This is a genomic window from Streptomyces sp. enrichment culture (assembly GCF_964272855.1).
Classification (GTDB): Bacteria; Actinomycetota; Actinomycetes; order Streptomycetales; family Streptomycetaceae; genus Streptomyces.
This window is the reverse complement of sequence record NZ_OZ186847.1, coordinates 3,653,510-3,709,862: the sequence shown is the minus strand read 5'-3', so window position 1 is coordinate 3,709,862 and position 56,353 is coordinate 3,653,510. Positions and strand designations below refer to the sequence as shown.

Sequence of the window (56,353 nt, the reverse complement as noted above, 5' to 3'; positions counted from 1 at the left end):
CCGCCGAGGGCCGGCTGCCCGAGCCGTATCCGGGGGCGACGGCCCTGGCGGCGCTGCCCGACGGCGCCGTCCTCGTGTTGGACGCGCGGGGCCGGGTCCACGTGGACCGCGCCCTGGTGGCCCGCCCGACCGGACTGGAGGCGCTGGTCGCCGAGGACGCCGGGCCCGCCCAGGAGGAGGCGGCGAAGGCGCTGCGGGGGGCCTGCGAGGCGACGGCGCTGGCGACCGGCCCGAGCGGCCTGGCCGCGGTGGGGGACGCCGACGGCACCGTGCACCTGCCCGCCGTCAACCGCTCCGCCCGTCTGCACGAGGGCCGGGTGACCGCCCTGACGGTCTGTGAGCTGCCTCCGTCCGATGTCCCGTTGCTGTACAGCGGCGGCGTGGACGGACGGGTGCGGGCCTGGGGGCCGGGCGGCGATCCGCTCGCGACGCCGGTCGCGGAACGCCCGTGCGCGGTGACGGCGTTGAGCGCGCGGTACGTCGCCGAGACGGGGCCGGTGCTGGTGGTGGCCTGGTCGGACGGCCGGGTGGACCATCACGTCCTCGACACCGGGGTACGGCGCTCCTTCCGGCCGGGTCAGCCGGTGACGGCCGTCGCGGTCACGCCGGAGGGCGGCATGGTCGTCGGCACCGCCGAGGCCCTGGTGGCCCTGCGCCCCGTCTGATCCCCGTACCGGGTTCTTCACAAGGGTGTCGCAACTGCCCGCCGTTCCCTTGCGTCCCTCCCGGCGACGATCGTTATGGTCTTTGCTCGCGCTGAACGTCCCTTGCGGGAGGGGGACTTCGACGGGAGGAGTGCGGCGATGGGTTACACGATCCCGGGTTGGCTGGACGAGATCCTGGACTTCATCGGGATCAACTTCCCCAACGTCGACGAGGACGACTACCGCGAGATGGCCACGGCCATGCGCGACTTCGCCGACAAGTTCGAGGGCCACGGCGGGGACGCGCACAAGGCGTTCGGAAGAATCCTTTCCTCGTCCGAGGGATGGGCCGTCGATGCCATGGAGAAGCATTGGGGCCATGTGAAGGCCGAACACCTCGACAGGATTCCCGAGATCGCGAGGCTGTTCGCGGACGCCTGCGACGTGGTCGCGGACATCATCTTCGGGATGAAGCGCAAGGCCGAGGTCGAACTCGCCGTCATGGCCGGGTCTGTGGGCATCTCGCTGGGACTGTCGGTTGTGACCGGCGGTCTGTCCGCGCTGATCGGGGCGGCCGAGGTCGCCGCCATGCGGCAGCTGGTGAAGCGGATCATCGACGAGGCCGTCGACCGGATCGTGGAGGAGCTGACGACCCGGGTCACCGAGCCCGTCACCGCCAAGCTGGAGAAGCTCGCCGAGGACGCCGTACTGGACTTGGTGGAGGGCGCGTTCCAGCTGCCGCCCGGGGAGGACGGCGGCGACGGCAAGAAGGGGCCGGGCATGCAGCTGGCCTCGGCCGGCGGAGGAGGCGGACCCGGCGGGGAAGGCGGCGACAAGAAGCTGCACATCGACCACGTCGAGTTCGAGGACGGGGCGGGGAAGGTCGCCGCGCACGGGGGAGAGCTGAGCATCGCGACGGCCACGCCGTTCGCCAAGGCGAAAGGCTCCTTCAGTAAGACCAAGGGCAAGGACTCGTTCACTGCCGCTTTCGACGGGGTGCTGGAAGGTGCGCTGAACGGTGCCGAGAAGGCGGTCAAGAAGATAACCAAGCATGTCACCGAGACCGTCCCCGACAAGGTCAAGGCCACGTCCAAGACGCACAAGGGGAGCGACCTGGACGTCGGGCACGACGCTCAGAAAGTCAAGACGAACGGCAAGGGGGGCGGGGGCGACACCCCGATGTACCTCCTCAATCACGACGGCACGGTCGAACGGCTCCATGCGGACGGCAGCAAGCCGACCAGAATGAAGGGCGACGAGGCGGGCCTCCCCGACTTGGTCGGGGAGGACGGCAAGGTCTGGCGATACCGCGCCACGGTGGACAAAGGCGAAAATCCCTACAGTCTCAAGCCGGACCCTGACAATCCCAAGGTCGAGTCGAGGCGGCTGAAGCCCCACGAGAAGAGCGAGCTGGCCTACGCCACACAGTTGGCGCGTTACTCCAAGCAGGATTACAAAGGCGGAAACTACGCCGCGGCCCATTACGTCGACTCCAACGGCAATTCCTTCATCCTGGTCGGGCACAGCAAGGGGGTGCACTCGGAACGCACCATCGGCTATCCGGTGCTCAGGGACGGAAATCCAGACGGGCTCGGGCCCCTGTATACCGAGCGACAACCGTGCCAGGCCGCCAGCTCATGGTGCGACCAATGGCTTGCCGAGCACTTCGAACAAGACATGGATGTGACGCACTCGCACAAATACGACCAGACGCCAGGTCCGGACGGCAAGACCGACCCCAAGAAGGACGAAGAGCACAAGACGTACCGGTTGAACCTGCGTGACTGGCACGAGAAACACGGCCTCGGCCATGGGATGATGACCGAAGCGGACGGCGCGGTCATGGAAGCCGCCCGCAAAGCCAAGAAAGGGTGATCCGTGATCTTCGATCTTGATCACGAGAGCTTGACCGACGTGGTCGGAGAGGAGAACGTGCACCTGCTGCCGCGGAGCACCGCGGAGCAGTACGGTTTCACCGGAGAGACGCTGGGATTCCTCGCGGAGGTGGGCATCCCGTCGTCCGAGGAGTGGGAGCTGCCGTTCGGACTTCCCGCGGACTTCGATCCCGAACTCCTGTGGGACCGTGCCTCGCGGGAGCAGCGGGGGTGGACGTTCCCGGCCGGTGTGAAGGCGGTCGTTCCCATCGGGAATTTCCCGGTCAACGCTGTGGTGATCGATCCGGAGACGGGAGTGGTGTACCAGTACACCGATGCTCTTCAGGAGATCGTTCCGATCCACCGGGACCTGTCCTCCCTGGCCAGAACCCTGACCGCTTTCGTCGGCTACATCGAGTCCTACGAGCAGGCGAACGGGGAAGCCCCCGAGTGGGAGGACGCGCGCCGTCAGCGAGAAGTCGAGACGCTGCTGGCGGACATCAAGCAGGTCGACCCGTTGCCCTTCGCCCACGAACTGAGCGAATGGAACGAACTCTTCGAGAACCTGTCGACAGGTGTCTACACCTGACCGGGGGCGTTCGTGTCGTTCTCCGGCGAATTCGATCCCACTCCGTTCGAGGACGAGGAATTCCAGTGGAATGTGATCCTGGAGGAACTCGAAAGCGGCATCTGGTGAGCTGGGCGCCCCCGGCCTGAACATCGCCCGGCCCGCCGGTAGGCTCGGGGGTGTGAACGCAGGAGAAACACAGCGCGCGCCTTGGATCGTGGGGGTGTCCGGAGCGTCCGGGACGCCCTACGCCGCCGCGGTGCTGCGTGCGCTGCTGGACGCGGGGGAGAGCGTCGACCTGGTGGTCAGCCGGGCCTCACGGCTCACCCTGCTGGACGAGACCGGCATCTCCTTCCGGGACGCGCACTGGCGGGACGACCTCGGGGAATGGCTGGCGCGGGGGGCCGACGGGAAGCCGGACGCCTTCCGGGTCGACCTCGACGCGGTGCGGTACTGGAACGCCGGCGACCTGGCCGCCGGGCCGTCCTCGGGCTCGTACCCGGCCAAGGGCATGCTGATCGTGCCCGCCTCCACCGCGTGCGTCGCCGGAGTCGCGCTCGGACTCTCCAAGGACCTGCTCCAGCGGTCCGCGAGTGTCACGCTGAAGGAACGGCGGCCCCTGGTGGTCGCCGTGCGCGAGGCGCCACTGAGCGGACAGACCCTGCGGCACCTCGTCGCCCTGGACGACGCCGGAGCCTCCGTCGTCCCCGCCTCGCCCGCCTTCTACGCGGGCGCGACGCACATCCAGGACCTGGTCGACTTCGTTGCGGGACGTGTCCTCGACGCGGTCGGCGTCCCCCACACTTTGTACCGCCGCTGGAAAGGGGAACTCGGCGGCGGCGCCCGCAACGACTGACCCCCACACGCTCGTTTCTCGGATCTCAGATTTCTTCAGCGGAAGGCTTCGAATCGCATGGACGCGGTGGACAGGCAGCTCATCCAGGCCCTGAGGGAGAACGGCCGGGCCTCCTACGCGGAGCTGGGACGCCTCGTCGGCCTGTCGGGACCCAGCGTCACCGACCGCATCAACCGGCTGGAGGCGGCCGGTGTCATCACCGGCTACCGCGCCACCGTGAACGCCGCCTCGCTCGGCCTCGGTGTCACCGCCCTGGTCGGCATCTCGCTCTCCGACGCCGCCGACCACGAGGACGTGGCACGCCGGCTGAAGGACCTGCCGGAGATCGAGGACTGCTGGTTCATCGCCGGCGACGACTCGTACATGCTCAAGGTCCGGGCGACCGACGTGGACGGGCTGGAGCGGATCATCCGCCGGCTGGGCGGCACCAAGGGCGTCTCCCGGACCCGTACCACCATCGTGCTCTCCACCAAGTGGGAGAACCGGGTGGGGGAGTTGCCGGAAGAGGCGTAGGCGTACGGTTTACGAAGTCTGTCTAGGAAGGGATCACCCATGGACGTCGGGCTCAAGCGCGAGCTGGAGGAGAAGGTCCGCGCCGGTGAGCGGCTGACCCGCGAGGACGGCATCGCGCTGTACGAGTCGGACGACCTGGCCTGGCTCGGCGGGCTCGCGCACGAGGTGCGCACGCGCATGAACGGCGACGTCGTGCACTTCAACGTGAACCGGCACCTCAACATGACCAACGTCTGTACGGCCTCCTGCGCGTACTGCTCCTTCCAGCGCAAGCCGGGCGAGAAGGACGCGTACACCATGCGCATCGAGGAGGCCGTGCGGCTGGCCAAGGCGATGGAGTCGGAGAACCTCACCGAGCTGCACATCGTCAACGGGCTGCACCCGAACCTGCCGTGGCGGTACTACCCGCGTTCCCTGCGGGAGCTGAAGGCCGCGCTGCCGAACGTCTCCCTGAAGGCCTTCACGGCGACGGAGATCCACCACTTCGAGACCATCTCCGGGCTGAGCGCGAGCGAGATCCTCGACGAGCTGATCGACGCAGGGCTGGAGTCCCTGACCGGCGGCGGCGCGGAGATCTTCGACTGGGAGGTCCGGCAGCACATCGTGGACCACCGCACCCACTGGGAGGACTGGTCCCGCATCCACCGCCTCGCGCACGAGAAGGGGCTGAAGACCCCGAGCACCATGCTGTACGGGCACATCGAGGAGCCCCGGCACCGGGTGGACCATGTGCTGCGGCTGCGTGAACTGCAGGACGAGACCGGCGGCTTCCAGGTGTTCATCCCGCTGCGCTACCAGCACGACTTCGTCGACATGAAGGACGGCAAGGTCCGCAACCGCCTCCAGGCCCGCACCACCATGGCGACCCCGGCAGAGGCGCTGAAGACCTTCGCGGTGTCGCGGCTGCTGTTCGACAACGTTCCGCACGTCAAGGTCTTCTGGGTGATGCACGGTGTGCAGACCGCGCAGCTCGCGCTGCAGCACGGGGCGGACGACATGGACGGGTCGGTGGTCGAGTACAAGATCACCCACGACGCGGACAACTACGGCACGCCGAACAAGCTGACACGGGACGATCTGCTGGATCTCATTCGGGACGCGGGATTCCGGCCGGTGGAGCGGAACACCCGGTACGAGGTCATCCGGGAGTTCGAGGGGCCGGACGCGGGGCGGCGGGAGTCGCCCCAGCCGATGAGGGTGTGAACGCCGGGTGAGCGTCGTCGTTCGGGTGCGGGTCGGGGGGCTCGCGCCCACGCGGCGGAGCCGCATATCGACAGAGTCCCGCGCCCCTTAGGGGGGTACTCGCGAGGGCGTGAACAGTGCGCCCGAGGAGCAGTACACCGCCGAGCCCTTCGTGCCGGACGGTGCTGATCTGGATGATCTGCGCCGGGCCGCCGGCGAGTGCCGTGGCTGCCCCCTTCACCGTGATGCCACGCAGACCGTGTTCGGGGCCGGTGACGCGCGCGCCCGCGTCATGCTCGTCGGTGAGCAGCCCGGTGATCAGGAGGACCGGCAGGGTAAGCCCTTCGTCGGGCCCGCCGGGAAGCTGCTCGACCGGGCGCTCGCCGAAGCGGGGATCGATCCCGGTGAGGCGTACGTGACCAACGCCGTCAAGCACTTCAAGTTCACCCAGGCCGAGCCCCGGAAGCGGCGGATCCACAAGGCGCCGAGTCTGCGGGAGATGACGGCCTGCGGGCCGTGGCTCGCGGCCGAGCTCGCGTTGGTGGAGCCGGAGCTGATCGTGGTGCTGGGGGCGACGGCGGGCAAGGCGCTGCTGGGTTCGTCGTTCCGGGTCGGCGAGGTGCGCGGGACGGTGCTGGAGCGGGAGATCCACGGGCGCGCGGAGCGGCTGGTGCCGACCGTGCATCCGTCGTCGGTGCTGCGGGCCGACGACCGGGAGGGGGCGTACCAAGGGCTGGTGGCGGATCTGAAGGTGGCGGCGCGGGCGCTGTCGTAATGACTAGGATGCCTGTATGCCCCTTACGTTCACGCTCGATCCCGCCGTCACCCCCGACCTGCGCGACGGCATCCTCGACCTGTGGGCCGACGTCTCCAATGCGGGCGGAGCCGTCGGCTTCGTGCCGCCGGTGGAACGGGAGACGATCCGGCCCGAGCTGGTGAGGCACCTCGTGGCCATGGCGGAGGGCCGGGCCCGGCTGCTCGTCGGCCACGACGAGGACGGGCGCGTCGCCGCCACGGGCTTCTTCCACTTCAACACCCACCGGCTGATGACCCACTGGCTGTGGCTGTACACGGTGATGGTGCACCCCCGCCACCAGGGGAAGGGGTACGGCCGTGACCTGCTCGCCGCCGCCGAGGACGCCGCCCGCGGCTTCGACGGGATCGAGGCGATCCGGCTGACCTGCCGCGGCGGTCTCGGCCTGGAACGGTTCTACGCGTCCTGCGGCTACAAGGAGGTCGGACGCGTGCCCGGCGCGATCCGGGTCGCCCCGGACGACGACCGGGACGACGTCGTCATGCTGCTGCCGCTGGGCTGAGCCCCGCCTGCAAGATCGGGTGGTCGGCGTGCTTCACTGGATCGTGCCCCTGTTCGTCATCGGAAGAGTGGATTGAGATGCTCCGATACACGCTGATGCGCCTCGGCATCTTCGCCGGTTGCCTGGTCGTCGTCTGGGGCCTCGTCTACTCCGGTGTCGCCCCGCGCGGCCTCGGCGACTCCAACGGCATGTGGATCGTCCTGCTCGCGCTGGTGATCTCCGCGCCGATCAGCTTCGTGGTGCTGCGCGGCGCCCGGGACCGCGCGTCCGAGGGCATCGTGCGCAAGGTGGACCAGGTGAAGGCCAACTTCGAGGCCAACCGCAGCCAGGAGGACCGCGCCGACGACGCGGCCCGCGCCCAGGGCCAGTCCGCGCAGGGCCAGACGTCGTAAGACGCGTCACACAAGTACAGAGCCCCGCGCCTCCGAACACCTCGGAGTACGGGGCTTCTTGCGTTCCGTGGGTGCCGGTGGCCGCCCACCTCTCAAAGTAAGGCTTTGGGACTCCCAAAGTTCAGGTGTTAACGTCTTCGGTGTGAAGTCAGCAGCCGCGTCCCCCTGGTCCCCGAGCCTCATGCTCGTGGCGCGCCTGCACGTGGACCTCTGCCGGTGCGCCTCCGGGATCTGTCCCCGCTGACGCCGCCCGGCCCTTTCGTCGTCAGTCCACGTATTTCCCCTACGCGCCCCCAACGGAGCATGTCCGTGTCCGCGAACACGAAGTCGTTCAAGGTGCCCTTCTGGGCCCAGATACTCGCCGGCCTCGTCCTGGGTGTCCTGCTCGGCTGGATAGCCCGCAGCCAGGACCTCTCCTGGCTGGTCACCACCCTCGAGAAGATCGGCGGCACCTTCATCGGGCTGCTGAAGCTCGCCGTCGCCCCGCTCGTCTTCTTCGCGATCCTCGTCTCGATCACCAACCTGCGGAAGGTCAACAACGCGGCCCGGCTGGCCGGCCGCACCCTCCTCTGGTTCATGATCACCTCGCTGATCGCGGTGGCCATCGGCCTCGCCATCGGCCTGGTCACCAACCCCGGCGCCGGTACCGGCCTCACCCCGAAGGACGGCGCGGAGCCCGAGCACACCGGGTCCTGGATCGACTTCCTGACGGGCATCGTCCCGACCGACGTCATCACGCCGTTCACCGAGCTGAACGTGCTGCAGATCGTCTTCATGGCCGCCGTCGCCGGTGTCGCCGCCCTCCAGCTCGGCGACAAGGCCCAGCCGATCCTGAGCCTCAGCGAGTCCGTCCTTGAGCTGCTGCAGAAGGCCCTGTGGTGGGTCATCCGGCTCGCCCCGCTCGGCACCGTCGGTCTCATCGGCAACGCCATCGCCACCTACGGCTGGGACCTGATCGGCAAGTACGCCACCTTCACCGCCGACGTCTACATCGGCTGCGCGCTCGTCCTGTTCGGCGTCTACCCGGCGCTGCTGGCGACCGTCGCCAAGGCCAACCCGCTCCAGTTCTTCAAGGGCGCCTGGCCCGCCATCCAGCTGGCGTTCGTCTCCCGCTCCTCCGTCGGCACCATGCCGCTCACCCAGAAGGTCACCGAGCGGCTGGGCGTGCCGAAGGAGTACGCCTCCTTCGCGGTGCCGTTCGGCGCCACCACGAAGATGGACGGCTGCGCCGCCATCTACCCGTCGATCGCCGCGATCTTCGTCGCGCAGATCTTCGACATCCAGCTGAGCGTCGGCGACTACCTGCTGATCGCGTTCGTGTCCGTGGTCGGCTCCGCCGCCACCGCCGGCCTCACCGGCGCCACGGTCATGCTGACCCTGACGCTGTCCACGCTCGGCCTGCCCATGGAGGGCGTCGGTCTGCTGCTCGCGATCGACCCGATCCTGGACATGATGCGCACGGCCACCAATGTGGCCGGCCAAGCCCTCGTCCCGGTCGTCGTCTCCGCCCGTGAGGGGCTGCTGGACCGCGCGGCCTACGACTCGGTGGGCGGCGGCTCCCCGGTCGACGAGTCGGCCGCGGGTCCGGTCGACGAGTCCCGGGCGGTTCAGGCCGCGGCCTGACCGAGCGGTCAGTAACGGCGCGGCACGGACCGTACGCTGTTCCGCATGGGTTCCGTGAAGACCAAGCGGATGCCGCGTGCGGTCCGTGAGCAGCAGATGCTGGACGCCGCCGTACGGATCTTCGGGCAGCGCGGGTACATGGCGGCCTCGATGGACGACATCGCGGAGGTCGCGGGCGTCTCCAAGCCGCTGGTGTACCTGTATCTGCACTCCAAGGACGAGCTGTTCAGCGCCTGCATCCGCCGTGAGGCGCGGGCGCTGATCTCGGCCGTCCGCTCCGGCATCGACCCGTCCCTGCCCGCCGACCGGCAGCTGTGGGACGGGCTGCTGGCGTTCTTCACGCACACCGCCCGGCACCCCGACGGCTGGTCGGTGCTGCACGTCCAGGCCCGCACCCACGGGGACGCCTTCGCCGCCGAGGTCACCGCGATGCGCGCGGAGGCGGTGGCGTTCGTGACCGGGCTGATCTCGGAGGCCGCCCCCGAGGCGTATCCCGAGCGGGAGGCCGCCGGGCTCGCCGAGTCCCTGGTGGGCGCCGCGGAGTCGCTCGCCGCGTGGGCCAACGCCACTGCCGGGGTCACCGCCCGGCAGGCGGCGGCGACGCTGATGAACTTCGCCTGGGCGGGCCTCGGCGGCCTGCTGGAGGGGCGGGCCTGGTCACCGCCGCAGGGGTGAGCCGAGCGGTTCGACGCTCCCCGTGAGGTGGACCCGTTCGCCCCCGCGCAGCTCGAACCGCCCGTCCCGCGCGCCGTACCGGACCGTCCCCGGCAGCGGTACGGGCGCGAGGAACCGGGCCCGTACCCGCACCGCGTCCGGTGTGCCGTGTTCGGCGAGGCAGCGGGCCACGCTCCACATGCCGTGCGCGATCGGCCGGGGGAAGCCGAGGGCGCGGGCGGTGAGCGGGTGCAGGTGGATGGGGTTGCGGTCGCCGGAGGCGGCGGCGTACCGGCGGCCGAGGTCGCCGGCGAGGTGCCATTCGGCGAGCTCGGGCAGGGGGGTGTCCGGGTGCGCGCCCGCCGTGCCGGCCGGGTGGCCGGCGCGGTGCCGGGCGAGGTACGTACTTCTCGACTCCCAGACGACTTCTCCGGCTTCTTCGGCTTCTTCGGCTTCTTCGGTGTCTCCGAAATCTCCGGCTTGTCCGGCTGACCGCAATTCGGTCACCACCGCCGCCTCCGTGCCCCTGCGGTGCGGCGCCAGTCCCTCGGCGCGGACGGTGACGTCAGTATGCGCCGGTGGCCGGGAGGGTGGCGTACCGGGTGAGGTCGAGGGAGGTGTGGACGAGGCCGACCAGCGGCAGCGGGAAGTCCCGGCCGCTCATCAGCCGCATGGCCGGCGGGAAGCCGAGGATGTGCGGATACGTCGGCGGCAGCGCGTCCGCGCCGGTCGGGAAGCCGCAGGCCCGCTCGTAGGCGGCCAGCCGGGCCAGGTCGACGCGGGCCCGGGCGAGGGTGAGCGGGGCGCGGGGGTAGCCGGCGTCGGGGCGGGGGCGTTTGAAGGGGGACAGCAGGGCGCCACGGGTGAGGGAACCGGTGAGTGAGGCCATGTCGGGGGCTCCCGGGGACGTGTCCGCTGTGCTTACTCTGAAGTAAGGTTACCTTAGGTAAGGCGAGTTGATGTTTGTGCTCTGCACACATCAGACCCGGGACCGTTCCCGAAACCTCCAGGAACCCGCACAGGCCCCTCACGCGGGCGCCGTAGGATCCCCGTCCTACCGGCGGTAACACCCGAGCCGCCCGGAGGAGCCGCATGCCCATCTCGTACTCGTCCCAGCCGGTGCCGCCGGTGTCGTCCGCCTCGGCACTCGACTACGACCCGGACAGCGGTCCCGTCCTCGTCGAACCGGAACTGCGGCGGCTGGACGGCGAGGTGCGCGAGGTGGCCGTACCGCCGCTCGTGCCGCCCGTCACCCACGGCTCGCTCGCCGACCTGCCGTTCGAGAACGCCGCCGCCGAGCCCGGACGGGCGGTCCTCAGCCGCCGTGCCGACGACGGCGCCTGGACCGATGTGACGGCCGCCGGCTTCGCCGCCGAAGTGCTGGCCGTCGCCAAGGGGCTGATCGCCGAAGGGCTCGTCCCCGGCGACCGGATCGCGGTCATGGCCCGCACCTCGTACGAGTGGACCCTGCTCGACTTCGCCGCCTGGGCGGCCGGGCTCGTCACCGTGCCCGTGTACCCGACCTCCTCCGTCTTCCAGACCCGCTGGATCCTCCAGGACTCCGGAGCGGTCGCCCTCGTCACCGAGACGGCCGGGCAGGCCGCCGCGATCGGACCCGAACTCGAACGGCTGCGCGACCTGCGGTACCTGTGGGTCGTCGAGAAGGGACACGTCGAGGCGCTGGCCCAGCGCGGCGCGCTCGTACCGGACCAGGAGGTGGACGTACGGCGGGGCGTCCTCGGCCCCGACACCCTCGCCACCCTCGTCTACACCTCCGGCACCACCGGCCGTCCCAAGGGCTGCGCCCTCACCCACGGCAACTTCCTCGCCGAGGTCGACAACGCGATCGAACTCCTCTACCCCGTCTTCAAGGCGCGGACCGACGAGGAGCCGTCCACCCTGCTCTTCCTGCCGCTGTCACACGTCTTCGGCCGGATGGTCGCCGTCGCGTGCGTCCGGGCCCGGGTACGGCTCGGGCACGCGCCGAGCCTCAAGGCGGAAGACCTGCTGGCCGACCTCGCCGGGTTCCGGCCGACCTTCCTGCCGGCCATCCCTTACATGCTGGAGAAGGTCTTCAACAACGCGCGGGCCACCGCCGAGAGCGGCGGCAAAGCGGGCGCGTTCGAACGCGCGGTGAACACGGCCCGCCGGTACGGGGAGGCCGTCGAGGCCCGCCGGCACGGCACCGGCCCCGGCCCCGGCGCCGCCCTCAAGGCCGCCCGCGCCCTGTACGACCCGCTCGTCTACCGCCGCCTGCGCAACGCGCTCGGCGGCCGGGTCCGCTACCTCATCTGCGGCGGCTCACCCCTCGGCCGCGACCTCGCCGCGTTCTACGCGGGCGCCGGCATCGAGGTGTACGAGGGCTACGGGCTGACCGAGACCACCGGCGCCGCCACCGTCACCCCGCCCCTCAAGCCCCGCCTCGGCACCGTCGGCTGGCCGCTGCCCGGGTCGCGGGTGCGGATCGCCGCCGACGGGGAGATCCTGATCTCCGGCGGACAGGTCTTCCGCGGGTACTGGGACCCGCACGCGGGCGGAGTGGTCGCGGCGACGCCGGACGGCTGGTTCCCCACCGGCGACCTCGGACACCTCGACGACGAGGGCTATCTGACCATCACCGGCCGCAAGAAGGAGATCCTGATCACCGCGGGCGGCAAGAACGTCGCCCCGGCCCCGCTGGAGAACTGGCTGCGGCAGCACCCGCTGATCTCCCAGTGCGTGGTCGTCGGCGACCACCGCCCCTACGTCGCCGCCCTGATCACCCTGGACATGGAAGGCGTCGGCCACTGGCGGCGGATGAACGGCAAGCACCCCGTGCCCGCGGAACTGCTCCTCGACGACGCGGAGTTGCGGGCCGTGCTGCAACGGGCCGTGGACGAGGCCAACGAACTGGTCTCCCGCCCCGAGTCCATCCGCCGGTTCACCGTCCTCCCCGTCGACTTCACGGAGGAGACCGGCCATCTGACGCCGTCCATGAAGCCGCGCCGGGCGGTGATCCTGCGGGACTTCGCCCGTGAGGTGGACGGCCTGTACCGCTCCTGAAAGTGACTGTGGTCACATCGGATCGTTCCCCGTCACACTCGCCCGCCGGGCCGTGTCAGCCAGGTGAACGAGCCGAAACGATGGGAGCCGAAACCATGTCCACTGCCTACGTCGTCGTCACCGTCCTGGGTGCCCTGATGGCGGGTTTCTCCGCCGGAGCGATCCAATTCCGCGCCGCCTGGGTGGTCAAGCCGCTCGCCGACTACGGCGTGCCGCGCGCCTGGTGGCCGTGGCTGGCCACCGCGAAGGCCGCGGGCGCGGTGGGCCTGCTGGCCGGGCTCGTCGTCCCGTGGGTGGGCCTGCTGGCGGCGGTCGGCCTGGTCCTCTACTTCACCGGCGCGGTGATCACCGTCGTCCGCGCCCGGTGGTTCTCGCACATCCCGTTCCCGCTGGTGTACGCCGCTCCGGCGCTCGCCTCCCTGGTCCTGGGCGTCACCGCCTGACAGCCGGACGTCACCCGGGAAGCGACCCGGGAAGCGACCCGGGCAGCGCGGCGACGGTCAGCTCCGCCAGCCGCTCCCGGTCCGCGACGACGTCGATCTCCGTGATGCCGTCGTCCGTGACGGTGAAGAACAGCACCAGCGCCAGCCGTCCGCCCGGCGCCATCGCCAGCCCCACCCGGCCGTCCAGCAGCGCCGGGCCGGTGAACCGGGCCCGGCCCATGGCCGCCATGGCGCCCCGCGCGACCCGGTCGGCGCCGGCCACGGTGACCGGCTCGGGCGTCGGCACGACCCACTTGTCGGCGGTGAGCACGACGTCCGGGGCGAGCAGCGACACCAGCGCCTCGAAGTCCCCGCCGCGGGTGGCGGCGAGGAACGCGGCGACGGCGGTGCGCTGCCGGCCGAGATCGGCGGGCGCCGGGTCCGTGCCCCTGACCCGGCGCCGGGCGCGGCTCGCCAGCTGCCGGGCGGCGGCCGGGGTGCGGTCGATGAGCGGCGCGATGTCGTCGAAGGGGACGGCGAACATGTCGTGCAGCACGAACGCCAGCCGCTCGGCGGGCCCCAGCCGGTCGAGGACGACGAGCAGCGCGACCCCGACGGAGTCGGCGAGCAGCGCCTCCTGCTCCGGGTCGGGCCGGGTGTCCAGGAGCGTGTGGTCGAGGGGTTCCTCGGGCCGGGCGCGCCGCGCGCGCAGCACGTTCAGGCAGACCCGGGCGACGACGGTGGTCAGCCAGCCGCCGAGGTTGCCGACCTCGCCGGTGTCCGCGCGCGAGGCCCGCAGCCAGGCCTCCTGCACGGCGTCCTCGGCCTCCCCGAGCGACCCGAGCATCCGGTAGGCGACGGCCCGCAGCCGCCCCCGCTCGGCCTCGAACCGCTCGGCGGACAGTGTGCCGGCCGGTACGCCCATTCCCTTTCCCCCCCGCTCGCCGAACTCCCGGGAAATCTACCGCCCTCCACTCGGCGTCGCGTCGGCGCGGCGGCTCGCCGCCACCGTCTCGGCGAAGGCGCGGGCGAGCGGGGTGAGCGCGTCCCACTGCCGGGCCGCCCAGCCGACTGTCAGCGGTCGCAGCGCCGGGAGCGGCACCAGCCGCAGGCCGCCGCCGCTCGCCGCCCGCAGTCCCGGCAGCGCGGGCACCACTGCCCGGCCCAGGCCCAGTTCCGCGAGCAGCAGGGCGGTGTCCCAGTCGGCGACGCTGGTGTCGTGGGCGAGGCGGACGCCGAGGTCGGCGCAGGCGGCGTCCAGGTGGGCCGCCGAGGTCGAGTCAGGGGGCAGGCGGATCAGCCGCAGGTCCGCGAGGCCGGCGGGGTCGAGGGCGGGGCGGGCGGCGAGCGGGTCGTCGGCGTGCACCGCCAGGACCCAGGGCAGGTCGACGACCGGGCGCTGCTCGATGCCGCGCACCGGTGGGCCGAGGGTGATCCAGGCGAGGTCGAGGTCGCTGCCGGCGAGGGCGTCGAAGCAGGCGCGGCTGGAGCTCTCGGTGCGGAACTCCAGGCTGACGCGCGGGTGCCGGCGCCGGAAGCCGACGATGGCGTCCGCCATGAAGTGCCGTACGGTCGTGCCGCCGGTCGCCACCCGCACCGAGCCGGTCTCGCCGTCGACGAGGTCACGCAGTCGCCGCAGCGCCAGGTCGAGCCCGCCGATGCCCTCGGCCGCGGCGGCCTCCAGGACCCGCCCGGCCGCCGTCGGCACGACACCGCGCGGGCGCCGCTCCAGCAGGCTGACCCCGGTCTCCCGCTCCAGCCGCTTCACGTGCTGGCTCACCGCCGACTGCGTGCAGCCGAGGTCACGGGCCACGGCACTGAGGCTTCCGGCACGGCACACGGCCACGAACACGCGGAGGTCGTCGAGCGTCATGAGACCCAAGGTATCGCTTGGATGTGTGCAGTATTTCTTAGGATTGACTGGGCGTCAGCCGGTGTACGACGATCTCGGCAGGGCCCGGGCGGCAACCCGCTCCGCGCCCCGCCGAGGTCCGGACCGGTGGCGGGGGAGGAGCGGGTGCCGACCCACACCACCGGAGGACCCCATGCAGGCACGCACCTTCCTCGAACAGCTCGGCGCGGGCGCCCTCGCGCACCGCGGCGGCACCCTGCTCGCCCATCTCGACCGCGTCCGCGACCGGTTGGCGGCCTGGCAGGCCCGCCCCGCCCTCCAGCAGGCCGGCCTGTGCCACGCCTGCTACGGCACCGACGGCTTCCCGGCGGTCCTGCTCCCGCTCGACCGGCGGGCCGAACTGATCGCCGTGATCGGCCCGGAGGCCGAGGCGATCGTCTACCTCTACGGCAGCTGCGACCGCTCGGCGAGCTACGCGACCCTCGCCGACGGCACCGGGGAGGTACGCGACCGCTTCACCGGCGCGCGGCACCGGCCGGACGAGCGGCTGCGCCGCGACTTCGCCGAACTCACCGCCGCCAACGAACTCGACCTCGCCCGGCACGACCCGGTGTTCCGCGCCCGGTGGGGCCCCGAACTGCTGTCCCTGTTCACCCGCTTCCGCCCCCTGCTCAGCCAGGCGGCGTGGACGGACTGCCTGGCCGTGCTGGGCGACGCCCCTTAGGGCCGCCGTACGGCGATCAGGAACGCTTGCGGAGCGGACTCGCCCAGGGTCTCGTCCGGCTCCCGCACGGTCCGCGACCGCAGGGCGAACCCGGCCCCCTCCAGCAGCTCCGCCATCCGCTCCGGCCGCCGTCGTTCGAAGTCCAGGGCGACCGGGTGGCCGAACGGCTGGTCCAGGTGGAGGGGTGCGTCGCCGACCTGGAAGGCGAGCAGCAGGTGCCCGCCCGGGGCCAGGACACGGGCGAACTCGGCGAAGAGGCCGGGGAGCCGGTCCACCGGCGTGTGGATCGAGGAGTACCAGGAGACGACCCCGGCGAGCTCCCCGTCGGGCAGGTCGAGGTCCAGCATGGAGCCCTGCGTGAACCGCAGCCCGGGGTGCTCGCGCCGGGCCACCGCCAGCATCGACGCCGACAGGTCCAGGCCGGACACCGGCAGCCCGAGGGAGGCGAGGTGCGCCGTCACGAGGCCCGTTCCGCACCCGAGGTCCACCACCTCCCCGGTGCCGCCGACGAGTTCCGCGTACGCGCCCAGCAGCGCCCGCTCCAGCGGCTGGGCGGCGAAGACGCGGGTGGCGAGTTCGGCGTACTCCTCGGCGATGGCGTCGTAGAAGGTGCGGGTGGTGGCGAGGAAGTCGGTGTCGGTCATGGGCACGGACCCTAGAGGCCCCCTGTGACACACCGGCCGGTTCAGGCCACGCCCGCCGCCCGCAGCAGCGCCGTCACCCCGGCCGCCCCCAGCACCACCACCACGAACGGCGCGCCCCTCCAGGCCAGGACGACGGCCGCCAGCACCCCGGCCGGCCGTGCCCAGCCGGCGAAACCGCCGCCCTCGGTGAGCGCGCCGCCGGCCAGCAGGGCGACGAGCAGCACCACCGCCCCGGCGGACAGCACCTCCTGCACCCGTGCCGGTATCCCGACCCGCCCGTGCAGCACCGGCCCGACCAGCCGGAAGGCGTACGTGCCCACGGCGAGCGCCAGGATCATCGCGACCGTCGGGTTCACGCCGCGGCCCCCTTCCGCCCGCCGCCGTACAGGGCGAGCCCCGTGAGGGCCAGCAGCACCGGCACTCCGGCCGGGACGACCGGCGTCACCAGCAGGGCGACGCAGGCGCCGAGCAGCGCGCAGCGGCGGGTGCGGGCGTCGTCACGCAGGGCGGGCAGCACGAGGGCGGCGAGGACGGCGGGGAACGCGGCGTCCAGCCCGTAGGCGGCGGTGTCGCCGAGCGCGCTGCCGGCGAGGGCCCCGGCCAGGACCGAGACGTTCCACACGGCGAACAGTCCGAGCCCCGAGACCCAGAACGCCGTCCGCCGCCGCTCGGGGTCGGACTGGGCGAGGGCGAAGGCCACGGTCTCGTCGGTGACGAGGTGGGCGCCGAGCAGCCGGGCGAGGCGGCCGTGGCCGATCACGTCGGCGACGGCCAGGCTGAACGCGGCCGTACGGGTGTTGAGCAGCAGGCCGGTGGCGGCCGCGGCGAGCGGTCCGCTGCCGGCCAGCAGCACGCCGACCGCGCTGAACTGGGCCGACCCCGCGTACACCACCAGGGACATCACCACCGGCACCCACACGGGCAGTCCGCCCGCGACGGCCACCGCGCCGAAGGAGATCCCGACGACGCCGCCGGCCACCCAGACGAGGGAGGCGTCGCGAACGAGGGGGAGGACCATGGGTGTTCGGAAGGACGAACGCATGTTTTCTACAATGAACAGACGGCCTCCTGTTCGTCAAGCCGAACGATCGTACTTCTGGAGCGAACGACATGACCGGTTCCGCGCCCGGGAGCGGCACCCCGCCCCGCCTGCCCCTCGACTGGATCGCCGCCTCCCTGCGCCGGGAACGCACCCGGGCCGGGCTGTCGTTGTCCGAGCTGGCCAAGCGGGCGGGGATCGCCAAGTCGACGCTCTCCCAACTGGAGGCGGCGAGCGGGAATCCGAGCATGGAGACGATCTGGGCGCTCGGCGTGGCGCTCGGGGTGCCGTTCAGCGCACTGGTCGAGCCGCCGGCTCCGGCCGTACGGGTGATCCGGGCGGGAGAAGGGCCCGCGGTCGCGTCCGAACAGGCGAATTACGTGGCGACCCTGCTCTCGGCGTGTCCGCCCGGCGCCCGCCGGGACATCTACGCCCTACGGGCGGAACCGGGCGCCGCGCGGGAATCCGAGCCGCATATTCCGGGCTCGGTGGAGCACCTGGTCGTGAGCTCCGGACGGGTGAAGGCGGGCCCGCGCGGGGAGAGCGTGGAACTGGGCCCGGGCGACTACATGACCTATCGCGGGGATGTTCCGCACGCCTACGAGGCACTGCTGCCGGGCACGACGTTCGTGCTGATCATGCAGCACATCTGACGCATCCGAGAATTCGTACAGAATTCACCGGAAAGCGGCCTGCGAATGGGCCGGGGAAAGGGCAGGAGCCCCGTCGCCGAAAGGCGCGGGGCTCCTTGGGTACTGCGCTAGATCGGATCCCGGATCAGGAAGGATCAGACCGGGGTGACGTTCTCAGCCTGCGGGCCCTTCGGACCCTGCGTGACGTCGAAGGACACCTGCTGGTTCTCCTCAAGGGACCGGAAGCCGGTCGCGTTGATCGCGGAGTAGTGGACGAAGACGTCGGGGCCGCCGCCTTCCTGGGCGATGAAGCCAAAGCCCTTTTCGGCGTTGAACCACTTAACGGTTCCGGTAGCCATAAGCCCTCCTTGGGCTCAAAGGGTTGCCCTGCTCCAGAACCAGCAAGTGTGAAGACGAGTTCTGCACAACTGCATCCGCCTGAAAACGACGAGAGCCCGCGGTCACATGCTCCGCAGGCTCTGTACTGCAAGGGAAACCAAACTGCAACTTGCGGCGAGCCTAGCACGCGGGCACCCGAAAGCAATAGAGGTCAAGATCACGTCACTCGGACGTTTGAAGATCACCACGCCTGTCCGACGCCGGGGGCGAGGACAGCAGCCTACTGCCCAGGGTCTAGCCTCGCGATGTGGACATTTCTCGCACCCGGCCGCGCGTCGGCCACATCCAGTTCCTGAACTGCCTGCCCCTGTACTGGGGGCTCGCGAGAACGGGCACGCTCCTCGACTTCGAGCTGACGAAGGACACCCCGGAGAAGCTCAGCGAGAAGCTGGTGCAGGGAGACCTCGACATCGGGCCCGTCACCCTCGTCGAGTTCCTGAAGAACGCGGACGACCTGGTCGCCTTCCCCGACATCGCCGTCGGCTGCGACGGACCGGTCATGTCCTGCGTGATCGTCTCGCAGGTCCCGCTGGACCGCCTCGACGGCGCCCGGGTCGCCCTCGGTTCGACCTCGCGCACCTCCGTCCGGCTGGCCCAGCTGCTGCTGGCGGAACGCTTCGGCGTCCAGCCCGACTACTACAGCTGCCCGCCCGACCTCAGCCTGATGATGCAGGAGGCCGAGGCCGCCGTCCTCATCGGCGACGCCGCGCTGCGCGCCAACCTGCACGACGGGCCGCGCTACGGCCTCGCCGTGCACGACCTGGGCGCGCTGTGGAAGGAGTGGACGGGCCTGCCGTTCGTCTTCGCGGTCTGGGCGGCGCGCCGTGACTACCTGGAACGCGAGCCGGTCATCACCCGCAAGGTCCACGAGGCCTTCCTCGCCTCCCGCAACCTCTCCCTGGAGGAGGTCGGCAAGGTCGCCGAGCAGGCGGCCCGCTGGGAGGCCTTCGACGAGCGGGTCCTGGAGCGGTACTTCACCACCCTGGACTTCCGCTTCGGCGAGCCGCAGCTCGCCGCCGTCGCGGAGTTCGCCCGGCGGGTCGGCCCGTCGACGGGCTTCCCGGCCGACGTGAAGGTGGACCTGCTCCAGCCGTGAAGGCCTGAAGGCCGTGAAGGTCGTGAAGGCCGTGAAGGTCGTGAAGGCCGTGACCCCGTGCCCCCGTGACCGCCGTGCTGCCGCCCGGACTGCGTAACCTGCTGGGAGACTCGACAGGTCCACGGGGGGCCACGGGGGAGGGGGCGCGCGATGCAGCCGCTCGGAGTCGACGAACCCACCGGCGTGGGGCCGTACCGCCTGCTCGGCAGGCTCGGCTCCGGCGGGATGGGGCGGGTGTACCTCGGCCGCAGCGCGGGCGGGCGCACCGTCGCGGTGAAGGTCGTCCACCCGCACTTCGCGCTGGACGAGGAGTTCCGGGCCCGCTTCCGGCGTGAGGTCGCCGCCGCGCGGCGGGTCGGCGGCGCCTGGACCGCGCCGGTCCTGGACGCCGACCCGGAGGCGCCGGTCCCCTGGGTCGCCACCGCCTACGCGGCCGGTCCGTCCCTGACCGCGGCGGTGGCCGAGGTCGGGGCGCTGCCCGTCGGCACGGTACGGGCGCTGGGCGCCGGGCTCGCGGAGGCGCTGGCCGCGGTGCACGAGCTGGGCCTGGTGCACCGGGACGTGAAGCCGTCGAACGTGCTGCTCACCCTGGACGGCCCGCTGCTGATCGACTTCGGCATCGCCCGCGCCACCGACGGCACGGCGTCGCTGACCTCCACCGGTGTCTCGGTCGGCTCGCCCGGCTACATGTCGCCGGAGCAGATCCTCGGCAAGGGCGTCACGGGCGCGGCGGACGTCTTCTCCCTCGGCGCGGTACTGGCGTACGCGGCGACCGGCGAACCGCCGTTCCCCGGCGACTCCTCCGCCGCGCTGCTGTACAAGGTCGTCCACGAGGAGCCCGAACTCGCCGGTCTCGAGGGCGACCTGCGCGAGCTGGTCGCCGACTGCCTGGGGAAGGACCCGGGCGCCCGCCCCGCACCGGGCGAGGTGGCCCGGCGCCTCGCCCCCGAGGGCGCGGCACGCCTGGTGGCGGACGGCTGGCTGCCCCGGGCGCTGGTGGAGGGGGTGAGCCGGAGCGCGGTACGGCTGCTGAACCTGGAGGCGGCGACGGACACGCCGTCGGGGCCGGCCGGGTTCAGCACCCCCGCGGTGAGCGTGCCGCAGTCCGTCGGCACGTTCGGGCCGCCGCCGGTGATGCCGCCCGCCGTACCGGCGCAGAGACAGGAGCCGCAACCGCAGCAGTCCCAGCCGCAGCCGCAGCCGTACGACAGCGCGCCACCGCGGGACACCGTCACCCCCTCCGGAGGGCGCCCCGGCAAGCTCTCCGTCACCGTGGCCGCCTCGGCGGCGCCCGGAGCGGACGGCAGGGGGCGGCGGTTGAGCTGCTCGGTCGCGCTCGCCGTCGCGGGCGCGCTGGCGGCGGTGACGGTCGGCTCGGTCTTCGTCCTCGACCTCCTGCCCGGCGGCCACCGGGACACCGCGGAGGGCGGCAAGGACGGCGGCGCCTACTCCCCGGCCCCCAGCGACGGGGATCCCGGCAACCCCGGGGACGCCCCGTCCCCGGCCGAGGTGCCCGCCCGCTACCTCGGCACGTGGGAGGGGCAGGGCACCGCCCTCGGCGGCACGCTGCCCGTCGGCACCTTCCGGGTCACCCTCCGGCAGGCCGAGGTCGGCGAGGAACTGGGCGAGGTCCGCCAGACGGACGCGCTGGGCGGCGTCTGCACGGACGTCCTGACCCTGGAGCAGGTGACCGAGAAGCAGCTCGTCGCCACGTCCGTCGGTGTCGAGTCCAACCACGGCGGCTGCAGCGGGGCGAAGGCGACGATACGGCTGACTCCCGTGGGCGACGACCTGAAGTACCAGTCGGACAGCTCCGAGTCGGGCAAGCCGGAGGCCCGGCTGTCGAAGCTCAGGTAGCGGCGGCGCTCTCCCGGATCCGGCTGATCAGCCGCGGGATCCCGTCCCGTACGGCGGGCAGCGGGCCCTCCGACTCGTCGTACGGCAACCGGCGTCCGCCGCCGTCCGGCAGGGTCAGCCGCATCCCCGGCAGCGAGGCGGGGATGGCCGTCGCCGCGTCGCGGCACGGCTCGCACACCGGCAGCCAGCGCCTGCGGTTGCGGTGCTCCGCCGAGACGCGGACGTCACGGCGGGTGCGGGCCGGGCCGTGCAGGGGGTTCACCCCGCACACCCGGTCCTCGGGCCCGCCCTCGTTCGGGGGCAGCGCCGCCTGGCCGGCCCGGGCGAGGACGATGAGCGCGACCAGCGTCGCGGGGTCCAGCGCCGGGTCCTTCGCGGCATCCGCCGCCCGCTCCCGGCCGTCACCGGTCAGCAGCAGCACCGCCTCCATGCAGTTCCGGGCACGCGCCCCGGCACCGTCCGTGAAGTGGGCTTCGAAGGCACGCAGTTCGGCGCGCGCGGTGCGGCGCAGGAAGTCCGCCGACGGCTCGGTGGGCTGGGTGTACGGCAGTGCCTCCGTCGGCACCGGATGCGCACCGCGCCGCCGCAGCGCCTTCCCGGTCAGCGCCAGCACCGCCGCCACCAGCGCGCACAGCAGCCCCGCCAGCACGGCACCCGACCACAGGCCGGGCCAGAACTCCCCGGAGAACAGCGGCCGGAGGGTGTCCTCCTCGCGGGGGTTGGGGGCGGGGGCGGGGTCGCCGAGGGAGCCGGGCTCCACGGTGCGCGGAACCTTCTCCAGGAAGGTCATGAGCCGGTCGAGGCGCCGGCCCATCAGATGGTCGTCGGCCCGGCCCGCCGCGTCGTCGCCGTACGCGACGGCCTCCGGCACGTCGAAGGTGACGCTGCGGCTGTCCAGCCGCAGGCCGTGGTTGTAGACGCCGATCACGCCCAGCACCGGGTCGGCGACGACGTACACGCCGTCCTCGCCCACCCGGTGGTGCACGGCGGCGGCGAACAACTCGTCGTCGCCCGCGGACTCGTCCTCGGGCTGCTGCGGGACCAGCGCGACGTACACCGGGCCACCGCCCTCCGAGCGGGCGAAGGCGCGGATCCGCTCGTGCAGCCGCTCCCGCTGCCGCGCGGTCAGCACCCGCGGGCTCTCCGGGTCCTCGTACACCGGGTCCTGCCTCAGCCCCGCGGCGACCCGCTCGACCCGCGCGGACATGTCGTCGGGGGTCGGTGCGGGCGCGGCGCCGGAACGGGTCTGGTCGAAGCGGGCGTTCGCGGTGACGGCGACCGCGACGGCGCAGGCGACGGCGACCGCCGGGACGACCCAGCGCCGCCGCGCGGCCGGCCGACCGGCGGGCGCGCCCGGCAGCCCGCGCCGCCACCGCCGTACGTACGGCACCAGGAGCAGCACGGTCAGCGGTACGCCGGTCAGCGCGGCCCCCGTCATGAGCGACTGGTCGTCCCGGTCGGAGGGGCCGATGTAGAGGGGGTCGGGCTCGTCGCCGTCGCCGTACTTCCCGCGGGCGGCCGCGGCCCGCGCCGCGGCCCTCTCCCCGCCCTGCGCGACGACGTCGGCGAAGCGCCGCAGGCTGAGCAGCGGTCCGGCGTCGTAGGGGAGTTCGTACAGCGAGACGGCCACGGCGTCGTCGGCGGGCGCGGTCACGCCGTACGCGGCGGCGTCCGTGACGCCCGAGTCGTCCAGCAGGACGTACAGCCCGTCCCGCCCGAGCCGGTCGTGCACCGCGTCCAGCAGCGCCTCGCCGCCGGTGCTCCCGGCGGGCAGCACGAGGACGTAGGTGGGCAGGCCGGTTCGCTGCGCCGCTTTCGCGAAGTCGGGCGCCGTGGATCTCGGCACCTCACGAGGGAGTTGATCCGATATGTACACCGGTTCGTCGCGCAGCCGCTCGGCGAGATGGCCGGCCTGCGCGACCGGCACGCCCTCCGCGGCACGCGCACCCGGCACGGCGAGCCCGAGCAGGGTGGCGACGAGGACGAACAGGGCGATGCCCGCCCGGCCGGCGATTCGCTCCATGGAAGACCCTTCGCTGTCGCGCACACGGCAAGCAGTGATCATGACACGCCGTGCTCTCCGGCCGGCCGCCGCGTACGCGGCCTGACGTGAGCGCGCGGAAACGCCTGGCGTAGGCTGGTTCGGTCCGTCCACAACCCTTGACGAAAGGGACGCCCCGGTGACCGAGAAGGCCGACCTCCAGTCTGTGCTCGACCGCGCCGCAGCGGGTGGGCGGATCACCCCCGAGGAGGCACTGGACCTCTACCGCGACGCGCCACTGCACGCCCTGGGCGCCGCCGCCGACGCGGTGCGCCGCCGCCGGTACGCGGGCGTCGAGCACATCGCGACGTACATCATCGAGCGGAACATCAACTACACGAACGTGTGTGTCACGGCGTGCAAGTTCTGCGCCTTCTACGCCCCGCCGAAGAGCGACAAGGGCTGGACCCGCGACCTGGACGACATCCTGCGCCGGTGCGCGGAGACCGTCGAGCTGGGCGGCACGCAGATCATGTTCCAGGGCGGCCACCACCCGGACTACGGCGTCGAGTACTACGAGAAGCACTTCTCCGCGATCAAGAAGGACTTCCCGCAGCTCGTCATCCACAGCCTGGGGGCGAGCGAGGTCGAGCACATGGCCCGGATCTCCAAGGTGTCGGTGGAGGAGGCCATCCAGCGCATCCACGCCGCCGGCCTCGACTCCTTCGCCGGCGCCGGCGCCGAGCTGCTGCCGGAGCGGCCGCGCAAGGCGATCGCCCCGCTGAAGGAGAGCGGCGAGCGCTGGCTGGAGATCATGGAGACCGCGCACAACCTGGGCGTCGAGTCGACCTCCACCATGCTCATGGGCACCGGCGAGACCAACGCCGAGCGGATCGAGCACCTGCGGATGATCCGTGACGTACAGGACCGGACGGGCGGCTTCCGCGCCTTCATCCCGTACCTCTACCAGCCGCAGAACAACCACCTGAAGGGCCGCACCCAGGCGACCATCTTCGAGTACCTGCGGATGATCGCGATCGCCCGCCTCTTCCTCGACAACGTCGCCCACATCCAGGGGTCCTGGTTGACCACCGGCAAGGACGCCGGCCAGCTGACCCTGCACTACGGCGCCGACGACCTCGGTTCGATCATGCTGGAGGAGAACGTCGTCTCGGCGGCCGGTGCCAAGCACCGCTCCAACCTCATGGAGATGATCGAGATGATCCGGGGCGCCGACCGCGTCCCGGCGCAGCGGAGCACGACGTACGAGCACCTGCTCGTGCACGACGACCCGGCGAACGACCCCGTCGACGAGCGGGTCGTCTCCCACATCTCGTCGACGGCGATCGAGGGTGGCACCGCCCACCCCGAGCTGAAGATCCTCGCCCCCAACTGAGCCCGCGTTGCTGACCCTCCACGTCGCCGAGGCCTCGCCCGAGACCGCCGTCCTGGTCGACGGCGCGCACCTCGCCGCCGTCGGCCCGTACGACGAGCTGGCCGCCGCCCACCCGCGGGCCCGGGTGCGGCGCTGGCCCGGCATCCTCACCCCCGGGCTGCTCAACCCGTACGGGCCGGAGCTGCTGGAGCGGACGTACCACCCCGACCCGCGCGAGGCCGACCGGCTCGGCACGGAACCGATCGGCGGGGAGCGCGCGCAGGCCCTGTTCCGCGCGGACCCCGCCCGCCGCGGCGCCAGCGCGCGGCGCGGCGTGCAGCGGCTCCTCGCGCACGGCACCGTCGCCATCGCGGGGGAGCTGCGTGAGCGGGCCGCGCTGGACGCGGTGCGGCGGGCCGGGCTCGCCGTCGGGCAGCGGCCGCCGTCGCTGCCGGGGCCGCCGTCCCTCTCCCCGGTCCCGCTGATCCTGCTGCCGCCGCTCGCCGCGGGCGGCCCCGCCCGCTTCGCCGTCTTCGACGTGCCCGACCGGGCCGCCCTGGTCCGGCAGGGCGCCGCCACCTGCGTGGCGACGGTCGTCGCGGGGCGCTTGGTGCACCGCCGCCGGTAGTTCCACCAGGACCTGGTGAGGGCTTCGCGGACGGCATGACCGGCGTGAGACGCTGGTGGCGCTCGATTGGTCTGTACCTGCCATCAGGAGGTTCGGGTCCATGCGCGGCACCACCGTCCCGCCCGGGACACCCTCTCTCCCGCCCCGTACCGGCGAACCGCCCCTGCACCGGCTGGAAGTGGCCGGCCCCGGAGCCGTCCCCTTCGTGGCCGGCGACTTCGACTCCCTGGGGCCGTACGCCCGCTGGCACCGGCCGCACCGGCACACCTTCTACGAGATCGTCCACGTCACCGCCGGGTCCGGCACCCACGTAGTCGACCTCACCCGCCGGCCGCTCGCGCCGCAGCACCTGGCCGTGCTTGCACCGGGCCAGGTGCACCACTGGGAGGACGGCCACGCCCTCGACGGCACGCTCCTGCTGTTCACCGAGGACTTCCTCGTGGACCACCCCGGCGACCGCGAGCTGCTGCGCCGGCTCGCCGCGCGCGGCTGGTTCCGGCCGCCGCCGGGGGAGGGCGAGCGGATCGGCGCCCTCATGACGGAGATGGTCAGGGAGTACGAGCAGCGGGGACCGGGGTACGAGGGCGTGCTGCGGGCACTGCTGCACGTACTCGCCGTCCGGGTGGCCCGGCTCCCGGACGGGCCCGCGCCCGGCGTCCCGGCCGAGGGCCGCGGGGCCGCCGTCGCCCAGGCCTTCGCCCGGCTGATCACCCTCCCCGACGCGGTCGCCTGGACGGTCCGGGAGTGCGCGGACCGGCTCGGCGTCACCCCCGGCTACCTCACCCAGGCCGTACGGTCCGCCACCGGCCGCAGCCCGGGACGGCTGCTGCGGGAGGCCCGCACCTGCCAGGCCCAACGGCTGCTCGCGCACACCGAGCTGTCGGTACGTCAGGTCGCCGCCCGCACCGGCTTCACCGACCCGGCGTACTTCAGCCGCTTCTTCCGCCGCGAGACCGGGCAGAGCCCCGGCGCCTTCCGAAAACACCACAGCCGCGCACACCAGTCCATCGAACCCCCGCACACGCACGCCTAGGTTCGGTGCCGTTCAGTCCGAAGTCGTTCCGACAGCCCCCACAAGGAGCAGGCATGGACAACGCGACCAACGAGACGCGCGACCCGGCCGAGGAGAACTCCCCGCTCGTCAGCCGCAAGACGGTGCTGCGCGCCGCCCTCGCCGCGACGGTCGCGGTCCCCGCGGCCCTGGCCGGCGCTCCCGCGCTGGCCCGCACCCTCACCGCCCAGGATGCGGCACCCCCGCTCACCCCGGCGTGCGACGACGGCGACGACCCCACGCCGCCGCAGACCGAGGGCCCCTACTTCAAGCCGAACTCGCCCCGCAGGACCAGCCTGCTGGAAGCCGGCACGCCCGGCACCCGGCTCACCGTGAGCGGCTACGTCTTCGGCCTCGCCTGCCGGCCGATAGCCGGCGCCCTGCTGGACTTCTGGCAGGCCGACGTCAACGGGGCCTGCGACAACACCGGGTTCCGGTTCCGCGGCCACCAGTACACCGGCGCCGACGGCGCGTTCACCCTCACCACGATCGTCCCCGGCCTCTACCCGGGCCGGACACGGCACATACACGTGAAGGTGCAGGCCCCGAACCGGCCCGTGCTGACCACGCAGCTGTACTTCCCGAACGAGCCCCGCAACAACACCGACACCATCTTCGACCCGCGCCTGCTGATGACCGTCCGCGACGCGGGCGGCGCCAAGGAGGCGGCGTTCGACTTCGTCCTCGCCGTCCCGCAGGACCCCGGCCCCACCCCGCCGCCGGGCGGCACCTGGACCGTCGGCACCGCCTACCGGCCCGGCGACCGCGTCACCCACGACGACCGCGCCTGGCTCTGCCTCCAGGCCCACACGGCACAGCCCGGCTGGGAACCCCCGTCCGTCCCGGCGCTGTGGCGGATCGCCTGACCCGGCTCAGCCCGCGAACACCGCACCGAACGCGCCGTCCTCCTGCGCCACCCCACTGCACTCGGACGCCGTGTCGCCCTCCCCGCACGCCCGGTCGCGGAACGTCGCCCACATCGACACCCAGGCGAGCCCGTGCCGCTCGGCGAACGCCCGGACCCGCGCCGCGTCCGCCAGGGTGAACGTCTCGCCGTCGACGTCGTTCACGCCGATCATCGACGTCAGCGCCATGCCCTTCCAGGCGGCGGCCGACGACAGGCCGAACACGTCGGCGAGCTGGGTGTGCGCGGCACGGGCGGCACGGACCGCGTAGCCGCCCATGTCGCCGGTGTAGGAGCCGCCGTAGTTCATCGTCATCAGGTTGACGGTGGAGACCTGCACGTCGTGCCCGTTGGCGGACGCCAGCAGCGCCAGGCTGTCGGCGTCCAGCCCGGACGGCATCACCGGGAGGGTGAACGAGACCTCCAGCTCCGGCCGTTCCTCCTGGAGCAGGGCGATCGCCCCGCTGCGCAGCGCGACCGAGTCCGCGTCGGTCAGCTCGTCGCCCTCGATGTCGAAGTCGGCCCGCGTCGCCCCCGCCGCGTCCAGCGCCGCGCCGTACGCCTCGGCCAGCTCGGCCGCGCTGTCGCAGACGGCGGCGAGTTCCTTGCCGGAGGCGCCGCCGAACGAGACCCGGACGGGGATGCCGGACTCCGTCAGCTCCGCGATCCGGGAGGTGACGGTCGCGTCGGTGAGCGCCTGGGTGCCGTTCCACTCGGGAGTGCAACCGCTGCCGTCCGACAGGACGAAGGCCAGGTTGTAGGCGTCGGGGGAGCCGGCCGAGTCGGTGGCGGAGGCGGTGGTGGCGCTGACGTAGGGCGCGTACGACAGGGCGTACGACGCGGTGGACGATGCTGTGGCGGACGGCGTGGACGACGGCGTGTGCGACGGATCGGACGTCGTGGCCGCCGTCTCGGCGGAGCACCCGGCCGTGGCCAGGGCGACCAGACAGGCGAGCGCGGCCGTCGGCTTCAGGAATCCCTTCATCGCGGGAACGTCTCACCCGCACCTGGGAGCCACCCGTGAGAATCCGGGCCCCCGGCGGGATCTCTCAGCGAGCGCACAGGCTGCGCCGTTTCTCATGGACGCTTCACAGGAAGCCGGTGACCTCGGCACATGAAGGCTCCCTAACGTCCGGGGAATGCATTCCGAGCCTGTCACCGAAAGCCGCGCGGCCGCGCGCGGCCGCCGCCGCAAACGCGGCACCGGGTCCGCCGAGGGGCCCGTGTTCGTCGACAACTCCGGACGCAGGTCCAGGCTGCTGCGCCGGATCGGCGTCCTCCTCGGCGTCGGCTGCCTCGCCTACGCGGCCGTCCTCGGCGCCGCCTTCATGGGCTGGGGCACCTCACTGGCCCCGTCGTCGCTGCTGCCCTTCGGCGCGGACGCCCAGGGTGCCGCGGGCGGCGGCCATGGGCCCGGCGGCGTCCGCCCCGGCGGCATGGGCGAGCGGATCGGCCTGCCCGGCAGCGCACCGCCCTCCGGCACCGCCGCCCCCTCCCCGTCCGCCTCGGCGACCGCCGACTGACGCCCACGACCGGAACGCAGCCACACCCATGACGACGACTTCCTCCCGCGGCCGGCGCCGTGCCCCCACCCGCATCGAACGGGCTGCGGGCAAGGCCGCGGCACTGCAGAAACCGCGTGTCATCCTCGCCCTGCTGCTCCTGCTCGCGCTGACCAGCGTGATGCTGCTCGACGGCTATCTGCGCGCCGAGGTCGGCGGCGACCAGCGGGTGCGCACCGGGGCCGGCTCCAGCGGTGTGCCCGACGACGTCCTCGACGGCGGCCCGATCCTCACCTTCCGCGGCGGACAGGCGACGACCGTGTCCGTCCCGGACAAGACGATCGCGCTCACCTTCGACGACGGCCCCGACCCGACGTGGACGCCGCGGGTGCTGGAGATCCTGGAGGAGTACGACGTCCCGGCCACGTTCTTCGTGCTCGGCTCGATGGTCGCCCGGCACCCGGACGTCGTGGCGGACATGGTCGAGCAGGGAAACGAGATCGGCCTGCACACCTTCACCCACGTCGACCTGTCCTACCAGTCCGAAGCCCGCGTGAACCGCGAGATGCAGCAGACCCAGCTGGCCCTCGCGGGCGCGGCCGGCATCACCACCACGCTGTTCAGGGCGCCGTACTCCTCGAAGACCGACGCCATCGACGACTACAGCTGGCAGGTCTACGAGCAACTCGGCGAACAGGGCTACACCAGCGTCTTCATCGACACCGACAGCGACGACTGGAAGCGCCCCGGCGTCTCGAAGATCGTCGAGTGGGCCACGCCCGAGGACGGCGAGGGCGCGTCCGTGCTCTTCCACGACGCCGGCGGGGATCGCTCGCAGACCATCGAGGCGCTGCCGAAGTACATCGAGAAGATGCGGGCGAAGGGCTACACCTTCACCACCGTCAGCGGGGCCATGGGGCGGCAGGCCCCGGGCGCCGCCGCGTCCGGTGCCGGTTCGCAGGCGGCTCACCGCCCCGCCACCGGCGCCACCCTCTACGAGGGCAGGGCGCTCGTCGCGGCCGTCGCCGTCGCCGAGTGGACCGTGCCGGCGCTGTCCGTCGGCCTGGCGGTCGTCGGCGTCGCGGTCCTGGGGCGCTTCGGGATGATGCTGATCCTGGCCCGCCGCCATCACCGGCAGCGCAACAGACGCCGGTTCTCCTGGGGGCCGCCGGTCACCGAACCGGTCAGCGTGATCGTCCCGGCGTACAACGAGAAGGAGTGCATCGCCAACACCCTGAACTCGCTGGCGAGAAGCACCCATCCGATCGAGATCATCGTGGTCGACGACGGCTCCACTGACGGTACGGCGGACATCGCCGAGTCCCTGGGCCTGCCCAACGTCCGCGTCATCCGCCAGGCCAACGCCGGCAAGCCCGCCGCCCTCAACAACGGGGTGCGCAACGCGTCGTACGACATCGTCGTGATGATGGACGGCGACACCGTCTTCGAACCGCACACGGTACGGCAGCTGGTGCAGCCCTTCGCCGACTCCGGCGTCGGCGCGGTCGCGGGCAACGCCAAGGTCGGCAACCGCGACACGGTCATCGGCGCCTGGCAGCACATCGAGTACGTGATGGGCTTCAACCTCGACCGGCGCATGTACGACCTGCTGCGCTGCATGCCGACCATCCCCGGCGCGATCGGTGCCTTCCGGCGCGAGGCGGTGCTGGACGTCGGCGGGATGAGCGAGGACACCCTCGCCGAGGACACCGACATCACCATCGCCCTGCACCGCGCGGGATGGAGAGTCGTCTACCAGGAGCACGCGCGGGCCTGGACCGAGGCGCCCTGTTCGCTGAAGCAGCTGTGGTCGCAGCGCTACCGCTGGTCGTACGGCACCATGCAGGCGCTGTGGAAGCACCGCAAGGCGCTCACCGACAAGGGTCCCTCGGGGCGGTTCGGCCGGGTCGGGCTGCCACTGGTGGTGATCTTCCAGATCGTGACACCGGTCTTCGCGCCGCTCATCGACGTCTTCACCGTCTACTCGATGGTCTTCGTCGACTTCCAGGCGGCCCTGCTGGCGTGGCTCGCGGTGCTGGGCGTGCAGCTGCTGTGCGCCGCGTACGCCTTCCGCCTGGACCGCGAGAAGTACCGGTACCTGCTGATGATGCCGCTGCAGCAGCTGGCGTACCGGCAGATGATGTACCTCGTCCTCATCCACTCCTGCGTCACCGCCCTCACCGGCGGCCGGCTGCGCTGGCAGAAGCTGAAGCGGACGGGCGAGGTCGGCACTCCGGCGGGGGTGAGCTGACGTGGGCTCGCACCGGAGGGGTACGGCTGCCGGACGCGACCGGTACTTCGACGCCCTCCGCGCCGCGGCCCTCGTCCGCGTGGTCGCGTATCACACGTTCGGGTGGGCCTGGGCGGGCCTGGTGTTCCCGTCGATGGGCGTCATGTTCGCCCTGGCCGGCACGCTCATGGCGAAGTCACTGGAGCGCCCGGCCCCGAAGGTCGTCATGAGCCGGGTGCGCAGACTGCTCCCGCCGTTCTGGTTCTGGGGCGTCTTCGTGGTCGCGGCGATGCTGGTGCACGGCTGGATGCCCGGCTGGCAGATCGTCTTCTGGATCGTGCCGCTGGGCGACCCGCCCGGCGACGCGTCGGGCGCGCAGGCCTGGGAGGTCCTCTGGTACCTGCGGACGTACCTCTGGTTCGTGCTGCTCTCCCCGCTCCTGCTGCGGTTCTTCCGGCTCGCGCCGGTACCCGTGCTGGCGCTGTCCCTCGCCCCGGTCGTCGCCCTCCGGTTCGCCTGGCAGCCGCCGGACGACCGCTTCGGCACCGCCCTGCTGGACCTGGCCACATACCTCTTCTGCTGGCTCCTCGGCTTCGCCCACCGCGACGGGGTGCTCCGGCGGCTGAAGCCGGCCGCCGTCGTCCTGTTCTCGCTGGCCGCGCTGGCGTACGGCGGCTGGTACGCCTTCGCGCACCAGGCCGAGTACGGCACCTACGACCTGGACGAGAACCCGCTCGCCCAGGCCTTCTGGTCGGCGGGGTTCGTGACACCGCTGATGTACTTCAAGGCCGATTTCTCCTGGCTCGCCCGCGCGCCGAGGCTGGACCGGATCGTGAGCGTCTTCAACGCGCGCGCGGTGACGGTCTACCTCTGGCACGAGATCGCGCTGATCCTGGCCGTGCCGCTGATCGACCGGTTCTGGGAGGTGCCCGCCTTCGAGGCCCACCTGCCGCTGGAGAACCAGTGGTTCATGTTCGGGGTGGGCTGGGTGCTGATCGCCGTCTTCGTGCTTCTGTGCGGGTGGGTGGAGGACGTGGCCGGGAAACGCACGCCGCGCCTTCTGCCGCCGGGCCCTGCTGCAACAATGAGGGCGTGACCCGCGCATCCCTGGACAAGCAGCCGCACGAAGTCGCCTCGATGTTCGACGACGTGGCGGACCGGTACGACCTCACCAACGACGTGCTGTCCCTCGGGCAGGCCCGCGCCTGGCGCAAGGAGGTCGCCAAGGCCGTCGACGCGCGGCCCGCGCAGAAGGTCCTCGATCTGGCCGCCGGTACGGCGACCTCCTCCCTGCCCTTCGCCCGCACCGGCGCCTACGTCGTCCCCTGCGACTTCTCCCTCGGCATGCTCCAGGTGGGCAAGCGCAAGCACCCGTGGCTGCCGCTGACCGCGGGGGACGCGACCCGGCTGCCGTTCAAGGACGACGTCTTCGACGCCGTCACCATCTCCTTCGGGCTGCGCAACGTCCAGGACTTCGACGCGGCGCTGCGCGAGATGCACCGGGTGACGCGACCCGGCGGACGGGTCGTGATCTGCGAGTTCTCGCACCCTACCTGGGCGCCCTTCCGCACCGTCTACACCGAGTACCTGATGCGGGCGCTGCCGCCGGTGGCCCGCGCGGTGTCCTCCAACCCGGAGGCGTACGTCTACCTCGCCGAGTCCATCCGCGCCTGGCCCGACCAGGCGGCGCTCGCCGACCGGCTGACGGGCGCGGGCTGGTCGCGGGTGGCGTGGCGGAACCTCACGGGCGGCGTGGTGGCACTGCACCGCGGGTTCAAGGAGAGCTGAGCGGCTCAGGGAGCGCCGAGCGGGCTCAAGGAGAGCTGAGCGGGCTCATCGCCCGTGGTTCCTCCGGCGTGATCAGCTCGCGGCGGACGCCGCCGTGCGGCGGGCCCGGGACGCGGGGCTCACGGACGCCCGAGCCTCCGCCGCCATCGCCCTCGCCGAAGTCGAACCAGACGGTGACCACGGCGCCGCGTGGTATCTCGGCTCCGGGTGGCGGGTACTGCCGTACGACGTAGTCCACGACCGTGCGCGGGAAGTCCGGCCGGTCCGGTGCGGCGAGCAGCACCCCGTGCGACTCGGCCGCCTCGCGCGCGTCGACGGCCATGAGACCGACGAGTCTCGGCACACGCACTTCGGGTGTTTTGGGTGGTATACGCACAGATGTCACCCCCAGCGGTACTGGCAGGGTAACCGCCCGGGGGTGCCGTCCGGAAGCGTCAGGTGTCTTTCCGTAGCCGAGTATTACTCTGCGTCACAACGCCAGTCGGTAGCAGTGCCCCTGCTGCTCGGACTCGGGCGTCGTGAAGGTCTCGGCGAGCCGCATGCCCAGCCGCTGGGTGACCGCGATCGAGCGGGCGTTGCGGGCGTTCACCATCGCCACCACGCCGGGCACGTCCGCCGCGCGCAACCGCTCAAGCGTCATCTGCGCGGCGGCGGTGACATAGCCCCGGCCCCAGTGCTCCCGGCCCAGCCGCCAGCCGATCTCGATCTCCCCGGCCGGACCCCACTCGAGAGGCCAGGGCTGCGCGCCGGTGAAGCCGATGACCCGGTCCTCCTCGTCGAGCATCGTCCACAGACAGAAGCCCAGTTCCGCGTCGTGCTTGCGCTGGCGGGCGGTCAGCTCCTCGTAGACGGACAGCCCGGCGGAACGGCCGCCGTGGAACTCCATCACGTCCGGGTGGTCGAAGACCCGGTGCCAGGCGACGGCGTCCTCGTCGGTGGGGACGCGCAGCCGTACCACGGGGAGCGTTCTGTTCACGGGGCAGCCCTTCAGCCGGTTGATCAATTGTGCTGAATAGACTGCCCATGTCCAGTGCCGGTCGGCACGCAGATTTCGAACTTGGGGAGATCCCGCCGTGACCGAGCCCCTCCTCTCCGACAACACCGCCGACGTGATCGTCGTGGGCGCGGGGCCAGCGGGCTCCACCACGGCGTACCACCTCGCCAAGGCCGGGCTCGACGTCCTGCTGCTGGAGAAGACCGAGTTCCCGCGCGAGAAGGTGTGCGGTGACGGGCTCACCCCGCGGGCGGTCAAGCAGCTCGTGGCGATGGGCATCGACATCTCCGAAGAGGCCGGCTGGCTGCGCAACAAGGGCCTGCGCATCATCGGCGGCGGCGTCCGGCTCCAGCTCGACTGGCCGGATCTCGCCTCCTTCCCCGACTACGGCCTGGTCCGCAAGCGCGACGACTTCGACGAGCAACTGGCCCGGCAGGCGCAGAAGGCGGGCGCCCGGCTGTACGAGCGCTGCAACGTCAGCGGCCCGATCGTCGACGACCGCACCGGCCGCATCACCGGTGTGACCGCCAAGCTCGGCGAGGACAAGCGCGAAGTCTCCTTCCACGCCCCGCTCGTGGTCGCCGCCGACGGCAACTCCACCCGCCTCTCGCTGGCGATGGGCCTGCACCGCCGCGAGGACCGCCCGATGGGCGTCGCCGTGCGCACGTACTTCACCTCCCCGCGCCACGACGACGACTACCTGGAGTCCTGGCTGGAGCTGTGGGACCGCCGCGGCCCCGGCGAGGACCGCCTCCTCCCCGGCTACGGCTGGATCTTCGGCATGGGCGACGGCACCTCCAACGTCGGCCTCGGCGTCCTGAACACCTCCGACTCCTTCAAGGAGCTGGACTGGCGGGAGGTCCTGAAGGCGTGGTGCGCGTCCATGCCCGAGGACTGGGGCTACACCCCCGAGAACATGACCGGCCCGATCCGCGGTGCCGCGCTCCCCATGGCCTTCAACCGCCAGCCGCACTACACCCGCGGCCTGCTGTTGGTCGGCGACGCCGGCGGCCTGGTGAACCCGTTCAACGGCGAGGGCATCGCCTACGCCATGGAGTCCGGCCAGATCGCCGCCGACGTCATCGTCCAGGCGCACGCGCGGGCCACCCCCGCCCAGCGGGAAGTCGCCCTCCAGCGGTACCCGCGCGTGCTCAAGGACACCTACGGCGGCTACTACACCCTCGGCCGCGCCTTCGTGAAGCTCATCGGCAACCCGAAGGTCATGAAGATCGCGGCCCAGCGCGGCCTGACCCACCCGATGCTGATGAAGTTCACCCTGAAGCTCCTCGCCAACCTCACCGACCCGACGGGCGGCGACGCGATGGACCGCATCATCAACGGACTGACCAAGGTCGCACCGAAGGCCTGATCACGTCACGGGGTTGCGCCGAGCGCGGGCCGTGCCTGCCGCGACGATGACGCCGGTGCCGGAGGTGGCGGCACCGGCCAGCAGGGGCTGGCGAATGCGCCTGCGTTCAGCGGGCTGGCCAAGGCCGCACCGAAGGCCCGATCACGCCACGGGGTTGGGCCGCGCGCGGGCCGTGCCTGCCGCGATGACGACGCCGGTCGCGGCCAGCGCGGCGCTGACCCAGGCGGCGGCGCGCTGGTCGCCCGTGGCAGAGGTGGCGGCACCGGCCAGGAGGGGGCCGGTGAACGCGCCCGCGTTCAGCGCGGCGGTGGCGAACGCCCCGCCCAGCGCGGGCGCGTCGGCGGCGGCCTTCAGCACCCGGTTCACCAGCGCCGAGCCGACGCCGAACGACAGAGCGCCGAGGGCGGTGGCCGTGACGAACAGCGGCAGCGCGTGCGCGCCGGCCACGGCCAGCACCGCCCACCCCGCGGGCAGCGACGCGAGCGCGGGGAACAGGCGGCCGTCGCCCCTGCGGCCCGCCACGGTCACGCCGACGAACGCGCCCGCCCCGAACGCCGCGAGCAGTCCGGGCACCGCCGCCCCGGGCAGCCCCGTGACGTCGGTGGCGATGACGGCCAGGTAGGCGAAGGTCGCGAACGTCGCCCCGTTGACGACGGCGGCGAGCAGCAGCGCCGACCGCACGGGGCGAGCCGTCAGCACCCGCGCCTCCCGGCGGACCGAGACCTCGGCACGCCGGGCGGCGTCGGCGGGCGCCGAGCGGAACACCAGCGCCAGCGCGGGCAGGCACAGCGCGGCCACCGCCCAGAAGGCGGCGCGCCAGCCGGCCCGCTCGCCGAGCAGCGCGCCCGCGGGCACCCCGGCGACACACGCCAGCGTCACCCCCGACAGCAGGACGGCGGTCGCCCGCCCCTGCCGATCCGGGGCGACCAGGGACGTCGCGACGGACATCGCGACGGCGAGGAAACCGGCGTTGACGACCGCGCCGACGATCCGGGTGCCGAACAGCACGGCGAAGTCGTCCGTGACCGCGCCGACGGCATGGACGGCGACAAATGCCGCGAGAAACCCGGCCAGCGCCCGGCGGCGCGGCCAGCGCGCGCTCCAGGCGGCCATCACGGGGGCGCCGACGACCATGCCGATCGCGTACGCCGACGTCAGGCTCGCGGCGGCGGCCACCGGTACGGACAGATCACGGGCGATGCCCGGGACGAGCCCGGACAGCATGAACTCGGAGGTTCCCTGGGCGAAGACGGCGAGGCCCAGGACATGGATGAAGACAGGCAAGGAGTCCACTCCGGCGTGAGTGTGCGGGCAGGAGCATCCGCGCGCTGGAGGGAAGGAAGAACCGGCCAGGCACGCGGAGCGCGTGTCCGGTCGCCGGAGGCGGGGGCGGCTCGGGGAGCCGTACGACCGTCAGCCTGCGGCCCGCCGCCGGGCGACCGGCGGCTCCGCTCTGTCGGACTCGGGGTTCGTCACGTGAGGCACGCTAGCGGCGGCCTCGCGGGACGGCAACGGAAATACGGCCGGGGAACGGGCGAAGGCCGCAGCCCCCGAGCGGCTGCGGCCCTTCCCACGTTGTGCGACGGCTCAGAGGACGCGGACCGCGCCGGAGGCCGGGTAGCCGGAGAGGTCCTGGATGACGACGCCCTTGGAGGGGTTCGCGGCGTCCAGGTACTGGCCGTTCCCGATGTACACGCCCACGTGGTACGCGGAGCCCTTGCCACCCCAGTACAGGATGTCGCCGACCGCGAGGTTGGACAGGGAGACCTCGGTGCCCATCATCGACTGGTCCTGCGACACGCGCGGCAGGTCCACACCGACCTCACGGAAGGCGGCCTGGACGAGGCTGGAGCAGTCCCAGGCGTTGGGGCCGGTGGCGCCCATGACGTAGGCGTCGCCCAGCTGGGCCTTGAGGAAGGAGATGACCGTCGCGACGCTGCCGCTGGCGGGCGCGGAGACGGACGTGTCGGCGGCGGACGCCGACGTGGACGTCGACGCGGAAGCGGACAGGGTGGCCCGCTCGGCGTTCCGCGAGGCACGCTCGGCGGCGGCCTTGCGTGCGGCCTCCTCGGCCTTCTTCTTGGCCTCGGCCTTCTTCTTCGCGTCGGCGAGGTCGGCCTTGGCCTCCTTGGCCGCCTCGGCGGCGGCCGCGTCACGCTCGGCCTGCAGCTCGTAGTTCGCGGCGGCCAGCTCGGTGGCGTCCGCGGACTGGGCGACCTGGGCGGCCAGGTCGGCCGTCAGGGTGGGCAGTTCGATGGTCTGCGTCACCGGTTCGGCGGCGTTGGCCGCCCCCGACGCACCGGCCACTGCCACGGTGCTGAGGATGCCACCGGCAACTCCGGCCCGCATCGCGATCGTCGACGCGCTGCGGCGGGGCTTCCGGTGGCTGCGTATGTGAGCGGTGTGGGACATGAGAACAACCGGTATCAGGGCCTCCTTCATACCTTCAAGAAACGTGTCCTGCGCCACAGTTGTTCAATCGAGCCCGTGAAACGTGGGGCGCGGAGTCCTTATTGACGCCTTAACGGACATTGCGGACCCCACCCCACAAGCCTGTGATCACGGTCTTTCGTCGTTACGCCCGAATTGCCCGTGGCCTACCACTGGTTGGGGTGGTTGGCCAAGCCCGGTTCTCATCGGCCTCTCATGAATGTGGCGGAGGTCACGGAACGGTCACCGCGACGGGCGCGTCCGGCGCGCGGACCGGCGGTCGGCGAGCTCGTGAACGCGTGCACGCGTCCACACCCGGCCCCGCGCCTCCCTCCGAGGTGTGAATGGCGCCCTCTATCAAGAGATCAAGTCCAACGCCAATTTGCATGCGCGGGAACCCTCTTGATATTGAGACGCCCCTCGCGAGCTGGGCCGACGAGCGGAAATGTCACCAGTAGTGATCACTCTGGTGCTTCTAGTGCGAAGATCACTGCTCATATGACTTCATGATCCTTCGTCAGGTGGTGGAGATCACAAAGCTTGTGGAATACCCCGTGTCGCAGATCACAGAGCGGCGGGCATAAGATGCGAGGCAGTTGGGCTTGTGACCTGCTTCACATGTTCTCGATCTTCGCCGGGACCAACGGGGTTCGTGGGACTGGTGGGGCGGATGTGAGCCCGATGCAACCGCCAGCAGTCAGTGCCGACTGAGAGGAGCGAGGAGCGGTGAACGCGTATGCGCCCATCCTCGTACTGGGAGCCCTCGGGGCAGGCTTTGCGATCTTCTCCGTGGTCATGGCCACGCTGATCGGTCCGAAGCGGTACAACCGCGCGAAGCTCGAGGCCTACGAGTGCGGCATCGAGCCGACCCCCACGCCGGCCGGCGGCGGGCGCTTCCCCATCAAGTACTACCTGACGGCGATGCTCTTCATCGTCTTCGACATCGAGATCGTCTTCCTCTACCCCTGGGCCGTCACCTTCGACGCCCTGGGTGTGTTCGGGCTCGTGGAGATGCTGCTCTTCGTGCTCACCGTCTTCGTCGCCTACGCCTACGTCTGGCGGCGCGGCGGCCTCGAATGGGACTGAGGGACCTTTAGTCATGGGACTCGAAGAAAAGCTGCCGAGCGGCTTCCTGCTGACCACCGTCGAGCAGGCCGCCGGCTGGGTGCGCAAGGCGTCGGTCTTCCCCGCCACCTTCGGCCTCGCCTGCTGTGCGATCGAGATGATGACCACCGGCGCCGGGCGCTACGACCTGGCCCGCTTCGGCATGGAGGTCTTCCGCGGCTCCCCGCGCCAGGCCGATCTGATGATCGTCGCCGGGCGGGTCAGCCAGAAGATGGCGCCGGTGCTCCGGCAGGTCTACGACCAGATGCCGAACCCCAAGTGGGTGATCTCCATGGGCGTGTGCGCCTCCTCGGGCGGCATGTTCAACAACTACGCCATCGTCCAGGGCGTCGACCACATCGTCCCCGTCGACATCTACCTGCCCGGCTGCCCGCCGCGGCCCGAGATGCTGATGGACGCCATCCTCAAGCTCCACCAGAAGATCCAGAGCTCCAAGCTCGGGGTGAACGCCGAGGAAGCGGCCCGCGAGGCGGAGGAAGCGGCGCTCAAGGCCCTGCCGACGATCGAGATGAAGGGGCTGCTGCGGTGAGCGACGCGAACGGCACCAACAGCGCGAACGGGCCGAACGGGGTGAACCCCGAGAAGGACCTGTCCGCCTCCAACCTCCCCGGCCAGCGGGGCCAGGGCGGCGAGGAGATCCGCGTCCAGCGCGGCATGTTCGGCGCGAACAACGGCGGCGACACCTCCGGCTACGGCGGCCTGGTCCGCTCGGTCCGGCTCCCGGGACCGGCGAGCCGCCCCTACGGAGGCTGGTTCGACGAGGTCGCCGACGAACTGGAGGGCGCCCTGGAGGAGCAGGGGCTGCTCCCGGAGAACGCCATCGAGAAGACGGTCGTCGACCGGGACGAACTCACCTTCCACATCGAACGCGAGCACCTGGTCCGCGTCGCCCGCACCCTGCGCGACGACCCGGCCCTGCGCTTCGAGCTGTGCACCGGGGTCAGCGGCGTCCACTACCCGAACGACAAGGGCCGCGAGCTGCACGCCGTCTACCACCTGCGCTCGATCACCCACAACCGGCTGATCCGCCTGGAGGTCAGCGCCCCGGACGCCGACCCGCACATCCCGTCCCTGGTCCCCGTGTACCCGACCAACGACTGGCACGAGCGCGAGACCTACGACTTCTTCGGGATCGTCTTCGACGGTCACCCGGCGCTGACGCGGATCATGATGCCGGACGACTGGCAGGGCCATCCGCAGCGCAAGGACTACCCCCTCGGCGGCATCCCCGTCGAGTACAAGGGCGCCCAGATCCCGGCTCCGGACCAGCGGAGGTCGTACTCATGAGCACGCACACCCCGTCCTCCGCGTCCGCCCGCGAGACCACCGAGGGCACCGTCTACACGGTCACCGGTGGCGACTGGGACGAGGTCGTCCAGACCGCGGCGAAGGCCGACGACGAGCGCATCGTCGTCAACATGGGCCCGCAGCACCCCTCCACCCACGGGGTGCTCCGTCTGATCCTGGAGATCGAGGGCGAGACGGTCACCGAGGCCCGCTGCGGCATCGGCTACCTGCACACCGGCATCGAGAAGAACCTCGAGTTCCGGACCTGGACGCAGGGCACCACGTTCGTGACGCGCATGGACTACCTGACGTCCTTCTTCAACGAGACCGCCTACTGTCTCGCCGTCGAGAAACTGCTCGGCATCGAGGACGAGATCACCGAACGCGCCGAGATCATCCGAGTGCTCCTGATGGAGCTGAACCGGATGTCCTCCCACCTGGTGTGCATCGCCACCGGCGGCATGGAGCTGGGCGCCACCACGATCATGATCTACGGATTCCGTGATCGTGAAATGATTCTCGACATCTACGAGCTCATCACGGGCCTGCGGATGAACCACGCGTACATCCGCCCCGGCGGACTCGCCCAGGACCTGCCGCCCGGCGCGGTGGACCAGATCCGCGAGTTCGTGAAGAAGATGAAGAAGAACCTCCCGGAGTACGACAAGCTCGCCACCGGGAACCCCATCTTCAAGGCCCGCATGCAGGACATCGGCTACCTCGACCTGGCCGGCTGCATGGCCCTCGGCGCCACCGGCCCGATCCTGCGCTCCACCGGCCTGCCGCACGACCTGCGCAAGACCCAGCCGTACTGCGGCTACGAGACGTACGACTTCGACGTCCCGACCGCCGACAGCTGCGACGCCTACGGGCGCTTCCTGATCCGCCTGGAGGAGATGCGCCAGTCGCTGCGGATCATCGAGCAGTGCCTGGACCGGCTCCAGCCCGGCCCGGTCATGGTCGGCGACAAGAAGATCGCCTGGCCGGCCCAGCTCGCCCTGGGACCGGACGGCCTGGGCAACTCCCTCGACCACATCAAGAAGATCATGGGCACCTCGATGGAGGCCCTGATCCACCACTTCAAGCTGGTCACCGAGGGCTTCCGCGTCCCGCCGGGACAGGCGTACGCGGCCGTCGAGTCACCCAAGGGCGAACTCGGGGTGCACGCCGTCTCCGACGGAGGCACCCGCCCCTACCGGGTCCACTTCCGCGACCCGTCCTTCACCAACCTGCAGGCCATGGCGGCGATGTGCGAGGGCGGCCAGGTCGCCGACGTCATCGTGGCCGTGGCGTCCATCGACCCCGTGATGGGAGGCGTCGACCGGTGACCACCTCTTCTTCGGAGCGCGGCGTCAGCCTGGGCATGCCGGAGCTGCCCGCGCCCGACTACCCGGACGACGTTCGAGAACGGCTCGAGCGGGACGCGCGCGAGATCGTCGCCCGCTACCCCGACTCCCGGTCCGCCCTGCTGCCGCTGCTGCACCTGGTGCAGTCGGAGGAGGGCCACGTCACGCGCACCGGGATGCGGTTCTGTGCGGAGACGCTCGGCCTGACCACGGCCGAGGTCACGGCGGTCGCCACCTTCTACACCATGTACCGGCGCAAGCCCTCCGGTGACTACCAGGTGGGCGTCTGCACCAACACCCTGTGCGCGGTGATGGGCGGCGACGCGATCTTCGAGACGCTCCAGGAGCACCTGGGCGTCGGCAACGGCGAGACCACCGACGACGGCAAGGTCACCCTGGAGCACATCGAGTGCAACGCGGCCTGCGACTACGCGCCGGTCGTGATGGTCAACTGGGAGTTCTTCGACAACCAGACCCCGGAGAGCGCCCGGCGCCTGGTCGACGACCTCCGCGCGGGAACCCCGGTCTCGCCCACCCGCGGGGCGCCGCTGTGCACCTTCAAGGAGACCGCCCGGATCCTGGCGGGCTTCCCCGACCCGCGCGAGGGCGCCGTCGAGGCGAGCGGCAGCGCGGGACCGGCGTCGCTGGTGGGCCTTCGCCTGGCGAAGGGGGAGACCGCACCCGCGCGCGTGGTCCACCCGCGGGAGGGCGGGCCGCACGACGAGCCGCAGGACAGGGTCCACGAGCCGTCGCCCGCGGAACACCTCAGCTCGCACGACGCGCCGCAGGACACATCGGCATCCGACCCCTCCCACCCGTCGCCCGCCACCGCCCTTGATGGAGGGGCTTCGCCCCGCCCCGCCGACTCCGCAGGGCCCACCGCCGAGGAGGGGGAGTGATGACCTTGGCACCCGAGCTGAAAGACCCCAGCCCCGAGAAGCTGCTCGCACCCGTGCTGTCGGCTTTCTGGGACGAGGACCGGTCCTGGAGCCTGGACGTCTACCGGGCGCACGAAGGGTACGAGGGACTTCGCAAGGCGCTCGCCATGTCGCCGGACGACGTGATCGCGTACGTCAAGGACTCCGGTCTGCGCGGGCGCGGCGGCGCGGGATTCCCGACGGGGATGAAGTGGCAGTTCATTCCCCAGGGAGACGGAAAGCCGCACTATCTGGTCGTCAACGCCGACGAATCGGAGCCCGGGACCTGCAAGGACATCCCGCTCCTCTTCGCGAACCCGCACAGCCTCATCGAGGGCATCGTCATCGCGTGCCACGCCATCCGGTCGTCGCATGCCTTCATCTATCTGCGGGGTGAAGTCGTCCCCGTCCTGCGGCGGCTGCACGAGGCCGTGCGCGAGGCCTACGCGGCGGGCTACCTCGGCAAGAACATCCTGGGCAGCGGACTCGACCTCGAACTCACCGTGCACGCCGGCGCCGGCGCGTACATCTGCGGTGAGGAGACCGCGCTCCTGGACTCGCTCGAAGGCCGCCGTGGTCAACCGCGGCTGCGTCCCCCCTTCCCCGCCGTCGCGGGCCTCTACGCGTGCCCCACTGTCGTGAACAACGTCGAGTCGATCGCGTCGGTTCCCGCCATCATGAAAAACGGCAAGGACTGGTTCAGGTCGATGGGCAGCGAGAAGTCACCCGGCTTCACGCTGTACTCGCTCAGCGGCCATGTCGCCAGCCCCGGCCAGTACGAGGGCCCGCTCGGCATCACCCTGCGCCAGCTGCTCGACATGAGCGGCGGGATGCGGCCCGGACACCGGCTGAAGTTCTGGACGCCCGGCGGTTCCTCGACGCCGATGTTCACCGAGGAACACCTCGACGTCCCGCTCGACTACGAGGGCGTCGGCGCCGCCGGTTCCATGCTCGGCACCAAGGCGCTCCAGTGCTTCGACGAGACGACCTGCGTGGTCCGCGCCGTCACCCGCTGGACCGAGTTCTACGCCCACGAGTCCTGCGGCAAGTGCACCCCGTGCCGCGAAGGCACCTACTGGCTGGTGCAGCTGCTGCGGGACATCGAGGCCGGCAAGGGCGTCATGGCCGACCTCGACAAGCTGAACGACATCGCGGACAACATCAACGGCAAGTCCTTCTGTGCCCTCGGCGACGGTGCCGCCTCGCCGATCTTCTCCTCGCTGAAGTACTTCCGCGAGGAGTACGAACAGCACATCACGGGCCGCGGCTGCCCCTTCGACCCGGCCAAGTCGACGGCCTGGGCCGATCACCGCACGGAGGTGAACGCATGACCGTGACCACCAGTGCTCCCGCAGGCGGCGGAGAGGCGGCGGTCCCCCCGGAAGACCTCGTCACGCTGACCATCGACGGCGCCGAGATCAGCGTGCCCAAGGGCACCCTGGTCATCCGTGCCGCCGAGCAGCTCGGCATCGAGATCCCGAGGTTCTGCGACCACCCCCTGCTCGACCCGGCCGGCGCCTGCCGGCAGTGCATCGTCGAGGTCGAGGGCCAGCGCAAGCCGATGGCGTCCTGCACCATCACCTGCACCGACGGGATGGTGGTGAAGACCCAGCTGACCTCGCCGGTCGCGGAGAAGGCCCAGAAGGGTGTGATGGAGCTGCTGCTCATCAACCACCCGCTGGACTGCCCGGTCTGCGACAAGGGCGGCGAGTGCCCGCTGCAGAACCAGGCGATGTCGCACGGCAACGAGGAGTCCCGCTTCGAGGGCAAGAAGCGGACGTACGAGAAGCCGGTGCCGATCTCCACGCAGGTGCTGCTCGACCGTGAGCGGTGCGTGCTGTGCGCGCGCTGCACCCGGTTCTCCAACCAGGTCGCGGGCGACCCGATGATCGAGCTGGTCGAGCGCGGCGCGCTCCAGCAGGTCGGCACCGGCGAGGGCGACCCGTTCGAGTCGTACTTCTCCGGGAACACCATCCAGATCTGCCCGGTCGGCGCGCTGACCTCGGCGGCGTACCGATTCCGCTCCCGCCCCTTCGACCTGGTCTCCTCGCCGTCCGTGTGCGAGCACTGCGCGGGCGGCTGCGCGACCCGCACCGACCACCGGCGCGGCAAGGTCATGCGGCGGCTGGCCGCCAACGACCCAGAGGTCAACGAGGAGTGGATCTGCGACAAGGGGCGCTTCGCGTTCCGGTACGCGCAGACGCGGGACCGGCTCCAGACGCCGCTGGTGCGGAGCGCCGACGGCGTCCTGGAGCCCGCGTCCTGGCCGGAGGCCCTGGAGGCCGCCGCGCGGGGGCTGCTCGCCGCGCGCGGCCGGGCCGGGGTGCTGACCGGCGGACGGCTCACCATCGAGGACGCCTACGCGTACAGCAAGTTCGCGCGCGTGGCGCTCGACACCAACGACATCGACTTCCGCGCGCGCGTGCACAGCGGCGAGGAGGCCGACTTCCTGGCCGCGCAGGTCGCCGGCCGCGGCCGTGACCTGGACGGTACGGGCGTCACGTACACCTTCCTGGAGAAGGCCCCGGCGGTGCTGCTGGCCGGGTTCGAGTCCGAGGAGGAGGCGCCCAGCGTCTTCCTGCGGCTGCGCAAGGCCTGGCGCAAGCACGGGCAGAAGGTGTTCGCGCTGGCCACCCACGCCACGCGGGGCCTGACGAAGGCGGGCGGCACGCTGCTGCCGGCCGCTCCCGGCACCGAGACCGAGTGGCTGGACGCGCTCGCCTCCGGGGTCGGCCTGGACGAGGCCGGCGGCCACGCCGCCGAGGCGCTGAGCGCCGAGGGCTCGGTGATCGTCGTCGGCGAGCGGCTCGCCGCGGTCGCCGGGGGCCTCACCGCCGCCGTACGGGCCGCCGCGGCGACCGGGGCGCGGCTGGTGTGGATCCCGCGGCGGGCCGGCGAGCGCGGGGCCGTGGAGGCCGGCGCGCTGCCGTCGCTGCTGCCGGGCGGGCGTCCGGCCACCGACCCGCGCGCGCGGGAGGAGGTCGCCGCCGCGTGGGGCCTGGCCGAACTGCCGCACCGCTACGGGCGGGACACCGGCCAGATCGTGGAGGCCGCCGCCACCGGAGAGTTGGCGGCGCTGGTCGTCGCCGGGGTCGAGGTGGCGGACCTGCCCGATCCGGCACGCGCGCGTGCGGCACTCGCCGAGGTCGGCTTCCTGGTCTCCCTCGAACTGCGGCCCAGCGAGGTCACCGCGCACGCGGACGTCGTCCTGCCGGTCGCCGCGGTCGCCGAGAAGGCGGGCACCTTCCTCAACTGGGAGGGCCGGGTGCGCTTCTTCGAGGCGGCGCTCAAGCCCGACCAGATGACCCGGCGCCTCGCCCCGAGCGACGCGCGCGTCCTCCAGATGCTGGCCGACGCCATGGACGTCCATCTGGGCCTGCCGGACCTGCGCACCGTCCGCGCGGAGCTGGACCGGCTCGGCGCCTGGGACGGCCCGCGCGCCACCGAGCCGCTGGAGACCGCGAGCGCCCTGCCCCGGCCCGCCGCCGGGGAGGCGGTGCTCGCCGGGCACCGGCTGCTCCTCGACCAGGGCGTTCTCCAGGAGGGCGACGAGGCACTGGCGGGCACCCGGCACGCCGCCCACGCGCGCGTGTCGGCCGCGACGGCCGCCGAGGCCGGCGTCAAGGACGGCGACGCGCTCACGGTGACCGGCCCCGCCGGCACCGTCGAACTCCCGCTGGAGATCACCGAGATGCCCGACCGCGTGGTGTGGCTGCCGCTGAACTCCACCGGCGGCGGCGTCGCCTCCGACACCGGGGCGCTGCCCGGCTCCCTCGTCCGCATCGGCCCGGCCACGCTCGCGACCGAGGCCCCCAAGGAGGTGGAGGCATGAGCCCGTACCTCGCCGCCGAAGACCTCTCGATGTTCGGCCACGACCCGTGGTGGCTGGTCGTCATCAAGGCGGTCTTCTGCTTCGCCTTCCTCATGGTGACCGTGCTGTTCTCCATCGTCTGGGAGCGCAAGGTCGTCGCCTGGATGCAGCTGCGCATCGGCCCCAACCGGCACGGCCCCTGGGGCATGCTCCAGTCGCTCGCCGACGGCATCAAGCTGATGCTGAAGGAAGACATCATCGTCAAGCGCGCGGACAAGGTGGTCTACGTCCTCGCGCCGATCGTCGCCGCCATCCCGGCCTTCATGGCGATCGCGGTGATCCCCTTCGGCCCGGCCGGCAACGAGATCTCGATCTTCGGCCAGCGCACCACGATGCAGCTCACCGACCTGCCGATCGCGATGCTCTACATCCTCGCGGTCGCCTCGGTCGGCATCTACGGCATCGTCCTCGCCGGCTGGAGCTCCGGATCGACGTACCCGCTGCTCGGCGGTCTGCGCTCGTGCGCGCAGATGATCTCGTACGAGATCGCCATGGGCGCCGCGTTCGCCTCGGTGTTCCTCTACTCCGGGTCGATGTCGACCTCGGCGATCGTCGAGGCCCAGCAGGACCGCTGGTACATCGTCCTGCTGCCGGTCTCCTTCATCATCTACATCGTCACGATGGTCGGCGAGACCAACCGCGCCCCCTTCGACATGCCGGAGTCCGAGGGCGACCTGGTCGGCGGATTCAACACCGAGTACTCGTCGATCAAGTTCGCGATGTTCATGCTCGCCGAGTACGTGAACATGGTGACGGTCTCGGCCGTGTCCGTGACGCTCTTCCTGGGCGGCTGGCGGGCCCCGTGGCCGGTCAGCACCTTCTGGGAGGGCGCGAACCACGGCTGGTGGCCGCTGCTCTGGTTCGTCGTCAAGGTGCAGCTGCTGCTGTTCTTCTTCATCTGGCTGCGCGGCACGCTCCCGCGGGTCCGCTACGACCAGCTGATGAAGCTCGGCTGGAAGGTCCTCATCCCGGTCTCCGTGGTCTGGCTGATGCTCGTCGCCACCGTGCGGACGCTGCGGAACGAGAACTACGACTTCGCCGACATCGCCCTCTACGTGGGCGGCGGCGTCCTCGCCCTGCTGCTGCTCTCCTTCGTCGCGGACTTCTTCCGCGACCGCGGCAAGCCGGCCGGGGCGCCCGCCGAGGCCGCTCCCGGATTCGACCCGATGGCGGGCGGATTCCCCGTGCCGCCACTGCCGGGACAGGAGCTCCCGCCGGTGCCGCGGCGCCGCTCGCGCCGTGAGCGGGAGCTGATTGTCAGTGGCGGGCCCGATACTCACAGTGACGGATCGCTGGGTGGATCCACGGATGGAAAGGAGGCGTCCGATGGCTGAGGAGCCCAAGGAGGCCGGGCAGACGTCGCCCGGTTTCCAGAACCCCGTGGCCGGCTTCGGCGTGACCTTCAAGGCCATGTTCAAGAAGCGGCTGACCGAGCAGTACCCGGAGCAGCAGAAGACCACCGCTCCGCGCTTCCACGGACGGCACCAGCTCAACCGCCATCCGGACGGCCTGGAGAAGTGCGTCGGCTGCGAGCTGTGCGCCTGGGCCTGTCCCGCCGACGCGATCTACGTCGAGGGCGCGGACAACACCGACGAGGAGCGCTACTCCCCGGGCGAGCGGTACGGCAGGGTGTACCAGATCAACTACGCCCGCTGCATCCTGTGCGGCCTGTGCATCGAGGCCTGCCCCACCCGCGCGCTCACCATGACCAACGAGTTCGAGCTGGCCGACTCCAGCCGCGCCAACCTCATCTACACCAAGGAGCAGCTGCTGGCCGGCCTCGAAGAGGGCATGGTCGACACGCCGCACGCCATCTACCCGGGGACGGACGAACAGGACTACTACCGGGGCCTGGTGACCGAGGCCGCGCCCGGTACGGAGCGCCAGGTCGCCGTCTCCAAGGGCGAGAAGCCACAGGAAGAGGGGGTGGAGGCATGAGCGCGCAGCTCGCCGCCTACTCCACGTCCACCGGAGAGGCCGTCCAGTTCTGGATCCTCGGCACGGTCGCGGTGATCGGCGCCCTGTGCACCGTCTTCATGAAGAAGGCCGTGCACAGCGCGCTCTGCCTGGCCGGCACCATGATCGTCCTGGCGGTGTTCTACCTCGCCAACGGCGCCTACTTCCTCGGCATCGTGCAGATCGTCGTCTACACCGGCGCGATCATGATGCTGTTCCTGTTCGTGGTGATGCTCGTCGGCGTCACGGCCGCGGACTCCCTGAAGGAGACCATCAAGGGCCAGCGCTGGCTGGCCCTTCTCTGCGGGCTCGGCTTCGGCGTCCTGCTGATCGGCGGCATCGGCAGCGCCTCGCTGAAGGACTTCGACGGCCTGGGCACGGCCAACGCGGGCGGCAACGTGGAGGGCCTGGCGGCCCTGATCTTCACCAAGTACGTGTTCGCCTTCGAACTCACCGGCGCCCTGCTGATCACGGCCGCGGTCGGCGCCATGGTGCTCACCCACCGCGAGCGCACCGAGCGCGCCAGGACGCAGCGCGAGCTGGCCGAGCAGCGCGTCCGCGAAGGGAAGCACCTGCCGCCGCTGCCCGCGCCCGGTGTGTACGCCCGGCACAACGCCGTGGACATCGCGGGCCTGCTGCCGGACGGCACCCCGTCGGAGCTCACCGTCAACAAGACGCTGCGTGAGCGCGGCCAGATCAGGGACGTCTCCGCCGAGGCGCTGAACGACCTGCGGGCGCTGGAACAGCGCGCGGAGGAGCGCCTGGAGCGGACCGGGATCGAGCCGGCGGCCTTCAAGCGGACTGAGGAGGCGTCGAAGTGAACCCCGTCAACTACCTGTATCTCGCGGCTCTGTTGTTCACGATCGGCGCCACCGGCGTGCTGATCCGGCGGAACGCGATCGTGCTGTTCATGTGCGTGGAGCTGATGCTCAACGCCTGCAACCTCGCGTTCGTCGCCTTCTCCCGGATGCACGGCAACCTCGACGGCCAGATCATCGCCTTCTTCACGATGGTCGTCGCCGCCGCGGAGGTCGTGGTCGGGCTCGCGATCATCGTGTCGCTGTTCCGCGCCCGCCACTCGGCCTCGGTCGACGACGCCAGCCTGATGAAGCTCTAAGGGGTCGCTGAAGTGGAGAACCTGATTGCGCTGCTGATCGCGGCGCCCCTGCTCGGAGCGGCCGTCCTGCTGTGCGGTGGCCGGCGGCTGGACGCCGTCGGCCACTGGATCGGCACGGCCCTGGCGTTCGTCTCCTTCGCCCTCGGCGCGGTGCTCTTCGCCGACCTGCTGGGCAAGGACGCCGAGGACCGCACGCTCACCCAGCACCTGTACAGCTGGATCCCCGTCGAGGGCTTCCAGGCGGACGTCGCCTTCCAGCTCGACCAGCTGTCGATGACGTTCGTCCTGCTGATCAGCGGCGTCGGCTCGCTGATCCACCTCTACTCGGTCGGGTACATGGAGCACGACGAGCGGCGCCGCCGCTTCTTCGGCTACCTGAACCTGTTCCTCGCGGCGATGCTGCTGCTCGTCCTCGCCGACAACTACCTGCTGCTGTACGTCGGCTGGGAGGGTGTCGGTCTCGCCTCCTACCTGCTGATCGGCTTCTGGCAGCACAAGCCCAGCGCCGCCACGGCCGCGAAGAAGGCCTTCCTGGTCAACCGGGTCGGCGACATGGGCCTGTCGATCGCGATCATGCTGATGTTCACCACGTTCGGCACCTTCGCCTTCGGGCCGGTGCTGGACAGCGTGGGCGACACCTCCGAGGCCACGCTCACCGCGATCGGCCTGATGCTGCTGCTCGCCGCGTGCGGCAAGTCGGCCCAGGTGCCGCTGCAGTCCTGGCTCGGGGACGCGATGGAGGGCCCGACTCCGGTCTCCGCCCTCATCCACGCCGCGACCATGGTGACCGCGGGCGTCTACCTGATCGTCCGCTCCGGCACGCTCTTCGACGCGGCGCCCGACGCCCAGCTCGTCGTCACCATCGTCGGCGCGGTCACGCTGCTCTTCGGTGCGATCGTCGGTTGCGCGAAGGACGACATCAAGAAGGCGCTGGCCGGCTCGACGATGTCGCAGATCGGCTACATGATCCTGGCCGCGGGCCTCGGCCCCGTCGGCTACGTCTTCGCGATCATGCACCTGGTGACGCACGGCTTCTTCAAGGCCGGGCTGTTCCTCGGCGCGGGCTCGGTCATGCACGGCATGAACGACGAGGTCGACATGCGCCGCTACGGCGGCCTGCGCAAGTACATGCCGGTCACCTTCGTCACCTTCGGCCTCGGCTACCTCGCGATCATCGGCTTCCCCGGCCTGTCCGGCTTCTTCTCCAAGGACAAGATCATCGAGGCGGCGTTCGCGAAGGGCGGCACCGAGGGCTGGATCCTCGGCGGCTGCGCCCTGCTCGGCGCGGCCATCACCGCCTACTACATGACGCGCGTGATGCTGATGACGTTCTTCGGCGAGGAGCGCTGGCGCAACGCGCCGACGCCGTCCCCGGCCGAGCCCGACGTGGAGCCCGCCGCCGAGACGCGCGGTGCGCACGCCGAGCCGCACCCGCACGAGTCGCCGAAGATCATGACCATCCCGATGATCGTGCTCGCCGTCGGATCGGTCGCGGGCGGCGCCTTCTTCAGCATCGGCGACCGGTTCGTCCACTGGCTGGAGCCGGTCACCGGCTACGAGCACGGCCACCCGCCGGTCAGCGCCGCCACGGTCACCGCGGCGACCGTGGCGTGCATGGTCATCGGTGTCGCGATCGCCTGGGCGCAGTACGGCCGCCGCCCGGTCCCGGCCGTCGCCCCGCGCGGATCGCTGCTCACCCGGGCCGCCCGCCGCGACCTGCTCCAGGACGACTTCAACCACGTCGTCCTGGTCCGCGGCGGCGAGCACCTGACCCGGTCCCTGGTGTACGTCGACCACACCCTGGTCGACGGAGTCGTCAACGGCACGGCGGCCTCGGTCGGCGGCCTCTCCGGACGGCTGCGCCGAGTGCAGAACGGCTTCGCGCGGTCGTACGCGGTCTCGATGTTCGGCGGTGCGGCGGTCCTGGTCGCCGTGACCCTGCTGATGAGGGCGGTCTGATACCGATGTCCTTTCCCCTGCTGACAGCGACGGCGGTGCTGCCGGCCCTCGGGGCGGTCGCCACGGCCGCCGTCCCGGCCGCGCGGCGCACCGCCGCCAAATGGCTGGCGCTGCTCGTCTCGCTCGCCACGCTCGCCCTCGCGATCGCCGTCGTGGTCCGCTTCGACCCGGACGGCGCCCGCTACCAGCTCACCGAATCCCACTCCTGGATCGCCGACTTCGGGGTCCGTTACGAACTCGGGGTGGACGGCATCGCGGTCGCGCTGATCGCGCTGACCGCGCTGCTGATCCCGTTCATCATCCTCGCGGGCTGGCACGACGCCGACCCGCTGGAGACCGGGAGCAGGCGGTGGCGGCCGACCCAGGGCTTCTTCGCCCTGATCCTGGCCGTCGAGGCGATGGTGATCATCTCCTTCGAGGCCACCGACGTCTTCGTCTTCTACATCTTCTTCGAAGCCATGCTCATCCCGATGTACTTCCTCATCGGCGGCTTCGGGGACCGTGCCCACGAGCACGGCGAGAAGGCGGCGTCCACCCAGCGGTCCTACGCGGCCGTGAAGTTCCTGCTCTACAACCTGGTCGGCGGCCTGATCATGCTGGCCGCGGTGATCGGTCTCTACGTGGTCGCCGGGAACTTCTCCCTCACGGAGATCGCCCAGGCCCGCGCGAGCGGCGAGCTGGACATGGCGACGAACACCGAACGCTGGCTGTTCCTCGGCTTCTTCTTCGCGTTCGCGGTGAAGGCGCCGCTGTGGCCGCTGCACACCTGGCTGCCCAACGCCATGCAGGAGTCCACCGCCCCGGTCGCGGTGCTGATCACCGCGGTCGTCGACAAGGTGGGCACCTTCGCGATGCTCCGCTTCTGCCTCCAGCTGTTCCCGGAGGCCAGCAAGTGGGCGACGCCCGCGATCCTCGTCCTCGCCCTGATCAGCATCATCTACGGGGCGCTGCTCGCGGTCGGCCAGCGCGACATCAAGCGGCTGGTGGCGTACGCGTCGATCTCCCACTTCGGCTTCATCATCATGGGCATCTTCGCGATGACCAGCCAGGGCCAGTCCGGCGCGACCCTCTACATGGTCAACCACGGCATCTCGACGGCCGCGCTGATGCTGGTGGCCGGCTTCCTGATCTCGCGGCGCGGCTCCCGGCTCATCGCCGACTACGGCGGTGTGCAGAAGGTCGCTCCGGTGCTCGCCGGCACCTTCCTGGTCGGCGGCCTCGCGACCCTGTCGCTGCCCGGCCTCGCCCCGTTCGTCAGCGAGTTCCTGGTCCTGGTCGGCACCTTCGCGCGTTACCCGGTGATCGGCATCATCGCCACCTTCGGCATCGTGCTCGCCGCGCTCTACACCCTCGTCCTCTACCAGCGGACGATGACGGGCCCGGTGAAGCCGGAAGTGTCCGCGATGCCGGACCTCCGGGTGCGTGAGCTGGTGGTGGTCGCCCCGCTGGTCGCGCTGCTGATCGTGCTGGGCGTCTACCCGAAGCCGCTCACGGACATCGTCAACCCGGCGGTCGAGCAGACCATGTCGGACGTTCAGAAGAAGGACCCCCAGCCCGAGGTGGAGGCGGCCAAGTGAGCGCATCAGCCGTCCACAGCCTGTGGACAACGGCGGCAACCGCAGCCGAACCGATCTCGAAGATCGACGCGCCGAAGATCGAGTACGGGCAGCTGGCGCCCATCCTGATCGTCGTGGGCGCGGCGGTCGTCGGAGTGCTCGTCGAGGCGTTCGTCCCGCGCAAGTCCCGGTACTACGCGCAGATGTTCGTCTCCGTCGTGGGCTTCGCCGCCGCCTTCGCCGCGGTCGTCGCCCTCGCCGCCGACGGATACGGCACCACCAAGGCGCGGATCGCGGCGATGGGCGCGATCGCCGTCGACGGTCCGGCCCTGTTCCTCCAGGGCACCATTCTGCTGGTCGCGCTGGTCAGCCTCTTCACCTTCGCCGAGCGGCGCCTCGACCCGGCGGCGCACGGCAACCGGGTCGACTCCTTCGCCGCGCAGGCCGCGTCCGTGCCGGGCAGCGACAGCGAGCGGGCCGCGGTGAAGGCCGGGTTCACCACCACCGAGGTGTTCCCGCTGCTGCTCTTCGCGGTCGGCGGCATGCTGCTCTTCCCGGCTGCCAACGACCTGCTGACGCTGTTCGTGGCCCTGGAGGTCTTCTCCCTGCCGCTGTACCTGCTGTGCGCGCTGGCCCGCCGCAAGCGGCTGATGTCGCAGGAGGCCGCGGTGAAGTACTTCCTGCTCGGCGCGTTCGCCTCCGCGTTCACCCTGTTCGGCATCGCGCTGCTGTACGGCTACGCCGGCTCGATGTCGTACGGCACGATCGCGCAGGTCGTCGACGGCACGATCACCGACGTCACCCCGGCCCTCGCGAACACCATGGGCAACGACGCGCTGCTGCTCGTCGGCACCGCGCTGATCGTGATGGGCCTGCTGTTCAAGGTGGGCGCGGTGCCGTTCCACATGTGGACGCCCGACGTGTACCAGGGCGCGCCGACGCCGGTGACCGGGTTCATGGCGGCGGCGACCAAGGTGGCCGCGTTCGGCGCGCTGCTGCGCGTCCTCTACGTCGTCCTGCCCGGCCTGCGCTGGGACTGGCGGCCGGTGATGTGGGGCGTGGCGATCGTCACCATGCTGGGCGGCGCGATCATCGCGATCACGCAGACCGACATCAAGCGGCTGCTGGCGTACTCATCGATCGCGCACGCGGGGTTCATCCTCGCGGGTGTCATCGCGACCACGCCGGACGGCGTCTCGTCGGTGCTCTTCTACCTGGGTGCCTACTCGTTCGTGACGATCGGCGCGTTCGCGGTCGTCACCCTCGTCCGGGACGCGGGCGGCGAGGCCACGCACCTGTCCAAGTGGGCCGGGCTGGGGCGCAGGTCCCCGCTGGTCGCCGCGGTGTTCGCGGTGTTCCTGCTCGCCTTCGCGGGCATTCCGCTGACCTCCGGGTTCGCGGGCAAGTTCGCCGTGTTCAAGGCGGCGGCGGAGGGCGGCGCGGTCCCGCTGGTCGTGGTCGGTGTGATCTCCTCGGCGATCGCGGCCTTCTTCTACATCCGGGTGATCGTGCTGATGTTCTTCAGCGAGCCGAAGCCGGAGGGCCCGACCGTCGCCGTGCCGTCGCCGCTGACGATCACGGCGATCACGGCGGGTGTGGCGGTGACGCTGGTGCTCGGTGTGGCCCCGCAGTACTTCCTGGATCTGGCAGGTCAGGCGGGCGTCTTCGTGCGCTGACCGGCACGGTCGCTTCGTCGGGCCCCGGTTCCCCGTGAGGGAGCCGGGGCCCGTCCCGTGTGCCGCGTCACGCACGGTGACCGGAACCGGCCTGTGGATAACTCCCGGACGTGTCAGTGCGGGCCCCTATCGTGGAGGCAGTGGTCGAGGGACGACGCACGGGGGGCGCGACGATGGATGTGACGGGCGGTATCGCCGAAATGGCAGTGACACAGAGTGAGGCGCTGGCCACGCTGCACAGGGTCTTCGGATACGAGGCCTTCCGCGGCGAGCAGGAGGCCGTCGTCGAGCATGTGATCGTCGGCGGCGACGCCGTGGTCCTCATGCCGACCGGCGGCGGCAAGTCGCTGTGCTACCAGATCCCGTCCCTGGTCAGACCCGGTACGGGCATCGTCGTCTCCCCGCTCATCGCCCTGATGCAGGACCAGGTGGACGCGCTGCGGGCGCTCGGTGTGCGGGCCGGGTTCATCAACTCCACGCAGGACTTCGACGAGCGCCGGGTGGTCGAGGCCGAGTTCCTGGCCGGGGAGCTGGACCTGCTCTATCTCGCCCCGGAGCGCCTGCGGGTCGAGGCCACGCTGGACCTGCTCTCCCGCGGCAAGATCTCCCTCTTCGCGATCGACGAGGCGCACTGCGTCTCCCAGTGGGGCCACGATTTCCGCCCGGACTACCTCACCCTGTCCCTGCTCGGCGAGCGCTGGCCGGACGTCCCCCGGATCGCCCTCACCGCGACGGCCACCCGCGCCACGCACCAGGAGATCACCCAGCGGCTGAACATGCCGACGGCCCGGCACTTCGTGGCGAGCTTCGACCGGCCCAACATCCAGTACCGGATCGTGCCGAAGGCGGACCCGAAGAAGCAGCTGCTGAGCTTCCTGCGCGAGGAACACGCGGGTGACGCGGGCATCGTGTACTGCCTCTCGCGCAACTCGGTGGAGAAGACCGCCGAGTTCCTCTCCCGCAACGGCGTCGAGGCGGTGCCGTACCACGCGGGCCTGGACGCGGGCACCCGCGCCGCCCACCAGTCCCGCTTCCTGCGGGAGGACGGCCTGGTCGTCGTCGCGACCATCGCCTTCGGCATGGGCATCGACAAGCCGGACGTACGGTTCGTCGCCCACCTGGACCTGCCCAAGTCGGTGGAGGGCTACTACCAGGAGACGGGCCGCGCGGGCCGCGACGGACTGCCGTCCACGGCCTGGATGGCGTACGGCCTCAACGACGTCATCCAGCAGCGCAAGCTGATCCAGTCCGGCGAGGGCGACGAGGCGTTCCGCCGCCGGGCGCAGGCGCACCTGGACTCGATGCTCGCGCTGTGCGAGACCGCCGCCTGCCGGCGCGGCCAGCTGCTCGCCTACTTCGGCCAGGAGCCGGACCCGGCCGGCTGCGGCAACTGCGACACCTGCCTCACCCCGCCGGAGACCTGGGACGGCACGATCGCCGCGCAGAAGGTGCTGTCCACGGTGGTGCGGCTGCAGCGGGAGCGCGGGCAGAAGTTCGGCGCGGTGCAGATCGTCGACATCCTGCTGGGCAAGCGCACCGGCAAGGTGATCCAGTTCGACCACGACCAGCTCTCCGTGTTCGGCATCGGCGAGGAGCTGACCGAGGGCGAATGGCGGGGCGTCATCCGCCAGTTGCTGGCCCAGGGGCTGCTCGCGGTGGAGGGGGAGTACGGCACGCTGGTGCTCACCGAGGCCAGCGGGGCGGTGCTGCGGCGGGAGCGGGAGGTGCCGCTGCGCAAGGAGCCGAAGAAGCCGGTGACGGCCAGGCCCGGGTCGTCCTCCGGGCGCGGCGAACGCAAGCCGAGGGCGGCCGCCGCGGAGCTGCCGGAGGAGCTGGTGCCGGCGTTCGAGGCGCTGCGGGCGTGGCGGGCCGAGCAGGCGCGGGAGCAGGGCGTCCCGGCATATGTGATCTTCCACGACGCGACCCTGCGGGAGATCGCCACGGCGTGGCCGGCCTCGGTGC

54 protein-coding genes and 1 pseudogene (2 of these 55 cut by a window edge) are annotated in these 56,353 nt (G+C 71.4%); 42 read left to right on the top strand and 13 right to left on the bottom strand.

What is annotated here, in order from left to right; genetic code table 11:
- The 12 genes from ACSU6L_RS15875 to ACSU6L_RS15820 all read left to right on the top strand — a co-directional run.
- Window positions 1-665, top strand: the 3' end of a protein-coding gene (locus ACSU6L_RS15875) for a WD40 repeat domain-containing protein (RefSeq protein WP_437057395.1). Its footprint begins 979 nt before the window's first position; 665 of the gene's 1,644 nt are visible here — the last part of the coding sequence; its start codon lies beyond the left edge, outside the window; its stop codon occupies window positions 663-665.
- Between the two features lie 138 nt (window positions 666-803).
- A complete protein-coding gene (locus ACSU6L_RS15870) occupies window positions 804-2,519 on the top strand; it encodes a nucleic acid/nucleotide deaminase domain-containing protein (protein ID WP_437057393.1) in 1,716 nt (571 codons plus the stop codon).
- Window positions 2,520-2,522: 3 nt separating this feature from the next.
- Entirely contained in the window at window positions 2,523-3,107 is a 585-nt protein-coding gene (locus tag ACSU6L_RS15865; RefSeq protein ID WP_437057391.1) for an SUKH-4 family immunity protein, read from the top strand.
- A 160-nt stretch (window positions 3,108-3,267) separates the two neighbouring features.
- A complete protein-coding gene (locus tag ACSU6L_RS15860) occupies window positions 3,268-3,942 on the top strand; it encodes a UbiX family flavin prenyltransferase (RefSeq protein ID WP_437057389.1) in 675 nt (224 codons plus the stop codon).
- Between the two features lie 57 nt (window positions 3,943-3,999).
- The gene (locus ACSU6L_RS15855) at window positions 4,000-4,455 is read left to right on the top strand and encodes an Lrp/AsnC family transcriptional regulator (protein ID WP_073940665.1); all 456 of its coding nucleotides are present in this window, start codon (window positions 4,000-4,002) and stop codon (window positions 4,453-4,455) included.
- A 39-nt stretch (window positions 4,456-4,494) separates the two neighbouring features.
- Window positions 4,495-5,658 carry an aminofutalosine synthase MqnE gene (mqnE, locus tag ACSU6L_RS15850; RefSeq protein ID WP_437057387.1) on the top strand — a complete coding sequence of 388 codons (1,164 nt, stop codon included), beginning with the start codon at window positions 4,495-4,497 and terminating at the stop codon, window positions 5,656-5,658.
- A gap of 109 nt (window positions 5,659-5,767) precedes the next feature.
- Window positions 5,768-6,412, top strand: a complete 645-nt coding sequence (locus ACSU6L_RS15845; RefSeq protein ID WP_437057385.1) for a UdgX family uracil-DNA binding protein — start codon at window positions 5,768-5,770, stop codon at window positions 6,410-6,412.
- 16 nt (window positions 6,413-6,428) lie between these two features.
- Window positions 6,429-6,953, top strand: coding sequence for a GNAT family N-acetyltransferase (locus ACSU6L_RS15840; protein ID WP_073940662.1), 525 nt, complete (start codon window positions 6,429-6,431; stop codon window positions 6,951-6,953).
- A 77-nt stretch (window positions 6,954-7,030) separates the two neighbouring features.
- Window positions 7,031-7,345, top strand: coding sequence for a DUF4229 domain-containing protein (locus ACSU6L_RS15835; protein WP_437057383.1), 315 nt, complete (start codon window positions 7,031-7,033; stop codon window positions 7,343-7,345).
- A 142-nt stretch (window positions 7,346-7,487) separates the two neighbouring features.
- Window positions 7,488-7,589, top strand: coding sequence for a putative leader peptide (locus ACSU6L_RS15830; RefSeq protein WP_338013038.1), 102 nt, complete (start codon window positions 7,488-7,490; stop codon window positions 7,587-7,589).
- Window positions 7,590-7,648: 59 nt separating this feature from the next.
- The gene (locus ACSU6L_RS15825; protein ID WP_437057380.1) at window positions 7,649-8,968 is read left to right on the top strand and encodes a dicarboxylate/amino acid:cation symporter; all 1,320 of its coding nucleotides are present in this window, start codon (window positions 7,649-7,651) and stop codon (window positions 8,966-8,968) included.
- Between the two features lie 45 nt (window positions 8,969-9,013).
- Complete coding sequence (locus ACSU6L_RS15820; RefSeq protein WP_437057378.1) at window positions 9,014-9,643, top strand: TetR/AcrR family transcriptional regulator; 630 nt, start codon at window positions 9,014-9,016, stop codon at window positions 9,641-9,643.
- Here the strand turns inward: ACSU6L_RS15820 and ACSU6L_RS15815 are convergent.
- A pseudogene (locus tag ACSU6L_RS15815) lies at window positions 9,626-10,511 on the bottom strand (MaoC family dehydratase). The gene ACSU6L_RS15820 and the pseudogene ACSU6L_RS15815 overlap by 18 nt on opposite strands.
- Window positions 10,512-10,714: 203 nt before the next feature.
- On the opposite strand from ACSU6L_RS15815, the gene ACSU6L_RS15810 reads away from it, so the two are divergent.
- Together ACSU6L_RS15810 and ACSU6L_RS15805 are read left to right on the top strand one after the other, a co-directional pair.
- A complete protein-coding gene (locus tag ACSU6L_RS15810) occupies window positions 10,715-12,664 on the top strand; it encodes an AMP-dependent synthetase/ligase (RefSeq protein WP_437057376.1) in 1,950 nt (649 codons plus the stop codon).
- Between the two features lie 95 nt (window positions 12,665-12,759).
- Complete coding sequence (locus ACSU6L_RS15805) at window positions 12,760-13,107, top strand: DoxX family protein (RefSeq protein WP_437057374.1); 348 nt, start codon at window positions 12,760-12,762, stop codon at window positions 13,105-13,107.
- A gap of 10 nt (window positions 13,108-13,117) precedes the next feature.
- On the opposite strand, the gene ACSU6L_RS15800 is transcribed toward ACSU6L_RS15805, so the two are convergent.
- Together ACSU6L_RS15800 and ACSU6L_RS15795 are read right to left on the bottom strand one after the other, a co-directional pair.
- Window positions 13,118-14,011 (bottom strand): sigma-70 family RNA polymerase sigma factor, encoded by an 894-nt coding sequence (locus tag ACSU6L_RS15800; protein WP_437057373.1) that lies wholly within the window; start codon window positions 14,009-14,011, stop codon window positions 13,118-13,120.
- 36 nt (window positions 14,012-14,047) lie between these two features.
- Window positions 14,048-14,959 (bottom strand): LysR family transcriptional regulator, encoded by a 912-nt coding sequence (locus ACSU6L_RS15795; protein WP_437057371.1) that lies wholly within the window; start codon window positions 14,957-14,959, stop codon window positions 14,048-14,050.
- 172 nt (window positions 14,960-15,131) lie between these two features.
- Here ACSU6L_RS15795 and ACSU6L_RS15790 point away from each other — a divergent pair, with 172 nt between their 5' ends.
- A complete protein-coding gene (locus tag ACSU6L_RS15790) occupies window positions 15,132-15,662 on the top strand; it encodes a DUF6817 domain-containing protein (protein ID WP_437057369.1) in 531 nt (176 codons plus the stop codon).
- Here ACSU6L_RS15790 and ACSU6L_RS15785 read toward each other — a convergent pair.
- Genes ACSU6L_RS15785 through ACSU6L_RS15775 form a run of 3 tightly spaced genes read right to left on the bottom strand, consistent with a single transcriptional unit; the run spans window position 15,659 to window position 17,348 of the window.
- Window positions 15,659-16,306: a class I SAM-dependent DNA methyltransferase gene (locus tag ACSU6L_RS15785; protein ID WP_437057367.1), complete on the bottom strand. Its 648-nt coding sequence runs from the start codon at window positions 16,304-16,306 to the stop codon at window positions 15,659-15,661. The genes ACSU6L_RS15790 and ACSU6L_RS15785 overlap by 4 nt on opposite strands.
- A 41-nt stretch (window positions 16,307-16,347) precedes the next feature.
- Window positions 16,348-16,662: an AzlD domain-containing protein gene (locus tag ACSU6L_RS15780; RefSeq protein WP_437057365.1), complete on the bottom strand. Its 315-nt coding sequence runs from the start codon at window positions 16,660-16,662 to the stop codon at window positions 16,348-16,350.
- The gene (locus tag ACSU6L_RS15775; protein ID WP_437057363.1) at window positions 16,659-17,348 is read right to left on the bottom strand and encodes an AzlC family ABC transporter permease; all 690 of its coding nucleotides are present in this window, start codon (window positions 17,346-17,348) and stop codon (window positions 16,659-16,661) included. Before ACSU6L_RS15775 ends, ACSU6L_RS15780 begins: the two co-directional genes overlap by 4 nt.
- Window positions 17,349-17,416: 68 nt before the next feature.
- Here ACSU6L_RS15775 and ACSU6L_RS15770 point away from each other — a divergent pair, with 68 nt between their 5' ends.
- Window positions 17,417-17,998 carry a helix-turn-helix domain-containing protein gene (locus tag ACSU6L_RS15770; protein WP_437057361.1) on the top strand — a complete coding sequence of 194 codons (582 nt, stop codon included), beginning with the start codon at window positions 17,417-17,419 and terminating at the stop codon, window positions 17,996-17,998.
- A gap of 134 nt (window positions 17,999-18,132) precedes the next feature.
- On the opposite strand, the gene ACSU6L_RS15765 is transcribed toward ACSU6L_RS15770, so the two are convergent.
- A complete protein-coding gene (locus ACSU6L_RS15765) occupies window positions 18,133-18,336 on the bottom strand; it encodes a cold-shock protein (RefSeq protein WP_004984723.1) in 204 nt (67 codons plus the stop codon).
- Between the two features lie 287 nt (window positions 18,337-18,623).
- Here ACSU6L_RS15765 and ACSU6L_RS15760 point away from each other — a divergent pair, with 287 nt between their 5' ends.
- Together ACSU6L_RS15760 and ACSU6L_RS15755 are read left to right on the top strand one after the other, a co-directional pair.
- Window positions 18,624-19,472: a menaquinone biosynthetic enzyme MqnA/MqnD family protein gene (locus tag ACSU6L_RS15760; protein ID WP_437057358.1), complete on the top strand. Its 849-nt coding sequence runs from the start codon at window positions 18,624-18,626 to the stop codon at window positions 19,470-19,472.
- 150 nt (window positions 19,473-19,622) lie between these two features.
- Window positions 19,623-21,329, top strand: a complete 1,707-nt coding sequence (locus ACSU6L_RS15755; protein WP_437057356.1) for a serine/threonine-protein kinase — start codon at window positions 19,623-19,625, stop codon at window positions 21,327-21,329.
- Here the strand turns inward: ACSU6L_RS15755 and ACSU6L_RS15750 are convergent.
- The gene (locus ACSU6L_RS15750; protein WP_437057354.1) at window positions 21,322-23,352 is read right to left on the bottom strand and encodes a hypothetical protein; all 2,031 of its coding nucleotides are present in this window, start codon (window positions 23,350-23,352) and stop codon (window positions 21,322-21,324) included. The two genes, ACSU6L_RS15755 and ACSU6L_RS15750, sit on opposite strands and share 8 nt — an antisense overlap.
- A 157-nt stretch (window positions 23,353-23,509) precedes the next feature.
- Between ACSU6L_RS15750 and mqnC the strand changes: the two genes are divergently transcribed.
- The 4 genes from mqnC (at window position 23,510) to ACSU6L_RS15730 (ending at window position 27,230) form a co-directional block, all read left to right on the top strand.
- On the top strand, window positions 23,510-24,706 hold the full coding sequence (gene mqnC / locus ACSU6L_RS15745; RefSeq protein ID WP_437057352.1) for a cyclic dehypoxanthinyl futalosine synthase: 1,197 nt from the start codon (window positions 23,510-23,512) through the stop codon (window positions 24,704-24,706).
- A gap of 7 nt (window positions 24,707-24,713) precedes the next feature.
- Window positions 24,714-25,313 (top strand): imidazolonepropionase-like domain-containing protein, encoded by a 600-nt coding sequence (locus tag ACSU6L_RS15740; RefSeq protein WP_437057349.1) that lies wholly within the window; start codon window positions 24,714-24,716, stop codon window positions 25,311-25,313.
- Between the two features lie 100 nt (window positions 25,314-25,413).
- Window positions 25,414-26,346, top strand: a complete 933-nt coding sequence (locus ACSU6L_RS15735; protein WP_437057347.1) for an AraC family transcriptional regulator — start codon at window positions 25,414-25,416, stop codon at window positions 26,344-26,346.
- A gap of 53 nt (window positions 26,347-26,399) precedes the next feature.
- Complete coding sequence (locus ACSU6L_RS15730; protein WP_437057345.1) at window positions 26,400-27,230, top strand: carbohydrate-binding protein; 831 nt, start codon at window positions 26,400-26,402, stop codon at window positions 27,228-27,230.
- Between the two features lie 6 nt (window positions 27,231-27,236).
- Here ACSU6L_RS15730 and ACSU6L_RS15725 read toward each other — a convergent pair whose 3' ends face one another.
- Complete coding sequence (locus ACSU6L_RS15725) at window positions 27,237-28,253, bottom strand: chitinase (RefSeq protein WP_437057343.1); 1,017 nt, start codon at window positions 28,251-28,253, stop codon at window positions 27,237-27,239.
- Between the two features lie 154 nt (window positions 28,254-28,407).
- Here ACSU6L_RS15725 and ACSU6L_RS15720 point away from each other — a divergent pair, with 154 nt between their 5' ends.
- Genes ACSU6L_RS15720 through ACSU6L_RS15705 form a run of 4 tightly spaced genes read left to right on the top strand, consistent with a single transcriptional unit; the run spans window position 28,408 to window position 32,788 of the window.
- Window positions 28,408-28,791, top strand: a complete 384-nt coding sequence (locus ACSU6L_RS15720) for a hypothetical protein (RefSeq protein WP_437057341.1) — start codon at window positions 28,408-28,410, stop codon at window positions 28,789-28,791.
- Between the two features lie 28 nt (window positions 28,792-28,819).
- A complete protein-coding gene (locus ACSU6L_RS15715; RefSeq protein ID WP_437057339.1) occupies window positions 28,820-31,021 on the top strand; it encodes a bifunctional polysaccharide deacetylase/glycosyltransferase family 2 protein in 2,202 nt (733 codons plus the stop codon).
- 1 nt (window position 31,022) lies between these two features.
- A complete protein-coding gene (locus ACSU6L_RS15710; RefSeq protein WP_437057337.1) occupies window positions 31,023-32,096 on the top strand; it encodes an acyltransferase family protein in 1,074 nt (357 codons plus the stop codon).
- Entirely contained in the window at window positions 32,093-32,788 is a 696-nt protein-coding gene (locus tag ACSU6L_RS15705) for a demethylmenaquinone methyltransferase (protein ID WP_437057335.1), read from the top strand. Before ACSU6L_RS15710 ends, ACSU6L_RS15705 begins: the two co-directional genes overlap by 4 nt.
- Before the next feature lie 25 nt (window positions 32,789-32,813).
- Here the strand turns inward: ACSU6L_RS15705 and ACSU6L_RS15700 are convergent, their stop codons facing one another.
- Window positions 32,814-33,164 (bottom strand): PASTA domain-containing protein, encoded by a 351-nt coding sequence (locus ACSU6L_RS15700; protein WP_437057333.1) that lies wholly within the window; start codon window positions 33,162-33,164, stop codon window positions 32,814-32,816.
- Window positions 33,165-33,257: 93 nt separating this feature from the next.
- Window positions 33,258-33,764 (bottom strand): GNAT family N-acetyltransferase, encoded by a 507-nt coding sequence (locus ACSU6L_RS15695; RefSeq protein ID WP_073940792.1) that lies wholly within the window; start codon window positions 33,762-33,764, stop codon window positions 33,258-33,260.
- A gap of 97 nt (window positions 33,765-33,861) precedes the next feature.
- Here ACSU6L_RS15695 and ACSU6L_RS15690 point away from each other — a divergent pair, with 97 nt between their 5' ends.
- Window positions 33,862-35,151, top strand: a complete 1,290-nt coding sequence (locus ACSU6L_RS15690) for a geranylgeranyl reductase family protein (RefSeq protein WP_073940635.1) — start codon at window positions 33,862-33,864, stop codon at window positions 35,149-35,151.
- Between the two features lie 141 nt (window positions 35,152-35,292).
- Here ACSU6L_RS15690 and ACSU6L_RS15685 read toward each other — a convergent pair whose 3' ends face one another.
- Window positions 35,293-36,435, bottom strand: a complete 1,143-nt coding sequence (locus tag ACSU6L_RS15685) for a Cmx/CmrA family chloramphenicol efflux MFS transporter (protein ID WP_437064914.1) — start codon at window positions 36,433-36,435, stop codon at window positions 35,293-35,295.
- 303 nt (window positions 36,436-36,738) lie between these two features.
- Window positions 36,739-37,593, bottom strand: a complete 855-nt coding sequence (locus tag ACSU6L_RS15680; RefSeq protein WP_437057331.1) for a C40 family peptidase — start codon at window positions 37,591-37,593, stop codon at window positions 36,739-36,741.
- 714 nt (window positions 37,594-38,307) lie between these two features.
- Between ACSU6L_RS15680 and ACSU6L_RS15675 the strand changes: the two genes are divergently transcribed.
- The 15 genes from ACSU6L_RS15675 to recQ form a co-directional block, all read left to right on the top strand.
- Entirely contained in the window at window positions 38,308-38,667 is a 360-nt protein-coding gene (locus ACSU6L_RS15675; protein ID WP_007383963.1) for an NADH-quinone oxidoreductase subunit A, read from the top strand.
- A 13-nt stretch (window positions 38,668-38,680) separates the two neighbouring features.
- Entirely contained in the window at window positions 38,681-39,235 is a 555-nt protein-coding gene (locus tag ACSU6L_RS15670; RefSeq protein ID WP_007383964.1) for a NuoB/complex I 20 kDa subunit family protein, read from the top strand.
- A complete protein-coding gene (locus ACSU6L_RS15665; protein ID WP_437057328.1) occupies window positions 39,232-39,993 on the top strand; it encodes an NADH-quinone oxidoreductase subunit C in 762 nt (253 codons plus the stop codon). The genes ACSU6L_RS15670 and ACSU6L_RS15665 overlap by 4 nt, the downstream gene beginning before the upstream one ends.
- A complete protein-coding gene (locus ACSU6L_RS15660) occupies window positions 39,990-41,321 on the top strand; it encodes an NADH-quinone oxidoreductase subunit D (protein WP_073940632.1) in 1,332 nt (443 codons plus the stop codon). Before ACSU6L_RS15665 ends, ACSU6L_RS15660 begins: the two co-directional genes overlap by 4 nt.
- Window positions 41,318-42,238 carry an NADH-quinone oxidoreductase subunit NuoE gene (gene nuoE / locus ACSU6L_RS15655; RefSeq protein ID WP_437057326.1) on the top strand — a complete coding sequence of 307 codons (921 nt, stop codon included), beginning with the start codon at window positions 41,318-41,320 and terminating at the stop codon, window positions 42,236-42,238. The genes ACSU6L_RS15660 and nuoE overlap by 4 nt, the downstream gene beginning before the upstream one ends.
- Entirely contained in the window at window positions 42,238-43,587 is a 1,350-nt protein-coding gene (nuoF, locus tag ACSU6L_RS15650; RefSeq protein WP_073940630.1) for an NADH-quinone oxidoreductase subunit NuoF, read from the top strand. The genes nuoE and nuoF overlap by 1 nt, the downstream gene beginning before the upstream one ends.
- Complete coding sequence (locus ACSU6L_RS15645; protein WP_437057324.1) at window positions 43,584-46,088, top strand: NADH-quinone oxidoreductase subunit G; 2,505 nt, start codon at window positions 43,584-43,586, stop codon at window positions 46,086-46,088. Before nuoF ends, ACSU6L_RS15645 begins: the two co-directional genes overlap by 4 nt.
- A complete protein-coding gene (nuoH, locus tag ACSU6L_RS15640) occupies window positions 46,085-47,461 on the top strand; it encodes an NADH-quinone oxidoreductase subunit NuoH (RefSeq protein WP_437057322.1) in 1,377 nt (458 codons plus the stop codon). Before ACSU6L_RS15645 ends, nuoH begins: the two co-directional genes overlap by 4 nt.
- Complete coding sequence (gene nuoI / locus ACSU6L_RS15635; RefSeq protein ID WP_073940627.1) at window positions 47,454-48,065, top strand: NADH-quinone oxidoreductase subunit NuoI; 612 nt, start codon at window positions 47,454-47,456, stop codon at window positions 48,063-48,065. Before nuoH ends, nuoI begins: the two co-directional genes overlap by 8 nt.
- A complete protein-coding gene (locus ACSU6L_RS15630) occupies window positions 48,062-48,904 on the top strand; it encodes an NADH-quinone oxidoreductase subunit J (RefSeq protein ID WP_073940626.1) in 843 nt (280 codons plus the stop codon). Before nuoI ends, ACSU6L_RS15630 begins: the two co-directional genes overlap by 4 nt.
- Complete coding sequence (nuoK, locus tag ACSU6L_RS15625; protein ID WP_073940625.1) at window positions 48,901-49,200, top strand: NADH-quinone oxidoreductase subunit NuoK; 300 nt, start codon at window positions 48,901-48,903, stop codon at window positions 49,198-49,200. Before ACSU6L_RS15630 ends, nuoK begins: the two co-directional genes overlap by 4 nt.
- 12 nt (window positions 49,201-49,212) lie before the next feature.
- The gene (gene nuoL / locus ACSU6L_RS15620) at window positions 49,213-51,159 is read left to right on the top strand and encodes an NADH-quinone oxidoreductase subunit L (RefSeq protein WP_437057319.1); all 1,947 of its coding nucleotides are present in this window, start codon (window positions 49,213-49,215) and stop codon (window positions 51,157-51,159) included.
- Between the two features lie 5 nt (window positions 51,160-51,164).
- The gene (locus ACSU6L_RS15615; protein ID WP_437057317.1) at window positions 51,165-52,736 is read left to right on the top strand and encodes an NADH-quinone oxidoreductase subunit M; all 1,572 of its coding nucleotides are present in this window, start codon (window positions 51,165-51,167) and stop codon (window positions 52,734-52,736) included.
- Entirely contained in the window at window positions 52,733-54,391 is a 1,659-nt protein-coding gene (gene nuoN, locus ACSU6L_RS15610) for an NADH-quinone oxidoreductase subunit NuoN (RefSeq protein WP_437057315.1), read from the top strand. The genes ACSU6L_RS15615 and nuoN overlap by 4 nt, the downstream gene beginning before the upstream one ends.
- A 173-nt stretch (window positions 54,392-54,564) precedes the next feature.
- A protein-coding gene (recQ, locus tag ACSU6L_RS15605) for a DNA helicase RecQ (RefSeq protein WP_437064912.1) crosses the window boundary here: on the top strand, window positions 54,565-56,353 show its 5' portion. 209 nt of this gene lie beyond the right edge of the window; the window shows 1,789 of its 1,998 coding nt (coding positions 1-1,789); it begins with the start codon at window positions 54,565-54,567; its stop codon lies beyond the right edge, outside the window.

Bases quoted from the DNA above. Each gene is read 5' to 3' on its own strand.
- ACSU6L_RS15870 (WP_437057393.1), top strand. From the start codon at position 804: ATGGGTTACACGATCCCGGGTTGGCTGGACGAGATCCTGGACTTCATC.
- ACSU6L_RS15800 (WP_437057373.1), bottom strand. From the start codon at position 14,011: ATGGGCGTACCGGCCGGCACACTGTCCGCCGAGCGGTTCGAGGCCGAG.
- ACSU6L_RS15820 (WP_437057378.1), top strand. From the start codon at position 9,014: ATGGGTTCCGTGAAGACCAAGCGGATGCCGCGTGCGGTCCGTGAGCAG.
- ACSU6L_RS15835 (WP_437057383.1), top strand. From the start codon at position 7,031: ATGCTCCGATACACGCTGATGCGCCTCGGCATCTTCGCCGGTTGCCTG.
- ACSU6L_RS15765 (WP_004984723.1), bottom strand. From the start codon at position 18,336: ATGGCTACCGGAACCGTTAAGTGGTTCAACGCCGAAAAGGGCTTTGGC.
- ACSU6L_RS15750 (WP_437057354.1), bottom strand. From the start codon at position 23,352: ATGGAGCGAATCGCCGGCCGGGCGGGCATCGCCCTGTTCGTCCTCGTC.
- ACSU6L_RS15795 (WP_437057371.1), bottom strand. From the start codon at position 14,959: ATGACGCTCGACGACCTCCGCGTGTTCGTGGCCGTGTGCCGTGCCGGA.
- ACSU6L_RS15785 (WP_437057367.1), bottom strand. From the start codon at position 16,306: ATGACCGACACCGACTTCCTCGCCACCACCCGCACCTTCTACGACGCC.
- ACSU6L_RS15805 (WP_437057374.1), top strand. From the start codon at position 12,760: ATGTCCACTGCCTACGTCGTCGTCACCGTCCTGGGTGCCCTGATGGCG.
- ACSU6L_RS15790 (WP_437057369.1), top strand. From the start codon at position 15,132: ATGCAGGCACGCACCTTCCTCGAACAGCTCGGCGCGGGCGCCCTCGCG.
- ACSU6L_RS15810 (WP_437057376.1), top strand. From the start codon at position 10,715: ATGCCCATCTCGTACTCGTCCCAGCCGGTGCCGCCGGTGTCGTCCGCC.
- ACSU6L_RS15645 (WP_437057324.1), top strand. From the start codon at position 43,584: ATGACCGTGACCACCAGTGCTCCCGCAGGCGGCGGAGAGGCGGCGGTC.
- nuoF (WP_073940630.1), top strand. From the start codon at position 42,238: ATGACCTTGGCACCCGAGCTGAAAGACCCCAGCCCCGAGAAGCTGCTC.
- ACSU6L_RS15825 (WP_437057380.1), top strand. From the start codon at position 7,649: ATGTCCGTGTCCGCGAACACGAAGTCGTTCAAGGTGCCCTTCTGGGCC.
- ACSU6L_RS15680 (WP_437057331.1), bottom strand. From the start codon at position 37,593: ATGAAGGAGGCCCTGATACCGGTTGTTCTCATGTCCCACACCGCTCAC.
- ACSU6L_RS15715 (WP_437057339.1), top strand. From the start codon at position 28,820: ATGACGACGACTTCCTCCCGCGGCCGGCGCCGTGCCCCCACCCGCATC.
- ACSU6L_RS15725 (WP_437057343.1), bottom strand. From the start codon at position 28,253: ATGAAGGGATTCCTGAAGCCGACGGCCGCGCTCGCCTGTCTGGTCGCC.
- ACSU6L_RS15720 (WP_437057341.1), top strand. From the start codon at position 28,408: ATGCATTCCGAGCCTGTCACCGAAAGCCGCGCGGCCGCGCGCGGCCGC.
- nuoI (WP_073940627.1), top strand. From the start codon at position 47,454: ATGGCTGAGGAGCCCAAGGAGGCCGGGCAGACGTCGCCCGGTTTCCAG.
- ACSU6L_RS15670 (WP_007383964.1), top strand. From the start codon at position 38,681: ATGGGACTCGAAGAAAAGCTGCCGAGCGGCTTCCTGCTGACCACCGTC.
- ACSU6L_RS15855 (WP_073940665.1), top strand. From the start codon at position 4,000: ATGGACGCGGTGGACAGGCAGCTCATCCAGGCCCTGAGGGAGAACGGC.
- ACSU6L_RS15630 (WP_073940626.1), top strand. From the start codon at position 48,062: ATGAGCGCGCAGCTCGCCGCCTACTCCACGTCCACCGGAGAGGCCGTC.
- ACSU6L_RS15660 (WP_073940632.1), top strand. From the start codon at position 39,990: ATGAGCACGCACACCCCGTCCTCCGCGTCCGCCCGCGAGACCACCGAG.
- ACSU6L_RS15770 (WP_437057361.1), top strand. From the start codon at position 17,417: ATGACCGGTTCCGCGCCCGGGAGCGGCACCCCGCCCCGCCTGCCCCTC.
- ACSU6L_RS15755 (WP_437057356.1), top strand. From the start codon at position 19,623: ATGCAGCCGCTCGGAGTCGACGAACCCACCGGCGTGGGGCCGTACCGC.
- ACSU6L_RS15615 (WP_437057317.1), top strand. From the start codon at position 51,165: ATGTCCTTTCCCCTGCTGACAGCGACGGCGGTGCTGCCGGCCCTCGGG.
- ACSU6L_RS15735 (WP_437057347.1), top strand. From the start codon at position 25,414: ATGCGCGGCACCACCGTCCCGCCCGGGACACCCTCTCTCCCGCCCCGT.
- nuoH (WP_437057322.1), top strand. From the start codon at position 46,085: ATGAGCCCGTACCTCGCCGCCGAAGACCTCTCGATGTTCGGCCACGAC.
- ACSU6L_RS15730 (WP_437057345.1), top strand. From the start codon at position 26,400: ATGGACAACGCGACCAACGAGACGCGCGACCCGGCCGAGGAGAACTCC.
- ACSU6L_RS15775 (WP_437057363.1), bottom strand. From the start codon at position 17,348: ATGCGTTCGTCCTTCCGAACACCCATGGTCCTCCCCCTCGTTCGCGAC.
- ACSU6L_RS15840 (WP_073940662.1), top strand. From the start codon at position 6,429: ATGCCCCTTACGTTCACGCTCGATCCCGCCGTCACCCCCGACCTGCGC.
- mqnE (WP_437057387.1), top strand. From the start codon at position 4,495: ATGGACGTCGGGCTCAAGCGCGAGCTGGAGGAGAAGGTCCGCGCCGGT.